Consider the following 53,460-nt stretch of genomic DNA (forward strand, 5'->3'; position numbering starts at 1 on the left):
ACCCCGGTGCGATGCCTGACCCCACCACCATGCCAGGCCTGCCTGCAGGAATGCCATCGCCGCCCGATGCTGCTCCCACACCCGATATGGGAATGCCGTCGGACGCCGGCGACAACATGCAGCCTCCCCCAGCCCCCGAGCCATCTCCCACAACGACACCATCGCCCGCCGCTCGTCCCGAAGCAACAGAGGAAAACATCGCGGCTGGTGATACCGCCATTGCGGCTGCAGAAGCATCAATTCGGCAACGGGATTGGTCGAAGATGAAGTCCTTGGCCGAAACCGCCGAGAAAGCCGCGGCCACCGACGAACAGGTTGCTCGCGCAGAAACGCTTTATCAAATCGCGGACCTGGGGACGTACTATCGAAGTGGCGTTTCGCGGGCGATGGCAGACCTGACCGCCGGAAATGAATTCAACGTGACGGATGCAATTTCGTTGTTGGTCGTTGAAGCCAGTGCCGAACAATTGATCGCTCGCCGCGGAGCTAGAAACTACACCTACACGCTCGACGATTTACCGTTTGTGGTTTCCAAGGCATTGGCTAAGTTCCAGTTACCAATGGAATCCGAAACGGGGCAAGCCGCTCAGGCGGTCTACGAATCGATCGCCACCAAATCCACTCCGGAAATCCGGGCCGATTCGGCGGGTATCTTGCGGTCGCTGCAAAATGTCGAAGGTGCTGAGCCACAACGAATTGCCGATTGGATTGAAACACGATACACCCCATCAACTTCGCAGTGACCACCACCTTGAGTAACAAGCTAGCGTTCGCGATTGTCGCCGCGTGTCTGTCCTGCACCATCGTTCCTGCGCAATTCGCATGGAGCGTCGACCAGGAATCACCAACGCCTGAAACGCCAACGACTCAAACGGGATTGTTGGCGGCTTCGGAATTCGACGATCGAGTTCAAACGACGTTGCAGTGGTGGCGTGACCGAGATCGCTGGCGGTCTGACGTCATCCAGGCGATCCGCCATCGCGATCCCGAAATTTCGGATCGTGCCCGCTGGGTGCAATCTCAATGGCAACGCGGGATCCTTGCCGACACACCGACCGAACTGGCCGACATTCTTTCCAAAGTCAGCCCCGCCGAAGCGATTGAAGTGTTGCTCGAAGCCGGCCGATTTCGTGCCGCCACTGTCGCGATGGAAGAAGCTGCCGGAACAATCGAATACGAAGCCATCCTCGCCCGAGTCTCCTTGGTCGTCGAATCCCGCTATCCGATTTACGCCCGAATCGCGGTCCTGCAAAACTCACTTCCTGATTTGATCGCATTTTTAGATCGTGCATCAGCCAACAAGAAAATGGCGTTGTGCCGCGACGATTTGATTCGCAGCCCCGGCGATTCACCTTCGCTTCCAGCGACCGCAGAAACATGGCGAGACGATCAACGTGCGGAAGCATTGTGCGTGATGCATTTGCTGCGTGGAAATCATGAAGCCGCCTCCGAAGTCGCGCAACAGCACGACGAACTCGCTCAGCAACAACCACCCCCAACCGACGAGCCCAATACTTCGCGGCACTCGCTCAACCGAGTCGTTCGAATGGTGACATCGGATTGGAAAGCGATCGCAGAAGAATCCGCGCAAGAAGCCAAGCGGCTCGATGAATCCGCAAACGAAGGATCAGCTGCCGAGCAACAATTTGCACGTGATGAAGCCGTTCGACACTGGTCCGATACTTTGCTCGCCGCCACACGATCGGGCAATGATTCGCTTCGCCAGGCAGCCATCGATGCGTTGAAGCGGGAACGTGAAAAAAGTCTTTCGCCGTCCTACGAAACGCTTCGTTGGCGTTCACTGCTGATCCACGGGGAAGTCGACTCGGCCATCGATCTATTGGAACAGCAATCACCACGGGAAGCGTCTGCGATCGCGATCAAGACATCGCGTCATGCTCGCGGTTTGCAGCTTTTGGGATTTGAAGCAGAACGGCTCGACACGCAATTGGAACAATGGATCGACGAAGCCATCCACCAACAACGCAGCGTATCGGAAGAGGAATTGACTTCCGGATCAGGTGTTGCCCCCAAAGAAAAAGTCCTGGATTGCCTCGCTCTGATGCGAACGGCAATCGACATTGGACGACCTGACATCGCTTATCGAATCGCGACCCAACTTTCCGATTCCAGGATGTATGTCAAAGCCTCGCCGGGACGCGAATCGGTCCTGACTCAGCACTTCGTTCTAGCGACGCTCGCCGCGACGAACAAAACCGACTGGATCTTTGAACTGGCGGCGCCCGAGAAACCCAGCCTTCTATCTCGGTTGTCACTGCGTTTGGTTTCGCGTGTGGTTGAACCGACGAACGAAGAACTGCTGTACTACCTCAACTGGTTCATCTTTCACCATCGTCCTGAATGGTCGACCGAGCGTAGCTTCATCACGGCCTGCGAGATCGCGCGAGCCGCTCCGGAAGACATTCGCAAACATCGTGAATGGATCGATTTGCTTGGCGAGCACCTTCGTTCCGGCGAATCGGAAGAGGATCTTCAACGCCGCACCAAGGTCGATGAATACACACTGTCGGAATCGGATGTCCCCTCCGCGCAGCAGTGGGAAGCACTCTTCGAAGCACATGGACGAGCTGATTTTGTCCGCGGGATCGTTCGAGGAATGGCACAAAGTGGAGACCTGCCCGCGCGTTTGAAATTGCTAACCGATCGTCACCGAGATGACTCGCACGCTCCTACGCCGGAGGACTTTGAGAGCATCTGGCAAGAATTAATCAGTGAACCACAAAGGGTGCTGAACGCGGGACTGCGAGACGACGCGATGATCGGGTTCCAAGTTGTCCTTCAACAATTCATGTTCGCACAAAGAGACGGCGACCAATCGTTGGCCGATGAACTTCGCACACAATTGCGAGTCATGGCGGCAACACCATCGACCGACATGCGACAACAAATGGCTGACGCGTTGGCCGGTGCCGGCATGTGGGATTTGGCGGAAGACCTGTATCAATCATTGCTCTTGGTCACCGCTTTTGAATCGGACGAAACGCTCGCGTTGATGGACATCGCTCGAGCTTACAACCGATTTGTCTTGCGACGCACGACAGCAGCATCCGCCGACGAGGGCAACGCAGCGGAAGCGGAACTAGAACAACTGCCACCCGACGCGATCGAAAAACGCCTGCAAGCGATCCGCTGGTACGACCTCGGCTTTGCGGGCACCCTGGCGGCCTCTGACTACCAAGAGATCAACTACGTTCTTTTGCCTCAATTGATCCTACGCAATCAATTGGAACTGATCTTGCAATCTGATCTGCAGCAACTGAATGCCGACGAACAACAAGAAGTCGAACGCATCTTCGAACTGCTGCTTCGTTTCGAGCCCATCGATATTCACTCAGCGGAATTGATGCTGCCACGAATCAAACAACTGGGCATGACACAGTCCGCCGACAAATGGCTCAACCGGATCGTGGACGCTGGGATGGAACACCTTCGCCAGTTCCCGCTCGATGCGACGACCGCAAACAATGTCGCTTGGTGTGCCGTTCGCAATCATTCGAGACTGGACGACGCGTTGGAGATGTCGCGTCATGCGGTTTCGGTCGAACCGAACAGTGCTGTCTACCGTGACACGCTCGCTGAAATTTTGGCCCAACAAGGCGAGATCGACCAAGCACTGCTGCTGGAACAAACCAGCCTCTTGGACGACCCGGGCCAGTGGCACCTGCATCTTCAAATCGACCGTTTCAAGTCGATGAAAGAAGACGAATAAGGTTTCGCTTACTTGCGACCGAAGAAGCGGCCCATCCCGAACTTGACGACATCCATCATGTCAAAGTCACCGTCGCCATCTTGATCAAAGATCCGGCCCAACATGCTTCCGCCGTCAGCCGATTGCTGCACCGAAGCCTTCTCCTGACGTAGCATTTCGCCCAGCCCATCCGGGGACAACCCTTTGGATTTTCGCTGCTGTCCCAGAACGCCCATCAGGACCGGGGCCAACATCATCATCAACTTCGTCGACTGTCCCATCGACAGACCGCTCGCTGCGCTAACACCATGTTCGACGCGTTCTTTCTTGTTGCCGAGAATGTGATCCAAGATCGCGCCGCCAGCGGTCGTCTTGGAAGTCACACCAGCGTTCTGAGTAGCATCATCGGATCCAAACAAACCGCCCAAATGATCCAACACCGAACCATCGTGATCGCGTTCCAACGCATGATGCAATTGGGCCGTTTGGGCAGGGTCATCGGCTTGACGTGTTACCGCACCCAACAACGTCGGCAACGCTGCGCTGACCGCATTTCGAACCGTGGATTCATCCGCGCCCAACGATCGACTCAGACTTGAGATACGTTCGGGCGTCATTTGACGACCGACTTGTTCCAACAATTCAGACATGGATGAATCCTAGAGACGGGGTCTTCGAAAAGAAGTGAGGAGGTGTGAACGATTGTATCTTTCGTCCGACCAACATGGCACCCGCCGCGATCGTCCTATCACGTTCGCATCGATCAAGCGATACGAACTTCGCCGCACTCTTGAACGATGCCGCGAACAATCGTTCGCAGTTTGGGTTCGGCCGCATTTGCCGTCGCAATGATCTCAGACACATCAGCCGGTTTCAGTGCATCAGGCAAGCACATGTCGGTGATCACGCTCAATCCGACGACTTTCATTCCAGCATGCACGGCAACGATCGTTTCGGGCACTGTACTCATTCCAACGACATCCGCTCCGATCTGACGCAGGTAGCGATATTCAGCGCGTGTTTCGAGGCACGGTCCCGCGACTGCGACAAAAACACCTTTGTGAGGATAGATTTCGTTGCGACGAGCGATGGCCAATGTCTTGTCGATCCATTGCTGGTCGTAAGGTTCGCACATGTCGGGAAAACGTGGGCCCAAGCGATCGTCGTTGATCCCGATCAACGGGTTGCCGCCCATCAGGTTGATTTGGTCCTCGATGACCATGATGTCGCCATTGTTGAAATAAGGGTTCAGTCCCCCGCAGGCGTTGCTGACAACCAACAATTCGGCACCCATCGCTTTGAAAACACGCACGGGCAGCGTGATGTCTTTCAGGTCGTAACCTTCATAAAAGTGGAAACGACCTTCCATCGCCAACACCGGCACGCCGCCCATCCGGCCGATGATCAGTCGTCCGGCGTGGCTGGTCGCGGTCGACTTCAAAAAGTACGGCACCTCGGAATAGTCCAGCGTTGCTTCGACTTCGATGTCCTCGACCAACCCGCCCAGCCCGGTCCCCAGGATGATGCCGACTCGCGGCGTGTCGCGAGTGTGACGACGGATTTCTGTGCAGGCTTCATCAATTTTGTCGTACAGATCGAGCATGGATCAGGTCGTGTTGGAGTGGCACCGATGATTGAAACTGCCGAACGTTGTATGTTACCAACCGCTTGGAATCCACTCGTCTGCTCGCAACACGATTCGTCGCATGTCCTCATCTTCTCCTTCTCAGACATCTGCCACGCCTTCTCCCGACGTGTTCGAGAAACTGGCCACGTTCTACTTGGGACGCCAGTATGACATCGCGGGCGGCAAAGCTCTCGACGATTTGCTGCTCTACGACGCGAAAGATTTGTGCACTCATGCAATGTGCGTGGGCATGACTGGCAGCGGGAAAACCGGACTGTGCCTGTCGTTGCTCGAAGAAGCCGCGATCGATGGAATCCCTGCGATCTGCATCGACCCCAAGGGCGACCTGGCGAACCTGATGCTGGCCTTTCCTGACATGAAGCCCGACGACTTCCTGCCTTGGTTGGAACAGGGCGAAGCGTCCCGCAAAGGCATGACGCTGGAGGAGTACGCCGCCAAAACCGCCAAGACCTGGAAGAACGGCTTGGCTTCTTGGGGACAGACGCCCGAGCGAGTTGCCAAGTTCAAAGCCGCCGCCGACGTCGCGATTTACACGCCGGGCAGCAACACCGGAATTCCGCTGACCGTTTTAAAAAGTTTTGACGCTCCGCCACCGGAGGTCCTTTCCAACACCGACGCGATGCGGGAACGAGTCACTGGCGCCGCCTCGGGATTGCTGACGCTGCTGGGGATGGAAGCCGACCCGTTGCTTTCTCGCGAACACATCTTGATCAGTTCGATCTTGGATCATTGCTGGCGAGACGGTCGCAGCGTCACGATCGGTGATTTGATCGGATTGATCTCAGCACCACCAATCACCCGCGTCGGAGTGCTCGATCTCGACACGTTCATGCCACCGAGTGAACGATCCAAGCTGGCGATGACGCTCAACAACTTGTTGGCCTCTCCCGCCTTCTCATCGTGGCTGGAAGGCGAATCGCTCTCGATCCCCGATTTGCTGTACACCAAAGAAGGCAAACCCAAACTATCGATCCTTTCGATCGCGCACCTGGGGGATCAAGAACGGATGTTCTTTGTCACGATCTTGCTCAACGAGATCGTCTCCTGGATGCGAACACAAAGCGGTACCAGCTCACTCCGCGCAATGCTGTACATGGATGAGGTCGCCGGTTACTTCCCACCGGTTGCCAACCCGCCGTCCAAACCGCCGATGCTGACGCTACTCAAACAAGCCCGAGCGTTTGGCTTGGGAGTCACGCTCGCGACTCAGAACCCGGTCGACCTCGACTACAAAGGCTTGTCCAACATCGGCACTTGGTTCCTCGGCCGTTTACAAACCGAGCGTGACAAGGCTCGTGTGCTGGATGGGCTCGAAGGAGCCGCCGCTCAAACTGGCAAACCCTTTAACAAAGCCGAGATGGAACAACTGCTCGCTTCGTTGGGTAGTCGCGTGTTCCTGATGAACAACGTGCATGACGATGGACCCACCGTGTTCCAAACTCGTTGGGCGATGTCGTTCCTCGCCGGTCCATTGGCTCGCGATCAAATCTCGGCACTGATGGCAGATCGCAAAGCGGAACTCGCGGCCGAACAAGCCGGCGAACACGAATCGGTCTCCAACGAAGTCTCTTCACCCAGTCGGCCAGTCTTGCCGACCGGTGTTGGGGAAGCGTTCCTGGTCCCCACCCGGTATCCCGGCGGCGATGGTCGGCGAGTCTACCGGGCTGCACTTTTGGGTGAAGGTTCCATGCACTTCGTTCGCAGCAGTGCAAGCGTGGACGAATGGGTCGACGCGCGGCGAGTCCTGCGTTGCGGCAAAGGAGTCCCCGAGGACGTGTGGGAATCCAGCGAACCCTTGGACGTCGACGCTGAATGGGTGTCCGATCCCGAAGAAGGTTTTGACTTCACCGATCTGCCCGACGACCTTCGCGGAGCCAGCAAGCTGAAGTCCATTCAAAAGCAATTGAAGGACTATCTCTACCGACATCATCCAATGGAGCTTTTCAAAAGCCCTGCGTTGGGTGATTACGCTCCGGCGGGTGCAAGCGAAGTCGAAGCTCGATTGCATTTCCAACAAGCCGCTCGTGAAGAACGCGATTTGCAAACGGAAAAGCTGCGTGACAAATACGGTTCGAAGATGAAGTCGCTGGAGAGCAAGATGCGAACGGCAGAGGAACGAATCGCACGTGAAGAAGGGCAGTACGAATCCGCCAAGATGTCTTCACTGCTGTCCTTTGGCACCTCGCTGATCGGCGCCTTCATGGGCCGCAAAATCGCCAGCCGTACCAACGTCTCCAAGATGTCGACGGCGGCGAGAGGAGCCACCCGAGCGGCTCAGCAACGCGGTGACGTCAAACGAGCCGAAGCGGCTCTGGAGCAACTGCACATCGACATGCAAGAGCTCGAAGACGAACTGCGTCACGAAATCGATCAGCTCGGACAGGAATTCGACATCGAAAACCTGGTGCTCGAAACAGTGACCATCCCGCCGCGAAAAAGCGACTTGAAGATCGGTAGTCCAGTCATCCTGTGGACGCCTTGGCAAGTCGACTCCACCGGCGACGCCACGGCGTTGTTTTAGGACACCGTATTGTTCATGGTGTCACGTTTTATTGGATTCCCGCAACAACAACCTCTCCCGAAACGAAGTTTGGGGAGAGGTCAAGCGACGCCGTTCAGGCGTACGCGAGGGTGAGGGTCGGGCATGGGAAGCGGCGCGACGTTGCTTCCTATCCGTGGAGCGGTGACAGATTCGCAACGGTAAGGTGAGTGCGCCGCCCGAGCATGCGATTGAAAAAGTGAAATTGAAAATTCTAAATTGAAAATTTGATGTGGCTGATGGGATGGTGCATCGCACAATCGACGCCATCCATGTCATCGAGCAGCATGACGCGAATGCTAGCAAGCGGAATTGGCTGCGAACAAGGCTTGGCCCTTGAGGGCTGCCCGACGGAACAGTTGAGGACAACTGTTCTACTCTGATGCTCTGCTCTGATTCTACTTGATTCGCTCACCCACCTCTCCCAAAACGAAGCTTGGGTGAGGTCGAGCGAGGGGAAGGTTCAGTCTTCTGATCAGCGACCGTAGTGGATATGAAATCCGCTGCTACGACCATGTCTTGGCGGTCCATGGTAGACGGGACGGGCACGATAGACCGGTGCTGGCTGCACGTAGACGCGAGGCGCGGGCACATAGACTGGCGTTTCTACAACTGTCGGTGCTTGCACGACGACTTGGTCACCGACGGGAGCGTTCTGCATTGCCGAAATCACCACTTCGCTGACTCCCTGCTGATGCAGCGAGATGATGTCCGAAACGACGGGGCGTCGCTGAACACCTCGCGATGCGATTTGGTTCAGCACCACACCTTCGCTCACACCACTGCGGCTCATCGCGACGACGTCGTTGAACGAGACGGCTCCGGTGGGCACCAGCGGTGATGCGGATGGTTGGGGGGCAACGGTTCGTGTGTAATGGCTCGGCTGCGAGTAATACTGCTGAGCTTGCAACTCTTTGTCTTTCGCGTTGCCCAGCAATCCGCCGGCGACGGCTCCGACAGCACCACCGATGGCAGCTCCGGCACCCGCTTCGTTGTTGTTGTCGCCGATGATCGCGCCCGCGATCGCGCCGGTGATACCACCCCAAGTCGCACCGCGTTGGGTGTTGGCTTGCGCCATGGCGTTGTTCGGAGAGAAAACTCCCGATGCCAGAACAGCGGCACCAGCGAGAATCAGACGGACGCCAAAGTTGAATTGGATTTTCATGTTCAATGCCACCTCAAACGGGGCAAACGAAGGGAACGCGAACGGAAAAGGTTGCTCGCCTCGGCTGCGACGGAAACCATCCATCGACCACCTACGCTTTTAGATCGGCAGTCCCTTCAACAACAACGCCAATTTTTTGAATCCGCTTCACAACCGTGCGCGAGTGTTCGTGAAACGGCTCCGTGAAACCGCACTTCGCAACAATGCCTTGAAAGTCTGGCTCGGTCCTATCCCCGCAACGCCTTGGCCAGAGGACAGCCCACCATCGCGTTATCCTCGCCGGAGCGATACTTCTGCAGCAGCTCGCGAGATTTCGCTGCCAATTCACGGCGGACTTCGCGACGCCGGCCTTTGACGCGTTCGATTTTCATGTTGTCGTACGCCGTCGTTTGATGACGCATCCAAGCGATCACGGCCGATTCGGCTCGACGTTCGATTGGGATCCGCTCGGTGCGAGCGACCGTGCCGCTGCCCACCGGCGTCGCGTGCTCGGTCACCGCTTTGGCAAGGTGCTTGGCGACCGCTGAATACTCTGGTGCAAATCTCAAAAAGTCGCAGACGGCTTGGAAAAAATCCTCCACATACTCGCCTTGTTTCTCTTCCCGCCGTTTTTTCGCTGCCGCCTGCTTTTTCGCGTAATCGGCGGTGGATCGAGTCGCCTCCATCGAAGCCTTCGCGTCCGCGATCTGCTTCGCATCAGCCCAAAGCCCCTGCGAAAATTCCCGTCGGCCTTTCTTCTCTTTGACCGTCCACGTCGGCCCGGCGGCTTTGACACGACGAGTCACACCGGCATCTCCCGGCGGCAACAATTCCCAACCGCTCGGCACTTCGCAAATCTCTCCTGATGCCAAACGAACCGTTCGCTCTTTGGGCCCCGGCGAACCGGTCAATGTTTCAGTGGATCGATCCGCCATCGTCGTCTTTGAATTGGGTGGTGACTGTGCCGCTACGAGCTCAATATCGGCATGCGATCATCCGTGCCCCAGCCCAGTCATGGCACCTCGATTTCCGCCAAAATCGTCACAACTTCCCATCGACAGTGGCATTGGTATCCAGTCTTTGGCAGCACACCGGCTGAAAGCCTCTGCCACTCGGCAGGAGCCCCCCGGTACCACCGAGTGCCTTTGGATTGGGCTACAATGACGCTCAGCCCAATCATCGACCTGGGTCAGACAACCACCACCCTGCTAGACATCTTGTGCCGTCAAATGCTGCGATCTCATTGCCTTCTCACATCGCCCTCACGTTCTTTATCGAACCAGGTGACAACGGCAGTGTTGTTGCTTGCGATGATCGCTTCGCTTGGAAACCTGAAGGCGCTAGTTGCTAAAGAAAGCTCCTCAACAGCATCACGTCCCAACGTCCTGTTGTTTTTGGTGGATGATTTGGGATGGGCGGATTTGGGTTGCTACGGCAGCACTTATCACGAAACGCCACAGATCGATGCGTTGGCCGAATCGGGAACTCGATTCACCAACGCTTACGCCGCCTGCCCCGTGTGCTCTCCCACGCGAGCCAGCATCCTGACCGGACGCCACCCGGTTCGCGTCGACATCACCGACTGGATCCCTGGCATGTCGACCGACCGAGCCCAGAACCCTCGTTTCCAACATGTCGACGACCGAGACAACCTGGCTTTGAACGAAGTCACGCTCGCTGAACACTTGCGAGACGCCGCCGACTACCAAACGTTCTTCTTGGGCAAGTGGCACCTCGGCGATGTCGGTCACCTGCCGACCGATCAAGGATTTCAAATCAACATCGGCGGCGGTCACAAAGGATCGCCTCCCGGCGGATATTACTCACCTTGGAGAAACCCTTATCTAAAGGCCAAGCACGATGGAGAGTACCTGACGACGCGACTGACCGACGAAGCGGTCTCACTGGTCGACACAGCATCTCGTGAAGACAAGCCCTTCTTCATGATGATGAGCTACTACAACGTTCATTCGCCAATCACGCCTGACAAGCGAACCATCGATCACTTCCAAGAGAAGCAAGCGAACACGCCGGAACTGCGAGGCGACACACCAACGATTGCGGAACGCGATGCGGTCACGAGAGGTCGCCAAGACAACCCGGCATACGCGTCGATGGTGAAGGCGGTCGACACCAGCGTCGGACGAATCATGCAAGCGTTGAAGGAACACGGCGTCGATGACAACACACTGGTCGTCTTCTTTTCCGACAACGGCGGTCTGTCGACGCTTCGCAAGTTTGGGCCGACGTGCAATTCGCCCCTGCGAGCCGGCAAGGGTTGGTTGTACGAAGGCGGAATCCGAGAACCATTGCTGGTGCGACTGCCAAAGACCGCGCCGGATGCGGCGAGAGCGAAAACAGCTGCTCTCCAACTGAAAATCATCGACAAGATCGCGTGCAGCACGGATCTGTTCCCAACGATTCTCGACGTTGTTGGATTGCCGCTTCAACCTGAACTGCACGCCGACGGAATCAGTCTGCTGCCCGCAATCAAGGGTGAAGTATCCAGAGCCAATTCCACTTCCCGTGATCTGCACTGGCACTACCCTCACTACCATGGTTCGCTATGGCGTCCCGGTGCGGCGATTCGCCGTGGCAACTACAAATTGATCGAGTTCTACGAGACCGACACCGCAGAACTGTATGATCTATCGGTCGACATGGGCGAAACCAAAGACTTGTCGAAAACCGAGCCCGAACGCTTCACCGAACTGCGTGATGCACTTCGGCAATGGCAAACTGTAATGGATGCCAAAATGCCCGTTCCTAATCCAAACTTCACCTCTTCGAACTGACACACAAGCTTATGAGCACCACCGTCGATGCGATGCGAGCCGACGCGGAACAATTTCGTCAGCGATACGTCGCGATCCGTGAAATGATTGGTCGCGTGATCGTGGGTCACGATGACATCGTCAGCGGCGTTTTGACATCGATGCTTTGCGGTGGCCACTGTTTGCTCGAAGGCGTTCCGGGGCTCGGCAAAACGATGCTGGTCCGCACGTTGGCTGAAGTGCTGGACCTGCAATTCAATCGCATTCAGTTCACCCCCGACCTCATGCCCGCGGACATTTTGGGCACCAACATGGTCGTCGAAGACGAATCCGGTCGCCGCAAGTTTGAGTTTCAAAAGGGGCCCGTCTTCACGCAGATCCTGCTCGCCGACGAAATCAACCGAGCGACCCCGAAGACTCAATCGGCCATGCTGGAAACGATGCAAGAAGGCACCGTGACCGCGGGGGGGCATCGCTACACGCTCGACCAACCGTTCTTTGTCTTGGCCACTCAAAACCCGATTGAGCAGGAAGGCACCTACCCGCTTCCTGAAGCCCAGATGGACCGCTTCCTGTTCAAACTGGTGGTCGGCTACAGCAACCGGGATGAGCTGGCGACGATCGTCGACCGCACGACTCGCGGCGAACGTCCAGAGATCGAAAAGGTCATGGACGGCGAAGAAATTCAACGCTGGCAAAAACTTGTTCGTGAAGTCATCCTCGCCCCGCACGTCCAGGATTACTTGGTGCGTCTGACCATGGCGACGCACCCCGATGGCCCGTACAGCGTTCCGATCACCAATGAGTATGTCCGCTGGGGCAGCAGCCCGCGTGGTGCCCAAACGCTCGCTTTGACCGCGAAAGTCCAGGCTTTGTTGGACGGACGGTTCAACGTTTCCTTCGAAGATATCCGGCGGATGTTCCTGCCCGCGATGCGTCACCGCGTGCTGCTGAACTTCGAAGCTCAGGCCGAGGGCATCGACACCGACCGCGTTTTGCTGGAAATTCTAGAGAAGGTTCCAGAAAAGGGCGATTGATCGGTGCTCCTATCCGTCTCACAATCTCACCCCCTCTTTTCACTCCCATTCTCCAGCTCCCGCATTCTGCCTGATGGCTTCGCCCTCCACCACGACTAAATTTTCCAGCGTCCTTTTGCGAACGTTGCACAACACGTTGCAACAACGCACAGATTTGGAGGGGCAATTGCGCCGTGGCCCGCTTCAAATCAAGGCCGTTCAGTCGATGGTCGACGAGGCTCAAGCGAATGTGGATGCGGCGGCGGAAACGCTGAAGAAAACCCGCATGACGGCGGATGAAAAGCAATTGCAACTGCAGACCCGCGAAGCCCACGTCAAGAACCTGCAGGGCAAACTGAACACGGCCGCTTCGAACAAGGAGTTCTCGCTGCTGAAGGACCAAATCGCCGCGGACGAACAAGCCAACAGCGTTCAAAGCGACGAAATTCTGGAAGTGCTCGAACGAATCGATACCTGCGAGGTCGAACTGGACCGAGCCCAAAAGAAGCTCGAACAGGCTCAAGCAGACCAAACCAAACGGGTCAACGAAATCGAAGCTCGGCTCGAACAAGTTCGCCAGGATCTCACTCGCATCAACGAACAACTGGCCGCTCACGAGGCCGACATTCCGGCCGCGGTGAAGCCAGACTATCGCCGACTGGTTGATGCCCGCGGCGACGAGGCATTGGCGGCGGTGGAACAGGATTCGTGCGGTGGTTGTTACCAAACATTGACCACTCAGGTCCTCAACCAAGTGATGTTGTCGACGTTGACGCATTGCCCCAACTGCAACGCCTTTCTCTACCAGGCTTGATGTCGGACGGGCCACTGACCGATTCAACACCAGTGTCTTCAACACCAATCATTGGAGTCATCGGTCCGCCGTGCAGCGGCAAATCGACGGTCGCTCGTCACCTGGAATCTCTGGGTGGCGTCTGGTTGAACGCCGACGAAATCGCGAAGAGCCAACTCAGCGAACCCGACGTCATTCACGAACTGAAATCGCTGTTTGGCGATTCCATTCAAATGGCGGATGGGTCTCTATCACGCTCGCGATTGGCTGATTTGGTCTTCGGTGACGACGAAAGTTCACACACTCGACTTCGACAACTGGAAGGCGTGCTTCATCCGAGAACACGAACGATTCTGCAATCTGAAATCGCAAAAGCGAAATCGGACCGGCGACCGTTTGTGATTCTTGATGTGCCGTTGCTTCTGGAAAGCGACTATCGCGAAACATGTGACGAGGTTTGGTGTCTGCAGGTCGATCCTGATCGACATCAAGAATTGCTTGCCTCTCGTGGCTGGGATGCAGAAGAACTCGAGCGACGAAACGCTCGACAGTGGTCTTGGGAGCGGAAACGTTTGGCCAGCACTCGCGTGATTCCAAACAACGGCACCGAGGAAGAATTGCGTCGCTTGGTCGAATCCGAACTGGCTTCGACACTACAATCCAGATGACGTGATCTTCCTTCGGGGGTTGTTCACACGACTTCATCAGAAATTCTTTTGCAGCCGGCATGTTTGGAACGATTCATCCTTCGCTCCCCAGACTGACCACTCGCATGGCAGCACCGTCGTTCAGGAACTCCATGAACAGCCCAAAGACCTACCTCGCTCCACTAACTCACCCCAGCGAGACTCCAGGCAACATTAACACGTCGAACGACAACCATGCTCAATAGACTCAGACAAGAATCTCCGCTCAATCGGCACGCCTCTTACGAATCCGGTCCGATTCAAAGTTGGGCAATATTTGCTAAGCTTCGCTCTACCAAGCCTGTCTTTGGATCCGGAGTTTTTCGTGAGACTGTCGTCGATCGCTTTGGACCAAAGATGCTCCACGATCCTTAGCCTTGAAGCTTTTCGATCACAAAGCTTGGTTTTGCCGACCACATTCATGTTCGAACCGGAGAGATCCTCATGGCATTGCTGCGAGAACCAACAGAACTTCAACGCGCGTTGAGCTGGGACCGCATGCTTGCGGCCACTCCGGAACAACGCCAACGTCTGCAAAACTATCTCTCGTTTCAATTGGCCCTAGCTGGCCTGATGCCCCCCGGCGAAGAGGACCAAGAACGTCCTGACGCGGCATTCCCTCGCGAAATGCTGGATAGCTTTCGTGAACGCAACGCGATTCTTCGCCAGCACCAACCACCAATTGATCAACGAATCGAAGCGTTCCTCGCATCCTACTTTGGCGACGAGGTAGGGGACGAACCACTCAAGCTGCCCAGTCGCTCATTGAATCTCGACCGTCACGGCATGGCTCGTGAGTTGAGCATGCCTTTGGGTGGCAACAAGTTCGAAAATGATCAGGTCAAATCGTATCGTTGCTTCAACGGCGTTTTGAACAATCCACGTGCCGACCGCCGGACCACGGCAGGCACGTTCCACGTGGTCGAAGGCGGTTTGCCAATCCCTGGGGACAAACGAGTCGTTCCCAAAAATGTGTTCGTGAATCTTTTCCGAGCCGCCATGCAGCCGCCTGCGGCCGACATGGAATTGCCGTACACCCACAACTCACCTCACCCCGCTGAGTCATGGGTGTCGCTGATGTTGCGTCCATTGGTTGCTCCAGGTGTTCCTGGGTACAGCGAATCAAAGTCGATGGAAACCCGTTTCTTCGTTCCTGGCAATTACGTCAGCAACCTGGACTTCGTCGAATCGATTTTTGGCAATGCCGGCGACCCCTTGATCGCTGCTTGCGATGCAGGCCTGGACGCCAAACACTGGAGCGGTCACACCGGTTGCGTGATCCTGGCAACACACTTGACTCAGTTGACCAAGAAAGAACTGGGGCTGCCTCACTACGACGACGCGACCGAACGGCAGCGTCACGACCGGATGTGCTGGCAAGACGAAACCGAACGCTACAACGACGGAGGTGCGTTCAAACTCACCTGCCGCAACAGTGATGGCGTGGTCGTGACTTTGATTGCCGATAACTACTATGGCTATTGCAAGAAAGAAGTCAAAACCCAGCTTAGCTACGCCGCTAATTTGATGGGCAACGCAGAAGAGGAGCACGCCGGGGGTGCAATCGCGTTTGCCTCGTACTCTTTGGGCGACGAGTTCCAGGTCAACAGTCGACTTTACAACGGCCAGACATTCGCTGATGTCGCGAAACGCTACGGCGATTTCATTGATGTTCAACCAGAGGGATACGGCATCGACCGCATCCATCCGAGCGTCATTTACATACCAGAAGATGCTCTGGCGACACTCCGTGAACGCTGCATTCGCTGGACAGATTCGTCCGGCAAAGAGCAATCGATTCCACTATCGCCGGATGAGATATACATCGCTCCGAGTGGTTACAAGATTCAACTCGAAAAACACCCCTCCGCACCAAGCTGGCGTCTGATCGGCACGGTCGGCGAAGGCGTTTTCTGCCACAAACCCTGCACGGTCAGCGGCGGCGGCAAGAGCGAAATCAGCAAGAGTCTTCGCGACTACATGTTGTATGGACCGATCTTTGTCAAAGACCACGAGATCGATTTCCAACTCGTCGATGACATCTTCTCGAAAGATTACGGATCGCGTTGGTCGGATTCCTACACCGGGCGCACCGACTACAGCGAACGGTCCAGCCGCAAGGTGCTCGACCCCAATCGTTCACTCGGTAGCGTTATCAAGTTGCTGACGCCGAGCCCTGAATACAACGACGACTACAATGCTTGGTTGAAGAGCATTCCCGAGCACGTCTACGCTCTCGCCTTGATCATCAAACGTTTCGCCGGGCCTGGCGTCGGCGACGATTGGCGTGAATCGTTCGGCGTCGATATCGTCAATGGTTCACCGGGCCATGAACTGAAAATCGGTAGCCGCCCATTGGTCGGAACCTACTTGCGTGTGGGATTGGAGAACTCGCAATGGCGAACATTCAAACTGCGTCAAGACTTCATCGCGTCGTCCAAGGTTCAGCGTGAAGATGACATCTCCGCCAGCATCGTGGTTCCTGCGGGAAGCATTGGTGATGTCGGATCAACTGTCGCGGAAGCGCCAAGCTACAAATTTGTTGAAAACTGCGAATACCGCTTATTCCAGCGCCCCGACGATGCCGTTCATCGCGGACTGGACAAACAAACCGAATCCGACCTGGCCGCGCCGGGCAACTTCATCAGCAACTTTGAACCGCTCACCAGCCAGCAAGCTCGCGACATCATTCGCGATGCCATCGAATTTGACAAATTCACCGGTCCCATGGAAGACTTGTTGCTCACCGCGGCAGCATCCGAGGACGGCTACGTTGTCAGCACCGCCAATCCGCGCTTGGTCGATGGAAAGCCAACCAAGAACCCTCGCTATCTGCAAGACCGTCCTGATTTAGCATCACCCCGCGCGACCTATGTTGCGATGCGAGGCATCCAACTGCATCGCAAACTGGGCACCGACGATGCGGTCCTGACTCCGGTGGGTGCGGTCTTGTCCGGCCGTCGCAACAATCCACCAGACGCCGAAGCCGGCATCCGTTCATTGGCGGTCTACTCGCCACTGCACTATCAGGAACTTCCTGAATTGATCATGGACTACGTTTGCTCACTGACCGGCAAGAGCCCTAGCACGACCGGTGCGGGTAGCGAAGGTGCACTAACCAAAGGTCCGTTCAACGCTCTGCACCCTGCCGTCGACCTGAATGCCGTGATCGTCTCGATGATCCTGACCGATCTGGGCGGCTTCAGCACTCCCGCTGGTCACGTTGGTCCCAACCTCGAAGTCGGCCACGACATTTCTTTGTTGATACCCGAAGTCTGGTGTCGCATGACGGCCGAAGAACGCGACCCACGCCGCATGATCGAAGATGGCATGCTGGAAAAAGTTGAGGACTTCGACCACAACGGCAAAATGATCCCCGCCAGCCGGCTCGGTTATCGCATCACCGACAAATTTGTTCGCACCTACTTGGCGCGTGTCTTCGACAACCCATCGAAGGTCTTTCCCGAACCGATTTTGCGTCCCGAAAAACAGGACCAAGATTCGTTCGCCGATGGCGTGCTGCAAATTTCCGAAGCACAAGCTCGTGTTGCTCAGAACTACTTTGGTGATTCTGGCTACGAACTGGCGTGTCCACCGCTGCGTGCGGCACTGGACATCATGGTGCACGGCGAACACAACGGCAAAACGATCGACGATCCCGAAGTACGCCAGCTCTTTTCGCGAGAATCGCTGCTCAGCAGTGACTGGTATCGCCGTCGCCTCGACGCCAAGCAGCAACGCGATATCGCTCACTGGAAATCGATGCAGCAGCGATTGCAATCGTTCATGGACGATCCGCTGAACACCGATGCGACGGAACGGTTGGACATGAAAGCCCAATACGAATATGCGACCCAACAACGCCAATTGGCCGAGTCGGGAGACTATATTGCATCGTTGCAGGGAACCTTGGGCGTCGACCCGATGTCGCCGTCACCCAATGACCCTGTGATGCTGGACCGGTTGGCCAGCGTCTAGCCCGCCATCCCCGCTCCTGAGTCTACGCATGTTTCGTCCCCACCTGCTGCTACTGTCCGCCGTCGTTTCACTCGTCCCCGCCCTCTCGATCCAATCGATCGTGAAGGCGGACGATGCCTCTAAAAACGCGTCCGCACAAGAAACCGGATTTGTTTCCTTGTTCGACGGCGAGTCACTCGACGGCTGGAAAAAGTCGACCGAGAACCCGGACAGCTGGCAGGTTGAAGACGGAATGCTCGTCTGCAAAGGCGAACGTTGCCACCTCTTCTATGTCGGTGACCTGGCTCCGCTGAAGAACTTCCACTTCAAAGCCGACGTGAAAGTGATGCCCGGCAGCAACGCCGGAATTTACTTCCACACCCAATATCAAGAATCAGGCTGGCCCAAATTTGGCTACGAATGCCAAGTCAACGTCAGCCACAAAGACCCCAAGAAAACCAGTTCGCTCTACGGGGTCGAAAACATCGACGCGGAAACGCTTGCGGCCAATGGCATTAGCGACAGCGAATGGTACACGCAAGAAATCATCGTCCGCGGCAAACACATTGAACTGAAAGTCAACGGAAAGACCCTGGTGGATTTCACCGAACCGAGCGACCAAGAAGCCTTCTCAGATCGCTTCGAACGCCGGTTGGGCGAAGGCACGTTTGCCTTGCAAGCCCACGACCCACAAAGCATCGCCTACTTCAAAAACCTGCGAGTCAAACCACTCGATGAGTAAATACAACGTGTTGATTGTTGGCTCTGGTGGACGTGAACATGCCCTGGCATGGAAAGTCAAACAGAGCCAGCACGTTCAAAATGTTTTCGTTGCCCCCGGCAACGCCGGCACCGGGATGGACGCGACCAACGTCGACTTGGATCCGGCCGATCACGATGCCGTGATCCAATTCGCGAAAGAGAACAACGTCGGCTTGGTCATCGTCGGTCCCGAGGCACCCTTGGTCGCAGGTTTGGTCGATGCGTTGACCGACGCCGGACTGCGTGCCTTTGGCCCCAGCAAAGCGGCATCGGAACTAGAAGGCAGCAAAGTCTTCTGCAAAAACCTGCTGCGATCCGCTGACATCCCGACGGCAGACTACCGTACCTTCCGCAGTGCCGACGACGCATCGCGGTACATCAAAGATCGATTCAGCGAACCCACCGATCCCGTCAATGTCGTTGTCAAAGCCGATGGTTTGGCCGCCGGAAAAGGCGTTGTCGTCTGCGACACTCGCAGCGAAGCGTTGGAAGCAATCGACCGCATCGCGGCTCGCAAAGAGTTCGGTGCCGCGGGCAAAGAACTGATCATCGAAGAACGTTTGACGGGCCCCGAAGTCAGCGTGCTGGCAATCACCGATGGTGAAACGATCGTCACGTTGCCGCCCGCGCAAGATCACAAGCCCGCCAACGATGGCGACACCGGTCCCAACACCGGCGGCATGGGCGCCTACTGCCCGGCACCCGTGTTGGACGAAGAGACCCTGGCGAAAGTCGAATCGAGCATCCTGGTCCCGGTCGTTCACGCGATGAAACGTTCGCGTCGTCCGTTCAAAGGCGTGCTGTACGCGGGTTTGATGCTCACCCCCGCCGGTCCCAAAGTGTTGGAGTTCAACGTTCGTTTCGGCGACCCCGAATGCCAACCGTTGCTAATGCGTTTGAAGACCGACCTAGTCGAAGTCATGCAGGCCGTCGTCGATGGCAAACTGGAAGAAACCGGTCCACTCGAGTTCGATCCGCGACCCGCCATTTGCGTTGTGATGGCCAGCGAAGGCTATCCGGCTGATTACGAGAAAGGCCACGCGATCACCGGCATCGAATCAGCCGACAAGATGGAAAACGTCAAAGTCTTCCACGCGGGGACTCAGCGTGTTGACGGCGAAGTCGTCAACACCGGCGGACGCGTGCTAGGCGTGACCGCAATGGGCGATTCGATCAGTGCCGCGAAATTGCAGGCTTACAAAGCCGTGCGTGAGATTCGTTGGCAAGGTGCTTGGTGCCGCAAAGATATCAGCGACAAAGCACTCGCCACCGCGGCCAAGGCTTGAACCCGCGAAGACGCAATCCACTGCGAACGTGGTGAATGAGACACGAATCCTCAACTGATGAATTCGACGTTCCATCCGCCATGTTTTCGTAGGTCGTGCAGTTTTTAAGTGCTGTGTTCGTGACGTCTTGCGAACCCCGCCCGCGCAGGAGGTCGTTCAGTTTTGAAGTGCCGTGCTCGCAAGGTTGAAATCACCCTCCTGAACGCAGTTGGGGAGGGTCGGAATGCGAGCGTTCAGCGAGAATTCCGGGGAGGGTAGTGCGCGCCCTTTCCCGTGCTCGGCCCTCACCCTCGCGTACGCCTGAACGGCGTCGCTCGACCTCTCCCGAAACTTCGTTTCGGGAGAGGTACGGTGTGCGAAAGCAGCGTTAATACCTTTATCAACAAACTGCACGACCTCTTCGCTCGGGGTGATTGAGCAAGTCCTGGTACCTCTGCTGATCTCAGTGATTCAGCAAACCGGGCGTGTCTTTTTGCGTGACTCGCCGGAAAATGTCCTGCAACAGGATTTGTTCCAGCGTCGTGTCGCGTCCCAAGGGAATCCATCCGAGAGTTTGCGGATTGTCGTCGAAGTCATCCACACGACTGGTGCGTGAACCATCGTGACGTTGTCCGGCGGTGGTTTCGGTCGCGTACTGAGTTCGATCGGTGTCTTCCAAGTCCTTTTGGACGATGATCTCGACGGAATAGCCGTTCGAGTGCGGACGAACATGGACGATCGCTCGGCGTCGGATGGATTGCAGTGTGCTTTGCAAACGTTCGAATCCGGGCGAGCTGTCTTTCCGCCACGGTTCCAAAATGGAACCACCGACTTTGTAGCTCGTTTCGAGTCGACCTTCGAGAACGGCACCAGGTTGATTGACCACCGGTTGCTCCCGAGAGATCCGAAACACGTCGTCCACCGCGTCGACCACCTGCAACCACAGGAAGTCAGCCGGAACGGGCGGTAGATCCAACGGATTGGGAACGTACTGCGGCGGCATGTCGGTTCCAAGCCGATACGCAAGTTGCCCACAACCGGCCGACATCAAGGCCAATCCGCAAAGGACCAACCACTGCACGCGAAAGGTACAGCGTTGGTGCTGGGTTCGGTGGTGACAAACGCGTTGATTCCGAGTCGAGCGATGTCGTGATGCGCAATTGGCCATGCCGCCTACCTTTGCATCGCCGGTCGAGCAGACACCTGGATCAACGGTTTTGCTTCCGGGAAATCGTCGGGATAGAACGACCAGACTGGAACACGTTGGCGAACCTCGACCATCACGTTTTCTTGGTCCGCACGAATTTTTTGCTGACGAAGAATATCCGAGATATCGTCTTGCAGCTCTCCAACCGGAGTCACTCCAGCGTCTTCGCGTTCCAAAACTCGAATCACATGGAACGCATTCGTGTCCTCAATAATGTCGCTCAGCTTTCCAGTTGGGAGCGAGAAGATATTCTTATCCAGGACAGTCGAAACCAAAGAACCTTGGTTCGTCCAATCGTGCAATCCACCTGAACTCGCGAATGGTTCTTCACTCTTGGCTTTCGCAACCGCTTGCACGTTTCCTCCGTACAACGCTTCTTGAAACATGTCGGTGATTGCCTTCATCGCCGCATCACGGGTTGGATGATTGCTGAACATGACCGTCAGCTGCTCCCAACGAGCCCGAGCTTTGTGTTCGTATTCGGATTGATGTTCCTGGTAGTACCGCACAATCTCGGAAAGCGAGACCGAGGGATCTTTGTTGACCTTGCTGCGGATGTACAAGCTGCCCAGCATCTGGTCCATGAATTCGCGTTGGCGGAATGCGAGCGACGATCCTTCTTTGCGAAGAAGATCATCGAGTTCCGCCTTCGAATCCACATTGGCTTTTTTCATCAGCCCGGGTAGTTCCGTTTCATAGAACATCTGACGAGCCTTGGCGGCCATCGTCGCTTCCGCTTCACGGCGTTTGTCCGCAGCAGCGGTTCCAACTTGTTCCAACAGAAACGCTTCGCGAAGCATTCGACTTTGAATGGTTTGGACGAGCAGGCTGCGAGTCATCCGCAACTTCACGTAGTGCAGCTCGTCCTCCGGCACTTCTCCACTGGCTTGCGAGAGCATGCGAGAGAGCTGAGCATCCACGCGTGGTTTCAGCTCGCCAAGCAGAACTCGTCCTTGTCCAACAACGGCCATGACGGTCGCCGGATCGGTGGGAAGCGGTATTTTCTTTGCTTCTTCCACTTCTGCGGGGGAGGGCATCTGCGCATGCACACGCGGCACAGCCATGGCGGTTACCCCAATCACCAACGCAATCCAAGCGAAACAACGAGGGACAACGTGATGGCAGGGCGAAGGCATGGTGACCCCAATTCGCAACGGAAACAAATGAATAAGTTCGGCTTGTAGAGAAATCGAACGCGCATTGGCAACCGCGATTTAGCGACAATCGATGGATGAACAATAGTTTTCCCTCGTATATCGACTCGGTGTCGCATTGCTGGCACCGTCACCAGGCGAAACAATGCGTGAAACCCTGACCGTGAAACCGCTCCACTTCGATTGAAACCAGCCATGGATTATCGCCCTGTCCAACTCGACGACGCCCTGGAAAACGACCTGCGGCAATTGGTTCGTCTTTCGATCGCAGAGGACTTGGACATCGCCGTCGACTGGACCACGGTCGCCATGATCGCACCCGAACGCCGCGGTGCCTGCCAGATCGTCCCTCGATGCACCGGGATCGCGGCGGGGATCGCTTTGGCACCGTGGATCGTCGATGAGTTCGATGCCGATTTGGAAGTCAAGGTTTTGATCGACGAGGGTGCTCCATTGGTTCCCGGAGAACCGATCGTGCGGCTTTCAGGTTCGGCCAGGGATCTGCTGACCAGCGAACGCGTCTTGCTCAACATTCTTTCGCGACTGTGCGGGGTCGCGACATTGACCGGACGATACGTCGAAGCGATCGGCGAACACACCGCTCGACTGTATGACACTCGCAAAACGACGCCCGGTTGGCGACGGCTCGAAAAGTATGCGGTGCGTTGCGGCGGTGGCCACAACCATCGCACCGGCCTGTACGATGGCTTTCTGATCAAAGACAACCACCTCGCTCTCGGTCGCAGCGAGAACGATCCATCCTCCAAATTGACTGCTGGCGAAGCGGCGACTCGAGCCGTTGCGATGCGGGGTGCCAGCGTCAATCAACTGGTTGCCCCACCGATGGTTGAAATCGAAGTCGATACCCTGGAGCAATTTGAACAAGTCGCCACGACCGGCATCGACATTGTCTTGCTGGACAATTTTTCGTTGGAAGACCTTCGCCGCGCGGTGGCTCGACGAGATGAGCTGGGCGTGACACTCGACTTGGAAGCATCAGGAAACGTCACGATCGATACGATCGGCAACGTCGCTGCGACTGGCGTGGACCGAATCAGCAGTGGAGCTTTGACGCATCAAGCGACGTGGTTGGACCTGGGGATGGACTGGCTCGACGGGTTCGCGACCTAGTGTTGGGGAAATCAGGCCGTTGGTAGCGGTCATTCACTTCCTCTTTGTACACCGACCATGCCGTCAACTCACTCGGACGCTCCGCCTGCATCGTCGAAGTCCGCCGATTCACCTCAATCGGTGTCCATCCTGGGCAGCCGGCACTGGTATGACTTCGTTCAGCCGTGCCTGGATTCGGCATCGATTTTGGCATCCTTGGTGATGGTCAAATTCGCTGCGAGAGGTCATGTCGACGATGCATCGTTCGCGATGGGTTTGATCGCGGTCATCGTGTTCTTTCTCAGCAGCCAACTGACGGGACTGCAGCGGGGCGACCGCCGCGCCTGCACCGACAGCGAAATCATTCGAGTGCTGGCAACATGGACGATGACGATCCTGGTTCTAGGAGTCATCGCCTTTGCCACTCGCTACGGACAATACTTTGCCCGATCCGTGATTCTGTCCTGGTGCGTGCTTTGTCCCGCCATGATCGGACTTTCACGAATGTGTTTGCGAATCGTGCAATTCGGATTGCTTCGTCGCGGGGTTGGTGTTCGACGAGTCGCCATTGCAGGCTGCAATACCCTCGGACATCAAACACAATCCAATATCGAATCGGACTCATCGCTCGGTCTGCAATTCGCCGGCTTCTACGATGACCGCAATTTCACTCGCGAAAAAAGCGACAATGGAAGTGGCGAAACCGGCAGCAATGATTCAGATGAACTGAACTCAATCGAATCCGAACCAGCGGTCTCACTGCAAGGCGATTTGAATGACCTGATTGCTGCGGCACGTTCGGGCGAGATTGAAACGGTGCTTGTGACCCTTCCCATGCGAGCCGAAAAGAGAATCCGATTTCTGCTGGACGAACTGAGTGACTCGACCGCATCCGTCTACATCGTTCCCGACTTTTTCGTGTTCGAACTGCTTCACGCTCGCTGGACCCAAGTCGGCGGTCTGCCGGCGGTCAGCGTCACCGAATCGCCGATGTTCGGCATCGACGGTGTCGCGAAACGGGCGGCGGATTTGATCATCGCGACGGCCGGATTGCTCGCGATTTCTATTCCGATGTTGCTCATCGCGGCGGCTGTCAAACTGACATCGCCCGGTCCGGTGTTTTTCCGTCAACGTCGCTACGGTTTGGACGGCCAAGAAATTCGCGTTTGGAAATTCCGCTCCATGACGACCTGCGATGATGGTGCGGTCGTCAAACAGGCCACCGCCAACGATTCGCGGATCACTCCTCTGGGAGCGATCCTCCGGAAAACCAGCCTGGACGAACTCCCCCAGTTGTTCAACGTGATCGAAGGATCGATGTCATTGGTCGGACCGCGGCCTCATGCGTCCGCACACAACGAACAATATCGCGGTTTGATCCGTGGTTATATGATGCGGCACAAGGTCAAACCGGGAATCACCGGCCTGGCCCAGGTCAACGGCTGTCGCGGCGAAACAGAAACGGTCGATAAAATGGAACAACGGATCCATTTCGATCACCAATACATTCGCTCTTGGTCGTTGTTGCTCGATATAAGAATCCTGTTCCGAACGCTGCTTGTCGTTTGGAAACAACCCGAAGCGTACTGATCCCACCCCTCGCATCGATGTCACATGTTTCCCTTGCTGCTCATCGATGGATACAACGTGATCGGGCCTGTGGCTCCTCCGTCGCGTGGTGCATCAGCGAATTGGTTGCAGGACGAACGCCAATTGCTACTCAACCGGTTGTCGGAACATCTGACCGACATCATTCGCAGTCGAACCTGCGTGGTCTTTGACGCTCGCAATCCGCCACACGGCGTGAGCGATCGAATGTCGTTCGCCGACATGGATGTTCGTTTCGCGGTCGGCTACCCAGAAGCGGATGACTTGATCGAAGAGCTGATCTTCCAACATCCAAATCCAAAGTCATTGACGGTGGTCTCCTCCGATCACCGTCTGCATGCCGCCGCCAAACGCAAGAAGGCGTTGCCAATTGATTCCGATGTTTGGTTGGACGCGTTGTTGGATGGGCAAATCCAAATGGCCAAGCTTCCGAAAGCAACTTCCAAACGAAAACGTCCCAAGCAGTCCGACAGCCCATCTGGTGAATCATCCGACGAAGCGGCCTTGAGCGGTCCAACCCTGGACGCGATGCTGGACACGGAAGAGCTGCAGAAGTGGCTCGATCAGTACGGGTCGGACTGAGAGCGAAAACGCGATCACAACACCCCAAACCTGACTCAGCCGACGCCATGAATGCACTCTCGCGATCGTCAGGTTTCGCATTGGGCTCCCGTGTATGCTGTGGCCTTCGTAGACCGATGGTCCCTTTTGAATTTTGACTCTTGGCGGATTTGACTGAAATGGCTCTGGTGTTGACTCGTGGACTGGTTGCCTTCGGATGTCTCGCAATCGCATCGGCGGCCCCGGTGCTGGCTGATGGACCGGCTGACAACCAAGCCGAAAACGTTCGTCCGATTCCGCCGGCAGGAATCGAAGTCGACGCGGAAGCAGTGGATGCTTTGCAAGCCAACGCCGCCATGGTTCGGAAACGCTGGCAGCAATTGATCGACGCCGCGAAAACGGACAAACAAGGATCAACGGCACTGGCTCGATTGATCGATCTCGAACCCGAAGTCCTGGTGTTCCCTCGTGCGGTGGAGATGACGATCGAGCAATCCATTTTTTACTCGCCCAAAGCATTGACGGACGCCGATCGATTGTTGGAAATTGCCAACGAACGAATCGACCGGATCGCCGCCGGTGCCTCCTGGGCCGAGGTGGTGGGACTGGAAACGAGCAACGAAAAGCAACTGATTGCAGGTGGCTATCGATCCAAGATCGACGATTCGTTTCAACCCTACGGTGTGGTCGTTCCAGCAAACGTGAACGCCTTGGACGCGTTGCCGATCCGAATGGATGTCTGGCTGCACGGCCGAGGCGAAAAGGTTTCTGAGTTGGCGTTTCTGAACAAACACAGCAACCGGCCAGACCGATACCGAACGGGCAACGAACCGATGCCCCAATCCGCCATCGTCGCCCATCCATACGGCCGCTATAGCAACGCGTTTAAATTCGCCGGAGAAGTCGATGTTCTGGAATTGATCGATTACCTGCAGCGCCGCGCTGCCATCGATGATCAACGCATTGCCATTCGCGGGTTTTCGATGGGTGGTGCGGGATGCTGGCAATTCGCGACGCACTATGCCGATCGATTCTTTGCTGCCACGCCCGGTGCTGGATTCTCCGAAACGCCGCTGTTCTTGAAAGTGTTCCAAGGCGAAGACGCCGCCGGGACCGCTCCCTCCCACCAAAAAACATTGTGGCAACTTTACGATTGCCCACCGTGGGCTGCCAATCTTCGGAACCTGCCGACCATCGCCTACAGCGGCGAAATCGATCGACAAAAGCAGGCCGCTGATGTCATGGAATCAGAACTGGAGAAACACGGCGTCGACTTGGTGCACTTGATCGGTCCTCAAACCGCTCACAAGATCCATCCTGATGCCAAGCAAGAAATCGCACGCCGGTTGAATTTGATCGAACAACAGATTCAGCCCGGCGTTCCCCGCCACGTCCACCTGACAACCATGACTTTGCGGTATTCGAAGATGCACTGGATCGAAGTCACTGGCATGCAACAACACTGGTCACCGGCCACGGTTGATGCAGCGGTGATACGACATCCCGCTGACTCAAGCGAACAGATTGAGATCGAGTGCGAAAACGTGACTCGCCTGCGTGTGAACTTCGACGCAGGGCAGTGGCCAGGAAAACCCAACGGACGTGTAGGCGTGATGATCAACGGCAACCACGTCACCAACGCTAGCAACGGCCCGATGGTGGGATCCGATCGTTCGTTCACCGCCGAATTCATGCACGACGGAAAATGGAAAATCGCCACCGAAGACTCCACTTCGCTTCGCAAGCGGCCTGGACTTCAAGGACCGATCGACGATGCCTTCATGGACCGGTTTGTCTTTGTGATGCCATCGGGAACCACCGCCGATCTGATTGTTGAAAAATGGATTCAAGAGGAATCGAAGCACGCCATGGATCATTGGCGATTGCACTTCCGAGGTGACATTCGTGTGATCCAAGACACGGAAGTCGACGCGGCAATGATGGCGGATCAAAACGTGATTCTGTTTGGCGATGCCACCAGCAATCAGGTGATTGCACAGCTGCTACCCAAACTGCCGCTGAACTGGACAAAGGAACAAATCCGCATTGGAAACAATGAGGCCGACGGGGCAGGGCACGTGCCAGTGATGATCTACCCCAACCCGGAAAGCCCGAATCACTACGTCGTGATCAACAGCGGATTCACGTTTCGCGAATACGACTATTTGAACAACGCACGTCAGACCCCCAAGTTGCCTGACTGGGCGATCTTGAATGTCAGCGAAGGCTCAACCTTCCGCGACCCAGGCAAGGTCGTCGCGGCGGGCTTCTTCGATGAAGCATGGCAACCGAAGTGATTCAACGAGGTGTGAGGGTTTGATAATCGTCGAGTTTGAAACGCACGAAATACCGTTCGTTCGGCGTCTCCTGATTGGCGTTCGAAAGCGTGGTCACATGGTGCTGTTCGAAAATCAGTTTCGTCCAAACCAACTCGATGGCGATGACAAAGGGCTCTGGGCTCCCCATGTCGGTTTCGCTCAATTCGCGTTGTGCAACGGCAGCGTGCGTGCGATCACGCAAGAAATCGATGCGGAAATCTACAACGCCCTCGGCAGCCGCAATGGTGGTGAAGTCATCGACTCCGACGGTTTCTGAATCGTTCTGCGAATGGTTGAAATTCGACTCCATCCGATTCGAATGACCACCTAGCAGACTCATCGCTGCTGCCCGACTGCCATGACGCTATTCCGTGGCGTCGGGCTCTTCTTGTGAAAGGTTGTATTGAGTCCGGATTTGAAGATTGAGGGCGGCCAATCGTTGATAGACCAAGGTCATTCGTTCTCGCACCGTTTTGACTTCGCCGTCTGGGAATTGAAGTTCCAGCTCCACTTCCCAATCCAGATCGTGCCCCATCTTTGAAACCACCTCCACGAAGTCTTCGGTGAAGCGTTTGCGTGCTGTCGATCCATATTGCTCGTTGGCGAATGACATGATGTCTTGGATTGGGACCCCATCGATTGAATTGAGCTGAGCCCAACCATCCGTCAGACGAATCGTTGGCAGATCGCCTTCCCAACGCACGTCTGAGAACGGAGCCACCTTGGCGTACGTGCCTGCGTTCACGGGAGAATCAGCCACCACGACGGATTCCGTATCAGACGATCCTCCCGATCGCGCGTGCCCGACAAAAGAGAAGACAGCCGCGACAGCCAGGGTGGAAATCACGAAGATCAGGATCAGCACCAAGATCGCCGGAGCACCAATCTGCTTTGCAACCGAATCCGTCGGTGGTTTCTCGTTGGAGCGTTTGGAGATGAGGTACCAACGTCCGAAGAACATGATTTCAAACGGAATGACAGCGGAGACGACCGCCTGAAAGAACACCGGACCGGCTTGCGAAAAACTAAACCGATATCCGCAGTACCCTCCCACCAAAGTTGGCACCAAAATCATCGCTGCCATCCACCACGAGGGGACGATCCGGTTCCAATTCTCAGACCATGAGACCCAATCTTGCCCGCCAGGAATGTCCCCTGACGTTTGTTCGTTCACAACAAGCGACGAGACCAGCTCGACCAGGTCATCGACCTCACCGCCGTCGCTTGCATCATCACTTTCCAGGTTTGCCACGATCCTCTGCAAGTGTTCTTGCCGCGGCTGAAGCTGCTCATCGACCGCTTTTTGATTGAGTCGATAAATCTTGCGGTAGAGATAAAAAAGAAACACTCCGAACGGTGTCGTCACAAGGATGCATCCCCACCAAGTCCCCGTGGTGTTCCATGCGACATTGATGAAGAACGCCATCAGCGAAATGGTGAACGGCAGCAGGTACCACCAGAAGATGTTCCGTAACAACCAAATTTGATGTTCGACCTGCGTCAGCGATTCTTTCGCATAAAACAAAAGTGGCTGACCAGGATCGCTTGCCGCCTTGGGATGCAGCTTGCGATCAATCAGCATGAAGCCAGCGATCCAAAGCAACACTGGCACAGTCAACCACCACGACCAAGGCAACGACATGCCGATGCCCATGGCCAACCAGATCGGAATCATCAGCAGTGACACGCTGACTTCACGTACATCTCGCCAGAAGATGATGTTGCGAAATTGGTCATGCGACTGCTGGACCTGCTGCGACAGCAACTCGGCATCGAATGTCACTTTCAACTCCGATGCATCGGCCTTCCAAGCTCTTTGAAACTTATCAAGATTCATGGTGCTGGGCCTCCGCGACTTCGACGTTCAGCAATTCGGCGAGTGCTTTCTTTGCACGACCAAGTCTCACTCCGACATTGCTCTCAGAGATCCCCAGCACGCCGGCCATTTCACGGTAGGACAATTCGTCCAAGTACAGCAGCACCAACGCGACATCGGATTTCGGCAACTGATGAATGGCCTTGTACAGTTGTTCCAGCGTTTCACGCTGCTCAGCGTGTTGGCTGGAATCGATTGATTCGGCCGGAATGGTTTGCACTTCGAGCAATGGTTGCTGACACGTCCTTCGACGTTGATCGTTGCGTCGCCAATTCATCGCGGTATGCAGTGCGACGCGATAAAACCATGTTGCCGGACTAGCTTGCCCCTGGAAACGAGGCAACGAATGCCATGCCTGAAGCAAGATTTCTTGAGCCAGATCCTGGCTTTCTTCACTGCCAAGCGTGTAAGCACGCGCTACCTGAACGACCGAAGCTTTGTGCCTCTCCAGCCAATCAATGAATAGCGATTTGGCATCCTCTTCTTGCACCAGTAGCTCTCGCTCAGGGGATCCGTAAGAAGTCTCTCTATTTGTGTTAGTACCGCTGGCAGCGATCCCCTTACACAAACAGTTTGAAGTTCACGGATAAAGTCGAAAAACCTGCGTGCCCCGGCCAAAAAACGCCTGCCGGCCTTGAGTGACGTGAGCTTCACCCTGCTCGAGTGGATGCGACGAAAGCGGTCATGGACTCGCTTGAGAGACAAACTCGGATGGCAATTTGTACTGGCCGTCGGATGCCAAACGTGTCGTGATCAAGATCGCGGACTTGTCCGGTTTCACCACCCACACCAAAGCTTGCTTGGGATCGGCCGGTCCCGTCGCGGTTCGGTCCGGGTTGGCTCCCAGAACCAAATCCGTCAACACGGTTCGCAACGGAACATCGTTTTTCGCAAAGTCGCGGATCTGCTGGTTCTGTGTGATCCCCATCTTTTGCAGGTCACCGCCAATGATTTGAATTGGTGGCAATTGATTGTTCGCAGGCAGGTCACGATTGAACTCTTCGGCGATCGTGTCGACCGCGAACTGCAAAGACTCTTGGTCAAAGCTGACCGACATCTTCCGATCCAGCATTTCATCGATCGACAACTTGGTTTGGTTGGTCGCCATCGCCTCCGAGACTGGTTCGGTCGTCGTGTTCGTGGCAAGCAAGGTTGCCAACGTCAGTTGCGGCAGAGCCAATGGAGGTAGGTAGGCGTTCCAGACGAGTTTGCGGTCCACGCGACCGGTGCGGACATTTTCTTCCGCAAACGCCCACATCGATGGAAGCCTAGCGGCGAGCAAACGCCACGACGGGTCAATGTCTCGCGTCACCAAGAAGTCTTCTGCCCAACGAGGTGCATTGTCGAGTTGCTCACGAAGTGGTGTCGCCAACGCGGTTGGATCAACGCCCGGGGCCGCAGCCAATCGAACTTCGACATACGATCCAGCTGTACCGAGTGATGTCACTGTACCGGATGATGTCTCGCCGGACGAATCGTCGGATGTCGATGCCACTCGAACCAACATACCGCCGCAATCGGCGAGAAGGTTTTGGCGGATCCATGGAATCAACTCCGGCGAAGTCGCGTCCATCCAACGTCTCGCATCGCTGACCAAGAAATTGGGCTGGGTCAGAAACGCGATCGCGTCATTGGGGCGAGCGGATTGCCAAAGTTCTTCCAGCAACCGCGGCAGCACAACTGGTGCCCCGCCCATCTCGGCGACCTCACCAATGCGAGCGATGGAACCGACCGCGAACGCATCGACCAGATCGTCGGCAGCCTCCGCGGGACGTCCTTGCGTCATCGGGAAATACGCCAGCGCATCACGAGTGTCACCGGCATAGATGGTCTCACCGCCGGGTCCGCGTGCGGAAGAGACGTCCCAGGTATCCAGCAAAGTTTCCAAAGACTTTGGTTCGTTCAAACGAATCGCGGCGGCGACCTCTGGGACACCTTCTTGTCCAGGAAACCAAGCCAACGCAACGTGAGAAATTGTTTCGCTGGGCACGCCCGACCATTGGTTCAGCGCATCCAACCAGCCTTGAGTTTCGGGGCCGAACATATCCAGCAACCCGATTTGTTGAAGTCGTTGCCAATCCATCGTGACCACCGCGGCGGGGCCGGGCGGCAACAATCCGGTGGCTCGACTGACTTGTTCACCGTCAGCCCGCAGGTCTGGCGGAGCCCAAAGCATTTGCTCGTTGTCAACGACTTGGATGCCGGTTGCAGGCGGATCGGGTCGGCGAGCGGGAGAGCGAACTGGCGTCGTTGGTTGGTTCGTGTCACTGGAAACACGAGGGATGAATTTTGGAACCGCCGGCCGAACTCGCTTGGTAACTTCACGCGGAGTTTTGTCTCGGGTTGCAAGCATCGCGACCAAAACCAAGAGGGGAATGCACAACGCATAGATCCCGTACCAAGCTTTCCGGTTGCGACGTCTTCGTCGACGTCGAGCCGGAACAACAGCGGCAACGCTCTGCTTTGATTCCTCAGATTTCGATTCCGTTTCAATCGATTCGGATATGGCCGTCGATTCGTCAGCTTCGGTCGTCTCGTTGATCACGGCGACCGGAGTAGACGACTCAGACACTTCCGACTTTGCCACGGCGGGCTGAGTCGCATCTGCTTCAGAGCCTTCTGCAACAGAAGCAACGACCGTCGAAGTTTCAGGCTTGGGCGTATCGGCTTGTTCTGGCTTCGGCTCCTCCGCAGCTTCCGCGACGGGAGCCAGCTTTGTTTTCGCAATGACCTTCGCGTCGGGTGCTTTCTCGGCCTTCTTATTTTCAATCTGTTTGAGTGAAGTCTCCAAGCTTGAATCCGCCGGGCGAGATGGCTTGGCGACCGGCGTCTTCTTTGGCGTCGGTTTGGGCTTCGCCGGCGAAGTCGCCTGTTCCACCTTTTTCTCGATCGGCTTCTTCTCAGCCGACTTCTTCACCATCGGCGTCTTCTCAGCTGGTCGCTTTTCAGTCGCCAGTGTTTCTGCCGCCGACGGTTGTTTTGTAGACGTGGATTGCTTCGTCGCGGGTTCCGCCGGTGTGGCCGTCGCCGCCACGTTCAAAGCTTGTGCGAATTGCTCGACGCTCGCGAAACGGGCGTTGGGATCCGTCGCCAATGCCGCTGCCAAGACTCGGCACAACGGATCGCCCGTCGCGCCCTGTTCAACCGCCGATGTCAGTTCCGAAGGCAATCTTGCTCGAGATTCGTCGGCGAAAGCAGGACGTCCGAACCGCAGCTCAAAACCCAAACATCCAATCGCAAAGATGTCGTCGGCGACCGTCAGTTCGTGGCTCTGCGAACCAGCCAAACGTTCGGGCGACCAGTACGATTGCCAATCACGTGATGACTGAAGCCAAGTTTCACGTCCGGATTCTCCGTCTTTACTGGCAACGCTCTGCATCGAGACGGATGGATCTCGCAACAAAGTCCATTGACCTGAATCGTTGGTCCAGATTCGATCGCGACGAATCTCGCCATGCACCATTTTTTTTGAATGCATCGCGGTGACCGCATCGCAAATCGGAATCAGAACAGCAACGGTTTGCTGGACAGATCGATGCTGATTGGGTGAATCCACGCATCGTCCCGAAACCAATGGGATGAACACCCCCGCGAAGTCTCGGTGGCTGCCGATGGGTTCGCCCAAAGGACCGTTTCGAACCGGCACGATCTCAATCGGTTGCAAGGATGGATGCGTTAGTTCGGCATGAGCCCTCAGATTGGCGGCGGCATCAGCTGACAAGCTGGACGGGTCGATTTGTCGCAACCACCCAGCAACCGGCTTTTCACCGGATTGCGCCGGGTCGCAAACCACGGTTTGCCAATCCGAAAAGGGAAAGGGAGCCGATTTGTCAGCCGCAACCAGGGTCAGCGGAGGAATTCGCAGAAGTGGCGTGTTGGGAAAATCCGCTTCCCACGTGGTGTGCTGCAGCACTCGCGAAATAGGGTATTTTTTAACTCGGCCGGTTTTGACCAGCCACGAGGCGAGAGACGCGGCGTCCGAAGGCGGTTTGCCCCCGTGATCGTTCGCGAAATCGGCGGCCCAGATTGGTGGGTCGGAGGCGTCGGCCAGTCCGCTTTGGACCATCCGTTTCCAAAAATCGACAAGTTGCAGCGGCATGGCGACGAGAAGAAGTAACAACAGACCGGATCAACCGGCATCACATAGAACTTTGACCTAGTTTATTCTGTCTGGCACGTCGACACCGGATGCCTTTTCGACGAATGTCCTTAGTCTCGTCATTTTCCTGATTCGCAACCTTGTAGAACCCCACCGTTGCCTTGAATATCGTCTACCTGACGACCGAAGCCGTTCCATTCGCCAAAACCGGTGGTCTCGCCGACGTCTGTGGCACGCTGCCCAAAGTTGTCGCCGCTCAAGGGCATCGCTGTGCGGTCATCATGCCCGCCTTTTCGTCGATTGAACGATCGTTGCAACCGATCGAGACGACCGATATCAGCTTCGCGGTTCCGATGTCGGATCAGAAGCTGATCGGTTGTCGGTTGTTGAAGAGCCATCTGCCGAAAGATCCCAACGATCCGGAGGACTCGGCCGAGGTCCCGGTTTATTTCATCGATCAACCGCAATACTTTCGGCGTCCCTCGCTCTACGGCGACGCCAACGGAGATTACCACGACAACGCCGAACGATTCATCTTCTACTGTCGCGCCGCGATCATCGCGATGACTCGACTGGGCTATCCGGTTGATTTGGTGCACTGCAACGACTGGCAATCGGCACTGGTACCGGCTTTGTTGCGAGCGGCATCTGACAACGTGGCAAAGACTCAGCCGATTGCGACGATGCTGTCGATTCACAACATGGCGTATCAAGGCAACTTTGGTTTCGATGCGTTCCCGTGGACTGGTTTGAGCTGGGATCACTTCCGACCGGAGTCATTCGAGTACTACAACCAGCTGAACTTTTTGAAAACCGGCGTCGTGACCTCCGACGTTGTGTCGACGGTCAGCCCCACGTACGCCCTGGAGATTCAAACGCCACAATACGGCTGCGGCCTGGATTCGATCCTGCAAGGCATCCCGCAACCTGTCGCGGGAATCATCAACGGAATCGACACAAACATTTGGAATCCCGAAACCGATCCACACCTGAAACGCAATTACAGCGTGGAGGATTGGGCCGACGCGAAGATCGACAACAAACTCGCGTTGCAAGCCGAAGTGGGTTTGCCACAGGATCCCGACGTTCCGTTGCTGGGATTGATCGGTCGCTTGGCCGATCAAAAAGGTTGGGACCTGATCCTTCCAGTCTTGAAACAACACCTCGCTGAATCACGCCCAACGCAGTGGGTCGTGCTAGGCAGCGGCGATCCCAAAATTGAGACTCAACTGCGCGAGTTGACTGAGCAACATCCGGAACAACTGGCCGCTTACATCGGTTTCAGCGATGCATTGGCTCATCGCATCGAAGCATCGAGCGACATATTCATCATGCCCAGCCACTACGAACCCTGTGGGCTGAACCAACTCTATAGCCTTCGTTACGGAACACCTTGCGTTGTCACCAAGACTGGCGGCTTGGCGGACACAATCGTCGATGCGACTCCGGAGAACGTCGCGGCAAACCTTGCGACAGGATTCCATTTGAATGACAGCAGTGCCGGTGCGCTTGACCACGCGATCAACCGGGCTCTGCAGCTTCGATATCACTCTCCTGAAAATTGGAAAAATCTTGTCGAATTCGGCATGTCGCAAGATTGGACGTGGAGGAAGAGTGCAGACCAATATATTCAGCTTTATGCCCGCACAATTTCCCTAAATCGTCGAAGGCGATCGGAAGGCTAGTTTGCGACGTTCGTTTTCGCCGTTGTTGGAGAAGATTGGGGATGCATCTCGGTTCTGGACTGCTACATTGCAGGGATGAATATTGAGCGGGGAGGTCTAACCACTCTGCCGTCCGCCCTACGATCGCGAGTCGAATCGATGAAGACACAACAGTCAGGAGTCAACATCGATCCGCGTCAAACTTCGCTGTGTGAGACCTCCCGAACTGCTGAACATTCGCTTCCCACGGAACAAAACGGATTGGACACGCAAAGCGTTTCCGACCTGCAGACCGAGCGTGACAAGCCCGATCCTACGCGCAAGCGTCCGCCAGCGACAAAAACAGAATTCGATCGTTCCACCACGTCGCAACGTGCGGAGGATTTGGTCAATCGCATGGTCGACGCCGAAATCCTCGATCAACCCAACCAAGACGGTCGGTACGTTGACTTTCCCAACGAGTCACACGTTCAAACCGGTCGCTCGCGAAAAGATCCGATTTCGGGCAGTTGGACAATATTCGCTCCCGGCCGTGCTCGTCGTCCTGATCAATTCAAATCTCATCGGCCAAAACCTGACGCGTCGATGGATTGCCCGTTTTGCCACGGCAACGAAAACCTGACACCTGCCTCGGTGTGGTCAGCGAAATTGTCGGAAGACGAGGAAGCCGTTCCACAGTCTTCTGATTGGACCGTTCGAGTCGTTCCGAACTTGTTTCCGGCTATCAAACCTGAAGGCAACACTGAGCTCAAACCCACCGCTGCCGACGACGAAGCAGAAACTCGTCTGTCGCCATTCGCTCAATCGTTGTTTGTTGAAGAGATCGCATCGGGTGGCCACGAGGTCATCATCGAAGCCGCTCGCCACACTCGCTCACTCAGCGAACTGAACTTGGCAGAGATCGCCCTCGCGTTTTCTGCTTATGCAGCCCGGATGCGTCATTGGCGGCAACAACCCGGCATCCAGTTTATCAGTCTGTTCAAAAACGTCGGCCGTGATGCCGGTGCTTCGTTGCAGCACAGCCATAGCCAACTCATCGCGTCGAACCACTTGCCGCACTCGGTTCGCGAAGTCAACAAACGCATGCGATCGCACTTCGATCGTTACGGACGCTGTTTGCAGTGCGACGTTTTGCAGGCTGAACTGGAACGCAAAGAACGGATCGTTCATCAATCCGATTCGCTGGTCGCCTATTGCCCTCACGCCAGTCGGTTCCCATACCTGATTCGAATCACGTCCAAAATGCACGTGGGTTGTTTCGAAGACCTTTCGGTTTCGATGAACGAAGAAGTCGCCCGTTTGGTACTGCGAAGCGTTCGTTGGCTCGAAGCAATCATTCCCGGCGTCGCTTACAACATGATGCTGCACACCGGTCCTGCGGGTGACCAGCACGACAACAAAACGCACCACTGGAGCCTTGAATTGGCACCACGAATTGGTCGTTTGGCCGGATATGAACTGAGTTCCGGTGGAATGATCAATACGGTGTACCCCGAGGCAGCCGCGGACGAATTCCGCCATCAAGCCCGACGCAGCGATCCGCGTCACGCCCTGCGATAGGCAATCGGGCTCCCGCCTCGACGCACCTCGCCCAATGATTGCTTGCTTGAGATAGAATGTGGCTCCGATTGCCCACATCCTGTCCACCCAATCAAGCTTGAGCAGCCATGAAAAAGCGTTGTCACGCCATCACCGCATTCGCATTTGCAGTTTGCTTTCTATCCACCCTGACCTCACTTCATGCGGCGGATCACTTGGTGTTCGAGCCCGCCGAAGGCAAGTCCAACGGCAAACACATCGTGCTGATCTCGGGCGATGAAGAATACCGAACCGAAGAATCCTGCCCGATGCTCGGGAAGATTCTCAGCCAAACCCACGGCTTCAAGTGCACCGTGCTGTTCGCCATCGACAAAGAAACCGGCGGCATCAACCCGTACCAAATCGACAACATCCCCGGCACCGAAGCACTCAACGATGCGGACCTGATGATCCTGGCGACTCGTTGGCGAGTCCTTCCCGACGATCAACTCGATCCGATCTTGAATTTCATCAACGCGGGCAAGCCAATCATCGCCTATCGCACCGCGACTCACGCTTTCAAAAGCGGTCACTACGGTGACTACGACTGGGCCAACTTTGGAATCAACGTGGTCGGCGAGAACTGGCACTCGCACCATGGCAAACACAAAGTCGAAGGCGGCCGCGCGGTCATCGTGGAAGACAACGCCAACCATCCGATCTTGAACGACGTTGCCGACATCTACACACCCTCGGACATCTACGGCGTTGTCCATCTCGACGAATCCGCCGCTACGGTCTTGCTGCGAGGCATGGTGATTCAGCACCTCGACCCAGCCGCTCCTCCGGTTGAGGCGAAGAACGATCCAATGATGCCGCTAGCTTGGTTGAAACCTTACGAAGCCCCGTCGGGAAAAACCGGTCAGTGCGTGGCCACCACCGCCGGTGCCGCCGTCGACTTTCGCAGCGAAGACCTACGTCGCTTGATCGTCAACGCCAGCTACTTCCTCACCGGAATGGACGTCCCAAAATCAGCCGACGTTTCATTCATTGATCCGTATGTGCCATCGTTCTACGGTTTCGAAACCGGAAAACTGTACCGCGAGCGTGACCTTCGCGTGGAAGAGTTCGATCTCGGTTCATCCGCGACCGTCTTTACCCCCAAAGGCTCATTCGCGCCCATCGCTCACTGAGCGGAACGGCGATCGATGCTGTTGAGGATGGCAACCGACGCGACTGCCAGTTTTCATTCCTCAGCACTGGCAATGATCGGGGCGGTCACACTGCCCGCCCCGGGACGAATCGAGAGCACTCGCATGCCGATCGATTTCAACGAATGCTTGGGAAGAACGGCTCCCACCAACAATCCCAAGCAAAGCAACCGGCCGGCCGAAGAGAGACCGAACAAGTAGTAGTAAGTCAGTGACGTCGTTCCCCAATACGCCAAGATCGCGGCTCCGGCCAAGGCACCCGCACAAATAGCGAGCGTGTTGGCGAAGTTGTGATAGGTCAACAACCGGGTTCGATGTTTCGCGGGCAAGGTCTCGAAGAACATCAGGAAGAACCCCAGCTCGTACGCGGCCCAAGCAATGCCACTGAGGATCTGAATGATCGCTAACCAAATCAGGTTGGTCGAAACAATCCACAGCGATGCCAGCGGCACCAATCCGATGCCGCCGAACCACAGCACCTTCGCCGCACCGGACTCTTCCGCGATGCGTCCCCAAAATGCGAATGAGATGACTTTGCTGAGGAAGGCGAGTGCGATCAGACCGACGTAGACGACGTAGTCAAATTCCAACTGCCCCAGCATGTACGGCACAAAGTATGGGCCGCTGAGTTGAATAAAAACTTGCATGGCGACCAAGTAAGCCAGTAATCGAATGGCCGATCGATCGTCCACTCGTTCTTCAGCTGGCTTCTCCGCCACATCTTTCTGAGGAGGCTCGATGTGGTTTGCAACCTGCGATCCGTTTCGAGTCCGGTGCAGGAAACTCGCGGAGACCAAACGCAACATCGCGGCGACCAAGAACAATCCGGCAAACCCGGTCAACGCCATGTCTTGGTGGGACGTCCATTGCAACACCAAGCCGGCGACCATCAATCCGGAGAACGTACAGATCTGTTGCAGCCGAGATCGCTTTGAAAAGAATCGTGCGCGTCCCGCGACGGGAACGATCTGTTCGATCCAGGTGTTCCATGCAGGCCCGGTCGACAGGCCCGCGGCCCAGTATACCGACGCGATCAACAGGAACATCACGATCGACAGACTTCCGGTCCAGGCCGCATACGCCAGCGGCAAAAACGCGAGCGATTGCAACACCGCGCCCGCAACGATCCAACGTCGGTAGCCGCCAATCCAAGAGATGGCCTTGGGCGAGACCAACTGGATCACTCCGCCGACCAGCAGCGGAATGCTGGCGATCAAACCCGACGCGGTTTCGCTCAGCCCCACCGCCAACGCGAACGCGGAAAAGTAGGTTTCACCGCATCCAACCATGCCGCCAAAACACGCCGCATCACCCAAGCTTCGGGCGAGGTTCCGGTCGCTCTTGCCAGCTGAAGAAGTGCGATGAATCGTTGCGGGATTGAGGATTCGGTCCATCAAAAAGATGCGAAATTGTGGAAGCAGTTGTCAGTCGTGCTTGTACTTCTTTCCCGGTCCATTCAACAGGTCGTTTCTTTGCAAGACTGCGGCATTACTGCGCCCACAGCGGCGTCAAACCCCGCCACGTGATAAGATTCTTTCCCCCGCGAAAACCGTGAGGATTCCTTTTGAGGAGACAGACGCATGTTGGCGATGACTTGGACCGAACGGCTCGACTCCATCCTTGTGGGGCCCATGTGGCCTGCCACCGTTCTGGCCGCGTTGTTTCTGCTCTACGCCCTCGTCTCGATGCTGGGCATTTTTGAGTTTGGCGTCGACGCGGATGTCGATGTCGACTTGGACATCCCCGATCTAGATGCTCCGGATCTGGCGGGCGACGTCGGTGGCGATTTAGGCATGGACGCTTCCGGCGAACCCATGCACGGTGACTGGTTTGGCGGTGCGGGCGCGGCCACATTGCGGGCCATGAACCTGGACCGAGTGCCGCTGGTCGTTTGGTTTTCCGTCTTCAGTGTCCTGTTTTGGGTGATCAGCTTTTACCTGTGGTTTGGTTACGACGTGCGGCGCTACGATCCTGACTTCCTGACCAGCGGACTGCTGACGATCCGCAACGGCGTCCTGGGGATCGTCGCGACCAAAATGGCGACTTGGCCACTGCACCGAATCATGGTTCCGCCGACCGAATTCCACGCCTCCAGCCTGGTTGGCGGAACGGCCACCATCGAAACCCGGCAAGCCGACGAATCGTTCGGTCGTGCACGTTTTGCGACTGATGCGGCCCCTCTGCTGATTTCCGTCCGAACCGGTGGTGAAATTATCCCAAAAGGGGTACGTGTCACGGTGGTGAACTATGATCAAAACAGCAAAACCTACCTGGTGCGGGCTGATTCTTCGGCTTCGACGTGATTCGGCGCGCCCCGCTGGCTGATATTCCACGCCTGATCAACAGGCAAAATGTTTTCGGGATTCGTCATCGAATCATCCCGCAGTCAATCACTCGAAAGAACACTCATGCTGGTTGCTCTCATCACAGATAGCCTCGCTGCGGACGTGGCGATCATTTTGGTCGGGGGACTCTTCCTCGTCGGCATCGTTGTCGCGCTCTTCTACAAGAGCTACTACGTTAAAGTCGGTCCGGATCGCGCCATCGTGAAATCGGGTTCCGGCGGTGTCAAAGCCGTGACCGGCGAAGGCATGCTGATCATCCCGCTGATTCAGCAATACGAGTTCATGGACCTCACGCTGAAAAGCTTTGAGATCCATCGCCAGGGCAGCGAAGGTTTGATCTGCCGCGACAACATCCGCGCCGACATCAAAGTCGCGTTCTTTGTGCGTGTCGACAAAAGCCCCGAGGAAATGAAAGAGGTCGCTCAGTCGATCGGTGCCAAACGCTGTAGCGAACTGGAAACGCTGCGTGAACTGTTCGATGCGAAATTCAGCGAAGCACTGAAAACGGTCGGCAAGCAATTTGACTTCGTCGATCTGTATGACCAACGCGACAAGTTCAAAGAGGAGATCCTGAAAGTCATCGGCACCGACCTGAACGGTTACCGGCTCGACGACGCCGCGATCGATTACCTGGAACAAACACCGTTGGACATGCTCAGTCCAACCAACATCCTCGACGCCGAGGGCATCAAGAAGATCACCGAACTGACCTCGATGGAAAAGGTCAAGGAAAACCAGTTCACCCGCGACAAAGAAAAGACGCTGAAGAAGCAGGACGTCGAAGCCGAAGAAACGATTCTCGAACTGGAACGTCAACGCGTCGAAGCGGTCGAAAAACAACAACGCGAAATCGCGGAAATCACTTCGCGTGAACAAGCCTCGGCTGCGAAAGTCCGCGAAGAGCAACGATTGGAATCCGAACGAGCCCGCATCCAAACTGAAGAAGAAATCGGGATCGCCGAAGAGAACAAATCTCGTCAAATCCTGGTCGCGATGCGGAACAAGGAAAAGACGGACGCAGTCGAACTGGAACGCGTCAATCGCGATCGTGACTTGGAAGCCACCGAACGCATGCGTGTCGTGGGCGTCGCCGATGTCGAAAAAGAAAAGGCGATCGAAGTCGAGAAACGCAACATTCAAGAAGTGATTCGCGAACGCGTCGCTGTCGAACGTGCCGTGGTCGAAGAACAAGAACGAATCAAGGACACCGAAGAACACGCCAAGGCCGAACGTCAAAAAACGGTCCAAATCACCGCCGCTCAAATGAAGGCGGAAGAAGAACTGATCCGTCAAACCAAGCTGGCTCAAGCCGAGAAGGAAAGCAGCGAGTTGCTGGCTGAAAAAGTCCGCATCGAAGCCGAAGCCAAACGCGACGCTGCGGAAAAAGAAACCGCCGCGACGAAAATGCTGGCCGAAGCCGAAGCCGCCCAAGCCGCTGCCGCTGGTTTGGCCGAAGCTCAAGTCCAAGAGGCCAAAGCCGTCTCACTGGAAAAAGAAGGCATGGCCGAAGCCAAGGTTTCTCGCGAGAAATACACGGCCGAAGCGACCGGTATCACCGAGAAAGCCGAAGCGATGAAGAAGCTGGACGGCGTCGGCAAAGAACACGAAGAGTTCAAACTCAAACTCGAGAAAGAGAAGTTCGTCGAAGTTGCTGCGATCGAAGCTCAACGCGGAATTGCCGAAAGCCAAGCCGGTGTCATCGGCGAAGCCTTGCAAGCCGCTCGAATCGACATCGTCGGTGGCGACGGAGAATTCTTCGAACAGATCACTTCCGCAGTCAAAGGCGGCAAAGCGATCGACCGATTTGTCTACAACAGCCAAGTCGCGACGGACGTCAAGAACACGTTCTTCGACGGCAACGCGGACTACTTCCGCGATCAAGTCAAAGAGCTGATCTCACAGTTCGGATTGGACACCGACGGCGTGAAAGACCTTTCCATCGCGGCATTGATTGCCAAGTTGATGGGCATGTCCAGCACCGACGATGTTCGAACGCAGTTGACCAGCCTGCTCAGCATGGCTGGGACCGCCAACGTGGCCGACCAAAAGGTCAGTCGCTTGCTCACGTCCGAGCCAAACACCGTTCCAGCGAAGAAAGTCTCGCCTAACGGGAAGAAGGCCTGATCGTGGCTGAGGACGCTTCCACCGAAGCGACTTCGCTGCCTGGTTCCGCTGGTGTTAGTGGATCGGATGCAGGGATTTCCCAGGACGCCGCCTCGCAGTTGTCGGGCGGCACCTACGAAGTCCTTCGCAACCGGCTTCGCACCGCCGCCGGCGATCTTCGCGATCGACTCGCCAAGCTGAACGAAGACCGCGGCGAAGTCTTCGGGAACATCGAAACGCGATTGATTGCGACGCAGCGGGTCTCGACCGAACACAACTGCGTCCCACGAGACATTGTCTCGATTGGTGACGAGTTCCTGTTTGGATACAACGTTCAGTTCGGATTGAAAACCGAAATCGAACTGGCCGACGTGTTCTCGATCTACCGCATGGAATCCACCGAGTTCCATGAACGACCGCTCGAGCGAATCATGGACGATCGCTTCGTCAGTGATTTTCACGAGCTGTACCGGTTCTACAAAGACACCACGTTCCTGCGGTTCTTTGTGTCCGGCCCGATCTTGCACATGGTGTTCCAAGTCGGCAAAACCGCTCGCGATATCAAATCGTTCAAATGGCGTCGCAGCCCCGAAGGCCTGCAATACGTCGACAATCGCAGCGACCACGAAGTCCGCTTGCCCGACCAGCATGAATTTCGCTGGCAGAGAACCACGCGGGACATGCATCACTACGGTGAGCACCCGCATATCTCCATCGATGACCGCGTGTTCGTCGAAACGGTCGGTGGTGACCTGACGATCAAAGTCGAAAACAACACCAGCGTCGGCGAAGGCATCTACGCCGAACCGGTCGACAACTTCGACCAAAAACTCGACGACGCGGAGATTCATTACGCAATCGTCGGTCACTTGGTCTTGCTCAAGATCAAACCGTATCAAGAGAACCAATTTCGCTACATCATCTTCAACGGCAAGATCAACCAAGCGATCCGTTTGGACGAGATCCAGCACGCCTGCGTGATGCTGCCTGGCGACCAAGGTCTGATCTTCCCCGGCGGTTATTACTTGCAATCCGGCGAGTTCAAACGCTTTGACCACGGACTGGTCGACATGCGTTACGAGCGAACAATCAACTCGCCCAATGGCGAAGACAGCTTGTATCTATTTTCCCACGTAGAAGACGGAACGTACATCCAACTACGCTACAACCAAATCCGCCAATCGGTCGATACGCCGCTCGTGTGCCACGGTCAAACGTTCTTCGAAGCCGGCGAAATGGTCTGTTTCAAAGGCCAAGACACACCGCAAAAGCACCATGCGATTCAGTTGTGGCAAACGCCGTTCACCAGCGAAGACTACCTGCCCGAGAACCAGACCGATTCGTTGCTGTTCAAGATCGGCAACAAAGATCTGGTTCGCGGGATGGCCGAATGCAGCGAACTGCTGCAACTGATCGAGAAGGACGACAGCTACAACGATTTGTACATCGACCTGTCCAAGAAGTCCGGCGATGTCCTCGACAGCTACTTCTGGATCGACAACGAAGAGACACATCACCTCGCTGAACCACTTCGCAAAATTCGCGAAACGGCGGGAGCGGCGATCGAAGAATACGAGAAAGTCGTTCGTGTTCGCGAAGCCACGGCCAAGCAAACTCGCCAGGTCCAATCGGACACGAACACGACGCTGAAAGAGATCGAGCGTTCGCGGTTCACTTCGATCGACCAGTTCGTCGCTTCGCTGGCGCAACTGCGAGTCCAGAGAGGTCGTGCGATCGCTCTGCGAGAACTTCGGTTCGTCGACCTTTCCGTCGTGGAAGAGTTGGAATCGGTCACCGCCGAGCAATCAGATCGTCTCAGCCGTCGCTGCGTCGAATTCCTGCTCGGCGAAGATGCCCTGCAACCTTATCGCGACCGAGTTGCCGAAGCCGAAAACCGCGTTCCCGAAATCAAAGGCGTCGCTCAAGCCAAGGAACTCGAGTCGGAGATCGACCAAACCGCTGCCGATTTGGAATTGCTGACCGAAACAGTGAGCAACCTGCAGATCGACGACGCGACTCAGCGGACGACCATCATCGATGCGATCGGCGACGTCTTCGCGACCGTCAATCGCGTTCGCAGTGCGCTGAAAAATCGCAAGCAAGAACTGATCGGCGTCGAAGGCCGAGCCGAATTTGCATCGCAGTTGAAACTGCTCGAACAAACCACCACCGGATACCTCGACGTCTGCGACACGCCCGCTCGCTGCGACGAGTACCTGACGAAAGTCATGGTGCAACTCGAAGAACTCGAAGGTCGCTTCGCCGAATTCGACGAGTTCATCGAAACGCTCGCCTCTCGTCGGGAAGACGTTTACGGCGCTTTCGAATCGCGAAAAGTTGCGTTGGTTGAAAAACGCAATCGACGAGCCGAGGCTCTCAGTTCCGCCGCCGAACGGATCCTCAGCGGGATCCAGCATCGCGTTTCGAACATGGAATCGATCGACCAAATCGCAGCGTACTTCGCTGGCGACTTGATGGTCGGCAAGATCCGTAGCCTGATCGAAGAGCTCGATGAACTCGGCGATGCCGTTCGCGTCGGTGATTTACAAAGCCGCCTCAAAACACTTCGCGAAGACGCGCTGCGAGGCCTCAAAGATCGCCAAGATCTCTACGAAGACGGTGGCGATGTCATCCGACTGGGCGAACGAAAATTCGCGGTCAACACTCAGCCTCTGGACCTGACGACGGTCCTGCGAAGCGACGAACTGTGCCTGCACCTGACTGGCACGCAGTACTTCGATCCCATCGACGACGAGCGACTGATCGCCGCCCGCGACATTTGGAATCAATCGCTGATCAGCGAGAACTCCGACGTCTACCGAGCCGAATTCCTCGCGATGGACTTGTTCGAATCCGGGCAAGCGGAATCGATTCAAGAGTTGGAAACGTTGAATGCGGCTTGGGTCGCCGAACGCATGGCCGGCCGTTTCGATGAAGGCTATGCCAAAGGGGTTCACGATGTCGACACCGCGATCATCTTGCGAGGTTTGATTGACCTAGATCGGTCCATTGGGCTGCTGCGTCACGCTCCATCACTTCGCACCGCATCCCAGCTTTGGTGGCAATGCTTCCTCGACACCAAACAACGCACCAAAATGAAGAATTGGATCGCGGGCTTTGCCAAGCTCGCGATGGCGTTCCCTCAAGCTCAACCTGCCGTCGAATTCCGTCAACACTTGACTGAACTAGCTGCCGAACATCAATCCGAATGGATTGGACTGTTCGAAAAAGTGATCACGCCGGAACGGATCGCAGACTACCTGTTTGAACAACTGACGAGTACCCCCGACAAGGTCGCCATCAGCGGCCATGCAAACACGTTGCACGATGACTTCCTTCGCTCGCTTCCCGAGTCGGATCAAAAACGCTGGGTCCTCGGCGGGCTGAAACCCAACACAGCCTCTCCGGTTCACACCTTCGTGCTGGCTCGCAACTGGGCCGACGCGTTTCTCAACAAACGGGCGAACGACGACAGCCATGAAACCGGTGACTCACCGCATTGGTACCGAGACGAATTGGCTTGGCTGATTTTCCAATCCGCCATGGATGCCAAAAAAACAACCACGACGGCTCGCCCCACCAACGAAGTCATCGACATCCCCGTCGCGAAACGCCTGAAGGGGTTGGTTGGCAGCCATGCCCGAATCGAACGTGGCGAGATGCCGCTGCACTATCACGAATACATCACGCGACTGCGTGGCTACCGCGAAAATATGGTGCCGCGATTCCGCTCGCTTCACCAAGCCAAAACCGAGTGCGTCGAGTCCGCTCGCGAATCGATGCGTTTGGATGAATTCAAACCTCGCGTCCTCAGCAGTTTCGTTCGCAACCGATTGCTCGACGAAGTTTACCTGCCGCTGATCGGCGACAACCTCGCCAAACAAATGGGCACGGTCGGCGAAGACAAACGCACCGACCGAATGGGATTGCTGCTGCTGATCTCGCCTCCCGGCTACGGCAAAACGACGTTGATGGAATACATCGCCAGCCGACTGGGTCTGGTGTTCATGAAAATCAACGGCCCCGCGATCGGGCACGGTGTGACGTCGTTGGATCCAGCGGAAGCCCCCAATGCCGCGGCCCGCGAAGAAGTCATGCGTTTGAACTTGGCGCTCGAGATGGGCGACAACGTGATGTTGTACCTGGATGACATCCAACACACGCACCCGGAATTGCTGCAGAAGTTCATCTCCTTGTGCGATGCCACTCGAAAAATCGAAGGGGTTCGAAACGGAAAGACGCGAACGTACGACCTGCGTGGCCGGCGAGTTGCGGTGGTCATGGCGGGCAACCCGTACACCGAATCGGGCGATCGTTTTCAAATCCCCGACATGCTTTCCAACCGCGCCGACGTCTACAACTTGGGCGAGATCATCGGCGAATCGGCCGATGCGTTCGAGATGAGTTACCTCGAGAACTGCTTGACCAGCAACGTGACCTTGGCACCGCTTTCCAACGCGTCGCCATCGGACGCTCGAGCGATCATCGCCGCGGCGGGACGGGATTCTGTCGAAGGCATCGAACTGGAAGCCAATTTCAGCTTGGACCAAATTCGGGACATGTTCGAAGTCACCCGCAAATTACTGCGAGTCCGCGATGTCGTGCTGCGAGTCAACCGCGCCTACATCCGCTCGGCCGCCCAAGCCGACGAGTACCGGACCGAGCCGCCGTTCAAGCTGCAGGGCAGTTATCGGAACATGAACCGGATCGCCGAACGGGTCGCTCCGGTGATGAACGATGCCGAACTGCAATCGCTGATCATCAGCAACTACGAACAAGACGCTCAAACGCTGACGACGGACAACGAAGCCAACGTCCTGAAGTTCAAAGAACTGATGGGCATCCTGACGCCGGAAGAGAAACAACGTTGGGACGCGATCAAGTACGCGTTTGTGGAAAGCGTCCGGATGGCGGGCATGGACGGCGAAGATCAGGCCGCTCAAGTCCTCCGGCAACTCGCATCGATGCGAGATGGTCTGGAATCGATCCGGCAAGTCATCGCCAAAGCCATCGCGATGGAAGATCACTCGGCGGAAGAACGCATGGATTCGCGGGTCGACACGCTGCGACAGACGTTGCTGTCGATGGGCGAATTGATGTCGGGCCGTTTGGAATCCACCGCGAATCAGCTCGAAGCGATTTCTCGGCAACAAGCCGCCTCACCGCCCGACCAAAAGATCCTGGTTCAACACAAAGTCCCACGCGTGATCGCGGAATTGGTCAAAGGCCAATTCCACCTGATGCAAGAATGGATGCGTCCGCTGCTGGAAGAATCAATCGACAACAGTCGCGACCTGGGCCGCTTGAAGCAGCAAATGGACCTGATGCTGAAGACTTTTCGCGATGTGGAAGATTCGTTCCAACCACCCGGTGAATGAGCCGGGCGGTCACGTGAAATGACCGGCCCCGGGGATCTTGTCATTCCGCCGGAATGAATCAGACTTCTGCGTCATGAATCCCAACGCGTTCCATCCGAAGATCTTGCCTGCCACGCCGGAATCGATCCGGCTTGCCAGCCAAGCCTTGCGCGATGGAAAGCTGATCGGATTGCCCACCGAAACCGTCTACGGCTTGGCCGCGCGAGGCGACCAGCCCGATTCGGTCGCGAAAATTTTCGCGGCGAAACAACGGCCTTCGACCAACCCGCTGATTTTGCACGTGGGCGATCCCGACGCAGTTCATCCGTTGGTCGCGATGGATTCAGACATCACGCGGCGACGTTTCGAAGCCGCGTCCTCCTTGTGGCCTGGACCACTGACATTGGTTCTGCCGCGATCCGAGTCGGTGCTGGACTGCGTCACCGCGGGAGGCAACACCGTGGCCGTGCGTGTTCCCGCTCACCCGGTCGCGTTGCAATTGCTGCGCGAAGTTTCGCTTCCGATCGCTGCCCCAAGCGCCAACGTATCGAACTACATCAGCCCGACTCGTCCCGAACATGTGATCGATGGCTTGGCAGACTCGGTCGAGTGGGTGCTCGATGGTGGCATCTGCGACGTCGGTCTTGAGTCCACCGTGCTTTCGATTGCCGATCCAAACGCTCCGCCAACGATCCTTCGCGAAGGCGTGCTGTCGGCGACGAAACTCGAAAGCGTATTCGGAGAAACCGTGTTGTCAGCCGCGATCGACAACATGGAATTGACGAAGCCCCCATCCGACGCACCTGCAGCTTCACCGGGATTGCATCGCAGACACTATTCGCCTCGAACGCCTTTGCGTTTGGTTCGCGAGTCAGATCATGCTTCATCTGCAAACAGCGACCTTCGCGTCCTTCGAATTCGGCTTCGTGGACCATCCAGCTCCTTGCCCGGCTACGCAGACGTTTGGAGTTTGTCGGCGGAAGGCGATCCGCTCGAAATTGCCAACCGGTTGTACGAGACACTGCGACGGGCGGACTCAGGGCAGTTCGACCAGATTGAAATCGATCAGATGAACGTCGAAGATTGGAGTGAATCAGGGAACGCCAACCTGATCGCCGCGATTTCAGATCGCTTGCATCGTGCATCCAACCAAGACGACGCACCGCTTGGACGCTGACACCGCCGTTGCCGAAGACGAAGCTACCGCCACCAGCGAAATCACTGCAATTGAGGGCGAGACGCATCCGGTTGAGCTGCGATGATTGGCGGCTGCGAGGGATGAATCGGCATGCCTCCCGGCTGAACCATTCCCGGTGGCGTTGCAAGCCAAGTCTCGACCTTCCACCCGGCATTGCGAGTGGCGGACGGATCCAACCGCATCGCTTGGGCCAACCAGGTTTGAGCGATCTCCGGCTGGCCAGTTTCGACCGCGATCGATGCCAACTGCAATCGTGATGTCGCGTCTTCCGGATTCTTCTGTGCCGATGCGATAAAGAACTGAACCGACTCTTCCGTCCGCCCCAATTCACGCATCGCGATTCCTCGAAGCAAATCCGCCGCTCCGGGCCGGATGGCTTCGTCAACGTCTCCGACAAGCTCGGTGTCGTCACGAAGTCGATCCAATGTTGCTAGCAATCGATCGTATCGTTTTTGTTGATGGTAGATTTCCGCCGTTCGCAATTGAACGTACGGATAATCCGGCTGCAGCGACAACGCTCGGTGGTATGCCGACAACGCTTCGTCTTTCTCGTTGCGAGCGACTTGGCAATCGCCCCAAAGTGCCCAAAGAGCGGCCCATTCGCGATCCGAGTCCAACGCGATCTGGCATTGGCGGGCCGCCTCGTCGACGCGGCCGACTTCCAAGTACATCCGCCCCAAACGCTGCATGTGCTTGGGATCACCCGCCGAAAGCTGGACCGCTTTTTCGAGGTGTGCAATCGCCTCTTCGCGATGTCCTTTTTGCCACAGCGATTCTGACATGCCTCGGTGAGCTGCGTCGTTGACGTTGGATACGTCGAGCGCCTCGGTGAACAGCGTTTCCGCGACGGTCCAATCGCCTTGACGCATCGCTTTCGTGCCCTGACGGGACAGCCTTCGTGCAGCGATCGATTGCCGACTTTCGCCGAAACGACCGATGCCGCGACAACCCGTTGAGGTCGGAATCGACGTGAAACACGTCAGCAGCAGGCCGAGTCGCAATGTCCGCTTCGCCCACCGGACGACCGCCTCGGACCGGAGCACACGCATCCATCGGTCGCATCGCTTTGGATGCCAATCGGTTGGAAAACGCAACGGTTTCACGAGGTTGATTCCGGAAGAAAACAATCGGCACCGCACGACAAAGGTGGCACCACTCTCACGCATAGCAAATTCGCGGTCACCGGTGCCAGACAGCTCGACCAGACCGCATTCCGCCCAAGACCCCCATCTCTTCAGTCGGATCGTCGCCTGCCGGCAAGGTTTACCAGACCGGAACAGGCATTTGGACCGGAATCAATTGCTTGACCGGACCGACCGTCACGACCGAATCGTCAGTGCAAACCGTCGCGGAATCAGCCGATCGTTCAGCAACAGCGAAGGTCATCTCACACGCATTGCGACGTGAGATCGGCTGCGTGATGGATCACACCAGAGCACGTCGAACGTGTTCGTCTCCAACCGGAATGCAATTGATGTTGCCTTATTCTCTCGCCGAATCAGAAGCTGAAGCTCCTGGAATGCTGCTGGAAGAGTTGGAACGCCGCCAAGACGATGTGCTTGCTCAGCTGGATGACCTGGAAGCCAAGCTCAACGAAGTGCTCAGCGGGTTGAAGATCGAACCGGACACGACTCCGCTGGACTGATCCGTGTCGCAGTAACGACACTCTGCGGCGTCCAAAATCACCGCAGTTTCTCGGGCATGCTTTCGGGGCAATTGATTGCCAAACGCGAGAAGTTTTCCGCTGATTTTTTTGAGCCCCCTCGCGCCGGTAACGTACGCTTCATTATGAAGTGTCACGAACTCGCCGAGAAAGTTTCGCAGCTGCGACCTGAATTGTCGCCGTCGGACGTTGCGCGCCTTTGCTTGATGATTCTCAACCAAGAAGACAACCCTTCGCGCCTGGATGATCCGGCGATGTTGCAGTCGGTTTGGCAGAACGTCAGCTTCCGCTTTGAAGCTGCGACGGATCAACACGCGGCTGTTTCACACGAGCTGGACACGTTGCTCAACGATGGTCCGGTTGAATTCACTCCGGACCAATTGTGGACGTTGCTTCGCGCAGTCAAGGTCCAAGGCCAAATGCTGGATCTCTACACAAAAGACGTCTCTTTCGCGTAGACCGACCTGGCTTTCGCACCAACCGGGCAATCTTTCCGATCCGCTCGCTAACTAGCGTTGATCGACAGGAACCACGTCACGCTGCGTTGCGCCGGTGTAGATCTGACGCGGACGATTGATTCGCGAAGCCGGGTTGGCGTGCATCTCACGCCAGTGAGCCAACCAGCCGGGCAAGCGACCAATCGCGAACAGAACCGTGAACATCTGGACCGGAATGCCGAGCGCTCGGTAGATCACGCCGGAATAAAAGTCGACGTTGGGATACAACTTCCGCTCGATAAAGTATTCATCCTTGAGCGCGACTTCTTCCAGCTTCTGGGCAACTTCGAACAATGGATCATCCAGGTTCAACTTTGCCAGCAACTTGTCGCAGCTCGCTCGGATGATGGTTGCTCGTGGATCCGAGTTTTTGTAAACGCGGTGACCAAAACCCATGATGCGGAAGTCGTTGGATTTGTCCTTCGCCATGTCGACGTATTTCTTCACGTCGCCACCATCGGCCGCGATTCGTTCGAGCATGTTCACGCAGGCTTCATTGGCACCGCCGTGAAGCGGTCCCCACAAAGCACCGATGCCGGCGGAGATGGACGCGAACAAGTTGGCGTTGCTGCTGCCGACCATGCGAACCGTGGACGTGCTGCAATTTTGCTCGTGATCAGCGTGCACGATGAACAGCAAGTTCAGTGCTTCCGCAAAATCGGGATCGACCAAGTAATCCGAGGTTGGCGTTGCGAACATCATGTACAAGAAGTTCTCGCAGTAGTCCAACTCGTTCTTGGGGTACATGAACGGTTGGCCCATCGATTTCTTGTAGCTGTACGCCGCGATCGTGGGCAATTTCGCGATCAAGCGATACAGAGAAATCTCGACCTGACGCGGATCATTCAGATCCATTGAATCTTGGTAGAACGTTGACAGCGCTCCGACAACGCTGCTGAGGATCGCCATCGGGTGAGCATCACGTGGGAAGCCGTTGTAGAACGATCGCATATCCTCGTGGATCATCGTGTGTTCACGAATCCCTGAACGGAACGTTTCAATCTCTTCCGCGTTTGGCAGATCGCCAAAGATCAAAAGGTAGGCGACTTCGACGAAGTCACAGCTTTTTGCCAGTTCTTCGATTGGATACCCGCGGTAACGCAGAATCCCTTTTTCGCCATCCAAGAACGTGATTGCACTGCGAGTGCTGCCCGTGTTGACGAAGCCGTCGTCCAAGGTGATCACGCCGGTGTCAGCTCGTAGACGACTGACATCGATCGCTTTTTCACCTTCGGAACCTTCGACCAATGGCAACTCAAGGTTGGTATCCCCGAATTGGACTCGGACGGTGTCGGCTCGTTGAATTTCCAAACTGGAGGAGGAGCTCATGGGCGATCTGTAGATACAATTTACGAGTTGGCGGGACGTCTTGGGGGTGACAGACGTAGTGTAGCCCTGCGTCATCCAAGCGACAATCAGCGGGACCCCACATCCGATGGCCTGAGAGAGCGATTTTGGACTTTGATGTACCCACCCGACCGATTTCACATATTCCTAACAAGTTCTCCGACCGGGAAATTTCGTCGCGGAAACACCAACGCGAAACCACCCCGGCTCCCGTGGTCGTGCAGTTTTGAAGTGCCGTGCTCGCAAGGTTGAAATCACCCTCCTGAACGCATAGGTCGTGCAGTTTTTAAACGCTGTGCTTGCACTGCCTTAAGAACCCCGCCCGAGCAGC

35 protein-coding genes and 1 pseudogene are annotated in these 53,460 nt (G+C 56.2%); 24 read left to right on the forward strand and 12 right to left on the reverse strand.

Features of this window, described 5'->3' with window-relative positions; translation table 11 throughout:
- Nucleotides 1-743 (forward strand): annotated as a pseudogene (locus tag RE6C_RS03585) (hypothetical protein); the annotation flags it as partial.
- Complete coding sequence (locus tag RE6C_RS03590) at nt 740-3,730, forward strand: tetratricopeptide repeat protein (RefSeq protein ID WP_008653958.1); 2,991 nt, start codon at nt 740-742, stop codon at nt 3,728-3,730. The pseudogene RE6C_RS03585 and the gene RE6C_RS03590, both read left to right, overlap by 4 nt.
- An 8-nt stretch (nt 3,731-3,738) precedes the next feature.
- Here RE6C_RS03590 and RE6C_RS03595 read toward each other — a convergent pair whose 3' ends face one another.
- Nucleotides 3,739-4,359, reverse strand: coding sequence for a DUF937 domain-containing protein (locus RE6C_RS03595; protein ID WP_008653959.1), 621 nt, complete (start codon nt 4,357-4,359; stop codon nt 3,739-3,741).
- A 113-nt stretch (nt 4,360-4,472) separates the two neighbouring features.
- Nucleotides 4,473-5,312 carry a purine-nucleoside phosphorylase gene (locus RE6C_RS03600; protein WP_008653960.1) on the reverse strand — a complete coding sequence of 280 codons (840 nt, stop codon included), beginning with the start codon at nt 5,310-5,312 and terminating at the stop codon, nt 4,473-4,475.
- 103 nt (nt 5,313-5,415) lie between these two features.
- Between RE6C_RS03600 and RE6C_RS03605 the strand changes: the two genes are divergently transcribed.
- Nucleotides 5,416-7,878 (forward strand): ATP-binding protein, encoded by a 2,463-nt coding sequence (locus RE6C_RS03605; protein ID WP_039961109.1) that lies wholly within the window; start codon nt 5,416-5,418, stop codon nt 7,876-7,878.
- 493 nt (nt 7,879-8,371) lie between these two features.
- Here RE6C_RS03605 and RE6C_RS03610 read toward each other — a convergent pair whose 3' ends face one another.
- Together RE6C_RS03610 and RE6C_RS03615 are read right to left on the reverse strand one after the other, a co-directional pair.
- Entirely contained in the window at nt 8,372-9,061 is a 690-nt protein-coding gene (locus RE6C_RS03610; protein ID WP_236617922.1) for a YMGG-like glycine zipper-containing protein, read from the reverse strand.
- A 227-nt stretch (nt 9,062-9,288) separates the two neighbouring features.
- On the reverse strand, nt 9,289-9,975 hold the full coding sequence (locus tag RE6C_RS03615) for a DUF2293 domain-containing protein (RefSeq protein WP_008653965.1): 687 nt from the start codon (nt 9,973-9,975) through the stop codon (nt 9,289-9,291).
- A gap of 225 nt (nt 9,976-10,200) precedes the next feature.
- On the opposite strand from RE6C_RS03615, the gene RE6C_RS03620 reads away from it, so the two are divergent.
- The 7 genes from RE6C_RS03620 to purD all read left to right on the forward strand — a co-directional run bounded on the left by RE6C_RS03620 (nt 10,201) and on the right by purD (nt 20,314).
- A complete protein-coding gene (locus RE6C_RS03620) occupies nt 10,201-11,835 on the forward strand; it encodes a sulfatase (protein ID WP_008653966.1) in 1,635 nt (544 codons plus the stop codon).
- 11 nt (nt 11,836-11,846) lie between these two features.
- Nucleotides 11,847-12,851: an AAA family ATPase gene (locus tag RE6C_RS03625; protein WP_008653967.1), complete on the forward strand. Its 1,005-nt coding sequence runs from the start codon at nt 11,847-11,849 to the stop codon at nt 12,849-12,851.
- Between the two features lie 73 nt (nt 12,852-12,924).
- On the forward strand, nt 12,925-13,644 hold the full coding sequence (locus tag RE6C_RS03630; protein WP_008653968.1) for a zinc ribbon domain-containing protein: 720 nt from the start codon (nt 12,925-12,927) through the stop codon (nt 13,642-13,644).
- Nucleotides 13,644-14,291, forward strand: coding sequence for a dephospho-CoA kinase (coaE, locus tag RE6C_RS03635; protein WP_008653969.1), 648 nt, complete (start codon nt 13,644-13,646; stop codon nt 14,289-14,291). Before RE6C_RS03630 ends, coaE begins: the two co-directional genes overlap by 1 nt.
- A 462-nt stretch (nt 14,292-14,753) precedes the next feature.
- Nucleotides 14,754-18,287 (forward strand): PPi-type phosphoenolpyruvate carboxykinase family protein, encoded by a 3,534-nt coding sequence (locus RE6C_RS03640; RefSeq protein ID WP_008653970.1) that lies wholly within the window; start codon nt 14,754-14,756, stop codon nt 18,285-18,287.
- Nucleotides 18,288-18,315: 28 nt separating this feature from the next.
- Entirely contained in the window at nt 18,316-19,008 is a 693-nt protein-coding gene (locus RE6C_RS03645; protein WP_008653971.1) for a 3-keto-disaccharide hydrolase, read from the forward strand.
- Nucleotides 19,001-20,314 (forward strand): phosphoribosylamine--glycine ligase, encoded by a 1,314-nt coding sequence (gene purD / locus RE6C_RS03650; protein WP_008653972.1) that lies wholly within the window; start codon nt 19,001-19,003, stop codon nt 20,312-20,314. Before RE6C_RS03645 ends, purD begins: the two co-directional genes overlap by 8 nt.
- Before the next feature lie 442 nt (nt 20,315-20,756).
- Here the strand turns inward: purD and RE6C_RS03660 are convergent, their stop codons facing one another.
- The gene (locus tag RE6C_RS03660; RefSeq protein ID WP_008653974.1) at nt 20,757-21,341 is read right to left on the reverse strand and encodes a hypothetical protein; all 585 of its coding nucleotides are present in this window, start codon (nt 21,339-21,341) and stop codon (nt 20,757-20,759) included.
- Nucleotides 21,342-21,466: 125 nt separating this feature from the next.
- Entirely contained in the window at nt 21,467-22,519 is a 1,053-nt protein-coding gene (locus tag RE6C_RS03665; RefSeq protein ID WP_008653975.1) for a peptidylprolyl isomerase, read from the reverse strand.
- 330 nt (nt 22,520-22,849) lie between these two features.
- Between RE6C_RS03665 and nadC the strand changes: the two genes are divergently transcribed.
- The 5 genes from nadC to RE6C_RS33430 all read left to right on the forward strand — a co-directional run bounded on the left by nadC (nt 22,850) and on the right by RE6C_RS33430 (nt 28,528).
- Nucleotides 22,850-23,785, forward strand: a complete 936-nt coding sequence (nadC, locus tag RE6C_RS03675) for a carboxylating nicotinate-nucleotide diphosphorylase (protein WP_008653977.1) — start codon at nt 22,850-22,852, stop codon at nt 23,783-23,785.
- Between the two features lie 57 nt (nt 23,786-23,842).
- Nucleotides 23,843-25,354: an undecaprenyl-phosphate glucose phosphotransferase gene (locus RE6C_RS03680; RefSeq protein WP_008653980.1), complete on the forward strand. Its 1,512-nt coding sequence runs from the start codon at nt 23,843-23,845 to the stop codon at nt 25,352-25,354.
- A gap of 24 nt (nt 25,355-25,378) precedes the next feature.
- Complete coding sequence (locus RE6C_RS03685) at nt 25,379-25,954, forward strand: NYN domain-containing protein (RefSeq protein ID WP_008653983.1); 576 nt, start codon at nt 25,379-25,381, stop codon at nt 25,952-25,954.
- A gap of 140 nt (nt 25,955-26,094) precedes the next feature.
- Nucleotides 26,095-28,230, forward strand: a complete 2,136-nt coding sequence (locus tag RE6C_RS03690) for a prolyl oligopeptidase family serine peptidase (RefSeq protein WP_008653985.1) — start codon at nt 26,095-26,097, stop codon at nt 28,228-28,230.
- On the forward strand, nt 28,208-28,528 hold the full coding sequence (locus RE6C_RS33430; protein ID WP_390175912.1) for a DUF1559 family PulG-like putative transporter: 321 nt from the start codon (nt 28,208-28,210) through the stop codon (nt 28,526-28,528). Before RE6C_RS03690 ends, RE6C_RS33430 begins: the two co-directional genes overlap by 23 nt.
- A gap of 87 nt (nt 28,529-28,615) precedes the next feature.
- Here RE6C_RS33430 and RE6C_RS03700 read toward each other — a convergent pair whose 3' ends face one another.
- The 3 genes from RE6C_RS03700 to RE6C_RS03710 all read right to left on the reverse strand — a co-directional run bounded on the left by RE6C_RS03700 (nt 28,616) and on the right by RE6C_RS03710 (nt 34,247).
- Nucleotides 28,616-30,088: a hypothetical protein gene (locus RE6C_RS03700; protein WP_008653987.1), complete on the reverse strand. Its 1,473-nt coding sequence runs from the start codon at nt 30,086-30,088 to the stop codon at nt 28,616-28,618.
- Nucleotides 30,078-30,617, reverse strand: coding sequence for an RNA polymerase sigma factor (locus RE6C_RS03705; protein WP_008653988.1), 540 nt, complete (start codon nt 30,615-30,617; stop codon nt 30,078-30,080). The genes RE6C_RS03700 and RE6C_RS03705 overlap by 11 nt, the downstream gene beginning before the upstream one ends.
- Nucleotides 30,618-30,809: 192 nt before the next feature.
- Entirely contained in the window at nt 30,810-34,247 is a 3,438-nt protein-coding gene (locus RE6C_RS03710) for a serine/threonine-protein kinase (protein ID WP_236617927.1), read from the reverse strand.
- A gap of 140 nt (nt 34,248-34,387) precedes the next feature.
- Here RE6C_RS03710 and glgA point away from each other — a divergent pair, with 140 nt between their 5' ends.
- From glgA to RE6C_RS03730, 3 genes are all read left to right on the forward strand, one after another.
- A complete protein-coding gene (gene glgA, locus RE6C_RS03715; protein WP_008653992.1) occupies nt 34,388-35,911 on the forward strand; it encodes a glycogen synthase GlgA in 1,524 nt (507 codons plus the stop codon).
- Between the two features lie 138 nt (nt 35,912-36,049).
- Nucleotides 36,050-37,450 (forward strand): galactose-1-phosphate uridylyltransferase, encoded by a 1,401-nt coding sequence (locus tag RE6C_RS03725; protein ID WP_008653995.1) that lies wholly within the window; start codon nt 36,050-36,052, stop codon nt 37,448-37,450.
- Nucleotides 37,451-37,557: 107 nt separating this feature from the next.
- Nucleotides 37,558-38,601 carry a ThuA domain-containing protein gene (locus tag RE6C_RS03730; protein ID WP_008653997.1) on the forward strand — a complete coding sequence of 348 codons (1,044 nt, stop codon included), beginning with the start codon at nt 37,558-37,560 and terminating at the stop codon, nt 38,599-38,601.
- A 53-nt stretch (nt 38,602-38,654) separates the two neighbouring features.
- Here RE6C_RS03730 and RE6C_RS03735 read toward each other — a convergent pair whose 3' ends face one another.
- Nucleotides 38,655-40,040 (reverse strand): MFS transporter, encoded by a 1,386-nt coding sequence (locus tag RE6C_RS03735; RefSeq protein ID WP_039961113.1) that lies wholly within the window; start codon nt 40,038-40,040, stop codon nt 38,655-38,657.
- Nucleotides 40,041-40,199: 159 nt separating this feature from the next.
- Between RE6C_RS03735 and RE6C_RS03740 the strand changes: the two genes are divergently transcribed.
- From RE6C_RS03740 to RE6C_RS03755, 4 genes are all read left to right on the forward strand, one after another.
- Nucleotides 40,200-40,922, forward strand: a complete 723-nt coding sequence (locus RE6C_RS03740; protein WP_008654000.1) for an OB-fold-containig protein — start codon at nt 40,200-40,202, stop codon at nt 40,920-40,922.
- Nucleotides 40,923-41,027: 105 nt separating this feature from the next.
- Entirely contained in the window at nt 41,028-43,088 is a 2,061-nt protein-coding gene (locus tag RE6C_RS03745; RefSeq protein WP_039961116.1) for a flotillin family protein, read from the forward strand.
- A 2-nt stretch (nt 43,089-43,090) separates the two neighbouring features.
- On the forward strand, nt 43,091-48,445 hold the full coding sequence (locus RE6C_RS03750) for a DNA repair ATPase (RefSeq protein ID WP_008654002.1): 5,355 nt from the start codon (nt 43,091-43,093) through the stop codon (nt 48,443-48,445).
- 73 nt (nt 48,446-48,518) lie between these two features.
- Nucleotides 48,519-49,601: an L-threonylcarbamoyladenylate synthase gene (locus RE6C_RS03755; RefSeq protein ID WP_008654003.1), complete on the forward strand. Its 1,083-nt coding sequence runs from the start codon at nt 48,519-48,521 to the stop codon at nt 49,599-49,601.
- Nucleotides 49,602-49,642: 41 nt separating this feature from the next.
- Here the strand turns inward: RE6C_RS03755 and RE6C_RS03760 are convergent, their stop codons facing one another.
- On the reverse strand, nt 49,643-50,491 hold the full coding sequence (locus tag RE6C_RS03760) for a tetratricopeptide repeat protein (RefSeq protein ID WP_039961117.1): 849 nt from the start codon (nt 50,489-50,491) through the stop codon (nt 49,643-49,645).
- A 434-nt stretch (nt 50,492-50,925) separates the two neighbouring features.
- Between RE6C_RS03760 and RE6C_RS32730 the strand changes: the two genes are divergently transcribed.
- Both RE6C_RS32730 and RE6C_RS03770 read left to right on the forward strand, forming a co-directional pair.
- The gene (locus tag RE6C_RS32730; protein WP_236617928.1) at nt 50,926-51,267 is read left to right on the forward strand and encodes a hypothetical protein; all 342 of its coding nucleotides are present in this window, start codon (nt 50,926-50,928) and stop codon (nt 51,265-51,267) included.
- A gap of 143 nt (nt 51,268-51,410) precedes the next feature.
- Nucleotides 51,411-51,743, forward strand: coding sequence for a hypothetical protein (locus RE6C_RS03770; protein WP_039961118.1), 333 nt, complete (start codon nt 51,411-51,413; stop codon nt 51,741-51,743).
- A 51-nt stretch (nt 51,744-51,794) separates the two neighbouring features.
- On the opposite strand, the gene RE6C_RS03775 is transcribed toward RE6C_RS03770, so the two are convergent.
- Entirely contained in the window at nt 51,795-53,111 is a 1,317-nt protein-coding gene (locus RE6C_RS03775) for a citrate synthase (RefSeq protein ID WP_008654009.1), read from the reverse strand.
- Between the last annotated feature and the right edge of the window lie 349 nt (nt 53,112-53,460).

Source organism: Rhodopirellula europaea 6C (assembly GCF_000338295.1).
Classification (GTDB): domain Bacteria; phylum Planctomycetota; class Planctomycetia; order Pirellulales; family Pirellulaceae; genus Rhodopirellula; species Rhodopirellula europaea.

Excerpts from the sequence above, each read along its gene's own strand:
- RE6C_RS03595 (WP_008653959.1), bottom strand. The coding sequence starts at position 4,359 with ATGTCTGAATTGTTGGAACAAGTCGGTCGTCAAATGACGCCCGAACGT.
- RE6C_RS03600 (WP_008653960.1), bottom strand. The coding sequence starts at position 5,312 with ATGCTCGATCTGTACGACAAAATTGATGAAGCCTGCACAGAAATCCGT.
- RE6C_RS03605 (WP_039961109.1), top strand. The coding sequence starts at position 5,416 with ATGTCCTCATCTTCTCCTTCTCAGACATCTGCCACGCCTTCTCCCGAC.
- RE6C_RS03610 (WP_236617922.1), bottom strand. The coding sequence starts at position 9,061 with ATGAAAATCCAATTCAACTTTGGCGTCCGTCTGATTCTCGCTGGTGCC.
- RE6C_RS03615 (WP_008653965.1), bottom strand. The coding sequence starts at position 9,975 with ATGGCGGATCGATCCACTGAAACATTGACCGGTTCGCCGGGGCCCAAA.
- RE6C_RS03620 (WP_008653966.1), top strand. The coding sequence starts at position 10,201 with ATGACGCTCAGCCCAATCATCGACCTGGGTCAGACAACCACCACCCTG.
- RE6C_RS03625 (WP_008653967.1), top strand. The coding sequence starts at position 11,847 with ATGAGCACCACCGTCGATGCGATGCGAGCCGACGCGGAACAATTTCGT.
- RE6C_RS03630 (WP_008653968.1), top strand. The coding sequence starts at position 12,925 with ATGGCTTCGCCCTCCACCACGACTAAATTTTCCAGCGTCCTTTTGCGA.
- coaE (WP_008653969.1), top strand. The coding sequence starts at position 13,644 with ATGTCGGACGGGCCACTGACCGATTCAACACCAGTGTCTTCAACACCA.
- RE6C_RS03640 (WP_008653970.1), top strand. The coding sequence starts at position 14,754 with ATGGCATTGCTGCGAGAACCAACAGAACTTCAACGCGCGTTGAGCTGG.
- RE6C_RS03645 (WP_008653971.1), top strand. The coding sequence starts at position 18,316 with ATGTTTCGTCCCCACCTGCTGCTACTGTCCGCCGTCGTTTCACTCGTC.
- purD (WP_008653972.1), top strand. The coding sequence starts at position 19,001 with ATGAGTAAATACAACGTGTTGATTGTTGGCTCTGGTGGACGTGAACAT.
- RE6C_RS03660 (WP_008653974.1), bottom strand. The coding sequence starts at position 21,341 with ATGTCGGCCGGTTGTGGGCAACTTGCGTATCGGCTTGGAACCGACATG.
- nadC (WP_008653977.1), top strand. The coding sequence starts at position 22,850 with ATGGATTATCGCCCTGTCCAACTCGACGACGCCCTGGAAAACGACCTG.
- RE6C_RS03680 (WP_008653980.1), top strand. The coding sequence starts at position 23,843 with ATGCCGTCAACTCACTCGGACGCTCCGCCTGCATCGTCGAAGTCCGCC.
- RE6C_RS03685 (WP_008653983.1), top strand. The coding sequence starts at position 25,379 with ATGTTTCCCTTGCTGCTCATCGATGGATACAACGTGATCGGGCCTGTG.
- RE6C_RS33430 (WP_390175912.1), top strand. The coding sequence starts at position 28,208 with ATGAAGCATGGCAACCGAAGTGATTCAACGAGGTGTGAGGGTTTGATA.
- RE6C_RS03700 (WP_008653987.1), bottom strand. The coding sequence starts at position 30,088 with ATGAATCTTGATAAGTTTCAAAGAGCTTGGAAGGCCGATGCATCGGAG.
- RE6C_RS03725 (WP_008653995.1), top strand. The coding sequence starts at position 36,050 with ATGAAGACACAACAGTCAGGAGTCAACATCGATCCGCGTCAAACTTCG.
- RE6C_RS03730 (WP_008653997.1), top strand. The coding sequence starts at position 37,558 with ATGAAAAAGCGTTGTCACGCCATCACCGCATTCGCATTTGCAGTTTGC.
- RE6C_RS03740 (WP_008654000.1), top strand. The coding sequence starts at position 40,200 with ATGTTGGCGATGACTTGGACCGAACGGCTCGACTCCATCCTTGTGGGG.
- RE6C_RS03745 (WP_039961116.1), top strand. The coding sequence starts at position 41,028 with ATGCTGGTTGCTCTCATCACAGATAGCCTCGCTGCGGACGTGGCGATC.
- RE6C_RS03755 (WP_008654003.1), top strand. The coding sequence starts at position 48,519 with ATGAATCCCAACGCGTTCCATCCGAAGATCTTGCCTGCCACGCCGGAA.
- RE6C_RS03760 (WP_039961117.1), bottom strand. The coding sequence starts at position 50,491 with ATGCGTCAAGGCGATTGGACCGTCGCGGAAACGCTGTTCACCGAGGCG.
- RE6C_RS03770 (WP_039961118.1), top strand. The coding sequence starts at position 51,411 with ATGAAGTGTCACGAACTCGCCGAGAAAGTTTCGCAGCTGCGACCTGAA.
- RE6C_RS03775 (WP_008654009.1), bottom strand. The coding sequence starts at position 53,111 with ATGAGCTCCTCCTCCAGTTTGGAAATTCAACGAGCCGACACCGTCCGA.